This is a genomic window from Lachnoclostridium sp. An131, from assembly GCF_002160825.1.
Lineage (GTDB): Bacteria > Bacillota > Clostridia > Lachnospirales > Lachnospiraceae > Laedolimicola.
Genome location: NZ_NFLI01000004.1, coordinates 1 through 57671 on the forward strand (window position 1 = coordinate 1; position 57671 = coordinate 57671).

General features: G+C 45.6%; 52 protein-coding genes (1 of these 52 running past the window's edge). 11 read left to right on the forward strand and 41 right to left on the reverse strand.

Annotated elements, in window-relative coordinates:
- Positions 1–109: 109 nt before the first annotated feature.
- Positions 110–538 carry an IS200/IS605 family transposase gene (gene tnpA, locus B5E77_RS03855; protein WP_087164072.1) on the reverse strand — a complete coding sequence of 143 codons (429 nt, stop codon included), beginning with the start codon at positions 536–538 and terminating at the stop codon, positions 110–112.
- A gap of 208 nt (positions 539–746) precedes the next feature.
- On the opposite strand from tnpA, the gene B5E77_RS03860 reads away from it, so the two are divergent.
- Positions 747–1148 (forward strand): transposase, encoded by a 402-nt coding sequence (locus B5E77_RS03860; RefSeq protein WP_242963599.1) that lies wholly within the window; start codon positions 747–749, stop codon positions 1146–1148.
- A gap of 142 nt (positions 1149–1290) precedes the next feature.
- Here the strand turns inward: B5E77_RS03860 and B5E77_RS03865 are convergent, their stop codons facing one another.
- The 23 genes from B5E77_RS03865 to larC form a co-directional block, all read right to left on the reverse strand.
- Entirely contained in the window at positions 1291–2601 is a 1311-nt protein-coding gene (locus B5E77_RS03865; RefSeq protein ID WP_087164073.1) for a nucleotide sugar dehydrogenase, read from the reverse strand.
- Between the two features lie 12 nt (positions 2602–2613).
- A complete protein-coding gene (locus B5E77_RS03870) occupies positions 2614–3159 on the reverse strand; it encodes a serine O-acetyltransferase (protein WP_087164074.1) in 546 nt (181 codons plus the stop codon).
- Complete coding sequence (locus B5E77_RS03875) at positions 3152–4363, reverse strand: Coenzyme F420 hydrogenase/dehydrogenase, beta subunit C-terminal domain (RefSeq protein WP_087164075.1); 1212 nt, start codon at positions 4361–4363, stop codon at positions 3152–3154. Before B5E77_RS03875 ends, B5E77_RS03870 begins: the two co-directional genes overlap by 8 nt.
- A 17-nt stretch (positions 4364–4380) precedes the next feature.
- Positions 4381–5508 carry a polysaccharide pyruvyl transferase family protein gene (locus tag B5E77_RS03880; protein WP_087164076.1) on the reverse strand — a complete coding sequence of 376 codons (1128 nt, stop codon included), beginning with the start codon at positions 5506–5508 and terminating at the stop codon, positions 4381–4383.
- Positions 5501–7021 carry a lipopolysaccharide biosynthesis protein gene (locus B5E77_RS03885; protein WP_087164077.1) on the reverse strand — a complete coding sequence of 507 codons (1521 nt, stop codon included), beginning with the start codon at positions 7019–7021 and terminating at the stop codon, positions 5501–5503. The genes B5E77_RS03880 and B5E77_RS03885 overlap by 8 nt, the downstream gene beginning before the upstream one ends.
- A gap of 5 nt (positions 7022–7026) precedes the next feature.
- The gene (locus B5E77_RS03890; RefSeq protein WP_087164078.1) at positions 7027–7902 is read right to left on the reverse strand and encodes a hypothetical protein; all 876 of its coding nucleotides are present in this window, start codon (positions 7900–7902) and stop codon (positions 7027–7029) included.
- Entirely contained in the window at positions 7883–8959 is a 1077-nt protein-coding gene (locus B5E77_RS03895; RefSeq protein ID WP_087164079.1) for a glycosyltransferase, read from the reverse strand. Before B5E77_RS03895 ends, B5E77_RS03890 begins: the two co-directional genes overlap by 20 nt.
- Positions 8956–10128 carry an O-antigen ligase family protein gene (locus B5E77_RS03900; protein WP_087164080.1) on the reverse strand — a complete coding sequence of 391 codons (1173 nt, stop codon included), beginning with the start codon at positions 10126–10128 and terminating at the stop codon, positions 8956–8958. Before B5E77_RS03900 ends, B5E77_RS03895 begins: the two co-directional genes overlap by 4 nt.
- Before the next feature lie 14 nt (positions 10129–10142).
- A complete protein-coding gene (locus B5E77_RS03905) occupies positions 10143–11288 on the reverse strand; it encodes a glycosyltransferase family 4 protein (protein ID WP_087164081.1) in 1146 nt (381 codons plus the stop codon).
- Positions 11279–11893, reverse strand: a complete 615-nt coding sequence (locus B5E77_RS03910) for a CatB-related O-acetyltransferase (RefSeq protein ID WP_087164082.1) — start codon at positions 11891–11893, stop codon at positions 11279–11281. The genes B5E77_RS03905 and B5E77_RS03910 overlap by 10 nt, the downstream gene beginning before the upstream one ends.
- 33 nt (positions 11894–11926) lie before the next feature.
- The gene (locus tag B5E77_RS03915; protein ID WP_087164083.1) at positions 11927–12700 is read right to left on the reverse strand and encodes an AglZ/HisF2 family acetamidino modification protein; all 774 of its coding nucleotides are present in this window, start codon (positions 12698–12700) and stop codon (positions 11927–11929) included.
- A 3-nt stretch (positions 12701–12703) separates the two neighbouring features.
- Positions 12704–13318 carry an imidazole glycerol phosphate synthase subunit HisH gene (gene hisH / locus B5E77_RS03920; RefSeq protein WP_087164084.1) on the reverse strand — a complete coding sequence of 205 codons (615 nt, stop codon included), beginning with the start codon at positions 13316–13318 and terminating at the stop codon, positions 12704–12706.
- Between the two features lie 20 nt (positions 13319–13338).
- Positions 13339–14475: an N-acetyl sugar amidotransferase gene (locus B5E77_RS03925; protein WP_087164085.1), complete on the reverse strand. Its 1137-nt coding sequence runs from the start codon at positions 14473–14475 to the stop codon at positions 13339–13341.
- Between the two features lie 19 nt (positions 14476–14494).
- Complete coding sequence (locus tag B5E77_RS03930; protein ID WP_087164086.1) at positions 14495–15715, reverse strand: glycosyltransferase family 4 protein; 1221 nt, start codon at positions 15713–15715, stop codon at positions 14495–14497.
- Entirely contained in the window at positions 15712–16611 is a 900-nt protein-coding gene (locus B5E77_RS03935; protein ID WP_087164087.1) for an NAD-dependent epimerase/dehydratase family protein, read from the reverse strand. The genes B5E77_RS03930 and B5E77_RS03935 overlap by 4 nt, the downstream gene beginning before the upstream one ends.
- A gap of 8 nt (positions 16612–16619) precedes the next feature.
- Positions 16620–17261 (reverse strand): sugar transferase, encoded by a 642-nt coding sequence (locus B5E77_RS03940; protein WP_087164088.1) that lies wholly within the window; start codon positions 17259–17261, stop codon positions 16620–16622.
- Positions 17262–17278: 17 nt separating this feature from the next.
- Complete coding sequence (gene loaP / locus B5E77_RS03945; RefSeq protein ID WP_087164089.1) at positions 17279–17785, reverse strand: antiterminator LoaP; 507 nt, start codon at positions 17783–17785, stop codon at positions 17279–17281.
- 406 nt (positions 17786–18191) lie between these two features.
- On the reverse strand, positions 18192–18884 hold the full coding sequence (locus tag B5E77_RS03950; RefSeq protein ID WP_087164090.1) for a DNA/RNA nuclease SfsA: 693 nt from the start codon (positions 18882–18884) through the stop codon (positions 18192–18194).
- Positions 18885–18897: 13 nt separating this feature from the next.
- Complete coding sequence (locus B5E77_RS03955) at positions 18898–23454, reverse strand: FtsK/SpoIIIE domain-containing protein (RefSeq protein ID WP_087164091.1); 4557 nt, start codon at positions 23452–23454, stop codon at positions 18898–18900.
- Position 23455: 1 nt separating this feature from the next.
- A complete protein-coding gene (locus B5E77_RS03960) occupies positions 23456–24934 on the reverse strand; it encodes a hypothetical protein (protein WP_087164092.1) in 1479 nt (492 codons plus the stop codon).
- Positions 24934–26478: an ATP-binding protein gene (locus B5E77_RS03965; protein WP_087164093.1), complete on the reverse strand. Its 1545-nt coding sequence runs from the start codon at positions 26476–26478 to the stop codon at positions 24934–24936. The genes B5E77_RS03960 and B5E77_RS03965 overlap by 1 nt, the downstream gene beginning before the upstream one ends.
- A 14-nt stretch (positions 26479–26492) precedes the next feature.
- On the reverse strand, positions 26493–28505 hold the full coding sequence (locus B5E77_RS03970; protein ID WP_087164094.1) for a Druantia anti-phage system protein DruA: 2013 nt from the start codon (positions 28503–28505) through the stop codon (positions 26493–26495).
- Positions 28506–28854: 349 nt separating this feature from the next.
- On the reverse strand, positions 28855–30216 hold the full coding sequence (gene larC, locus B5E77_RS03975) for a nickel pincer cofactor biosynthesis protein LarC (RefSeq protein WP_087164095.1): 1362 nt from the start codon (positions 30214–30216) through the stop codon (positions 28855–28857).
- Positions 30217–31029: 813 nt separating this feature from the next.
- On the opposite strand from larC, the gene B5E77_RS03985 reads away from it, so the two are divergent.
- The 3 genes from B5E77_RS03985 to B5E77_RS03995 are packed head-to-tail and all read left to right on the forward strand — an operon-like array spanning position 31030 to position 32734.
- Positions 31030–31599 carry a chromate transporter gene (locus B5E77_RS03985; RefSeq protein ID WP_087164097.1) on the forward strand — a complete coding sequence of 190 codons (570 nt, stop codon included), beginning with the start codon at positions 31030–31032 and terminating at the stop codon, positions 31597–31599.
- The gene (locus tag B5E77_RS03990; RefSeq protein WP_087164098.1) at positions 31596–32159 is read left to right on the forward strand and encodes a chromate transporter; all 564 of its coding nucleotides are present in this window, start codon (positions 31596–31598) and stop codon (positions 32157–32159) included. The genes B5E77_RS03985 and B5E77_RS03990 overlap by 4 nt, the downstream gene beginning before the upstream one ends.
- Before the next feature lie 5 nt (positions 32160–32164).
- Positions 32165–32734 (forward strand): hypothetical protein, encoded by a 570-nt coding sequence (locus B5E77_RS03995; protein ID WP_087164099.1) that lies wholly within the window; start codon positions 32165–32167, stop codon positions 32732–32734.
- Between the two features lie 338 nt (positions 32735–33072).
- Here the strand turns inward: B5E77_RS03995 and larB are convergent, their stop codons facing one another.
- The 9 genes from larB to B5E77_RS04040 all read right to left on the reverse strand — a co-directional run bounded on the left by larB (position 33073) and on the right by B5E77_RS04040 (position 42074).
- Positions 33073–33825 (reverse strand): nickel pincer cofactor biosynthesis protein LarB, encoded by a 753-nt coding sequence (larB, locus tag B5E77_RS04000; RefSeq protein ID WP_087164100.1) that lies wholly within the window; start codon positions 33823–33825, stop codon positions 33073–33075.
- Positions 33826–33952: 127 nt separating this feature from the next.
- The gene (locus tag B5E77_RS04005; protein WP_087164101.1) at positions 33953–34747 is read right to left on the reverse strand and encodes a DeoR/GlpR family DNA-binding transcription regulator; all 795 of its coding nucleotides are present in this window, start codon (positions 34745–34747) and stop codon (positions 33953–33955) included.
- A 106-nt stretch (positions 34748–34853) separates the two neighbouring features.
- Entirely contained in the window at positions 34854–35804 is a 951-nt protein-coding gene (locus B5E77_RS04010; protein ID WP_087164102.1) for a transketolase family protein, read from the reverse strand.
- Positions 35785–36735 carry a transketolase gene (locus tag B5E77_RS04015; RefSeq protein ID WP_087164103.1) on the reverse strand — a complete coding sequence of 317 codons (951 nt, stop codon included), beginning with the start codon at positions 36733–36735 and terminating at the stop codon, positions 35785–35787. The genes B5E77_RS04010 and B5E77_RS04015 overlap by 20 nt, the downstream gene beginning before the upstream one ends.
- 10 nt (positions 36736–36745) lie before the next feature.
- The gene (alsK, locus tag B5E77_RS04020) at positions 36746–37708 is read right to left on the reverse strand and encodes an allose kinase (protein WP_162609636.1); all 963 of its coding nucleotides are present in this window, start codon (positions 37706–37708) and stop codon (positions 36746–36748) included.
- On the reverse strand, positions 37701–38381 hold the full coding sequence (locus tag B5E77_RS04025) for a hypothetical protein (RefSeq protein ID WP_087164105.1): 681 nt from the start codon (positions 38379–38381) through the stop codon (positions 37701–37703). The genes alsK and B5E77_RS04025 overlap by 8 nt, the downstream gene beginning before the upstream one ends.
- A gap of 20 nt (positions 38382–38401) precedes the next feature.
- A complete protein-coding gene (locus tag B5E77_RS04030; protein ID WP_087164106.1) occupies positions 38402–39352 on the reverse strand; it encodes an ABC transporter permease subunit in 951 nt (316 codons plus the stop codon).
- 14 nt (positions 39353–39366) lie between these two features.
- Complete coding sequence (locus B5E77_RS04035) at positions 39367–40887, reverse strand: sugar ABC transporter ATP-binding protein (protein ID WP_087164107.1); 1521 nt, start codon at positions 40885–40887, stop codon at positions 39367–39369.
- 98 nt (positions 40888–40985) lie between these two features.
- Positions 40986–42074: a substrate-binding domain-containing protein gene (locus B5E77_RS04040; RefSeq protein WP_242963600.1), complete on the reverse strand. Its 1089-nt coding sequence runs from the start codon at positions 42072–42074 to the stop codon at positions 40986–40988.
- A gap of 320 nt (positions 42075–42394) precedes the next feature.
- On the opposite strand from B5E77_RS04040, the gene deoC (B5E77_RS04045) reads away from it, so the two are divergent.
- Positions 42395–43063, forward strand: a complete 669-nt coding sequence (deoC, locus tag B5E77_RS04045; protein WP_087164108.1) for a deoxyribose-phosphate aldolase — start codon at positions 42395–42397, stop codon at positions 43061–43063.
- Positions 43064–43209: 146 nt separating this feature from the next.
- On the opposite strand, the gene B5E77_RS04050 is transcribed toward deoC (B5E77_RS04045), so the two are convergent.
- The 3 genes from B5E77_RS04050 to B5E77_RS04060 all read right to left on the reverse strand — a co-directional run bounded on the left by B5E77_RS04050 (position 43210) and on the right by B5E77_RS04060 (position 46245).
- On the reverse strand, positions 43210–43629 hold the full coding sequence (locus B5E77_RS04050; protein WP_143468574.1) for a hypothetical protein: 420 nt from the start codon (positions 43627–43629) through the stop codon (positions 43210–43212).
- Complete coding sequence (locus tag B5E77_RS04055; protein WP_087164110.1) at positions 43622–44278, reverse strand: hypothetical protein; 657 nt, start codon at positions 44276–44278, stop codon at positions 43622–43624. Before B5E77_RS04055 ends, B5E77_RS04050 begins: the two co-directional genes overlap by 8 nt.
- Before the next feature lie 161 nt (positions 44279–44439).
- On the reverse strand, positions 44440–46245 hold the full coding sequence (locus B5E77_RS04060; protein WP_087164254.1) for an L-fucose isomerase: 1806 nt from the start codon (positions 46243–46245) through the stop codon (positions 44440–44442).
- A gap of 235 nt (positions 46246–46480) precedes the next feature.
- On the opposite strand from B5E77_RS04060, the gene B5E77_RS04065 reads away from it, so the two are divergent.
- From B5E77_RS04065 to B5E77_RS04090, 6 genes are all read left to right on the forward strand, one after another.
- On the forward strand, positions 46481–47407 hold the full coding sequence (locus B5E77_RS04065; RefSeq protein WP_087164111.1) for an AraC family transcriptional regulator: 927 nt from the start codon (positions 46481–46483) through the stop codon (positions 47405–47407).
- Between the two features lie 97 nt (positions 47408–47504).
- Complete coding sequence (locus tag B5E77_RS04070; protein ID WP_087164112.1) at positions 47505–47981, forward strand: DUF402 domain-containing protein; 477 nt, start codon at positions 47505–47507, stop codon at positions 47979–47981.
- Positions 47982–48154: 173 nt separating this feature from the next.
- Positions 48155–50557: a glycyl radical protein gene (locus tag B5E77_RS04075; RefSeq protein ID WP_087164113.1), complete on the forward strand. Its 2403-nt coding sequence runs from the start codon at positions 48155–48157 to the stop codon at positions 50555–50557.
- Positions 50558–50574: 17 nt separating this feature from the next.
- Entirely contained in the window at positions 50575–51393 is an 819-nt protein-coding gene (locus B5E77_RS04080; protein WP_087164114.1) for a glycyl-radical enzyme activating protein, read from the forward strand.
- 47 nt (positions 51394–51440) lie between these two features.
- The gene (gene deoC, locus B5E77_RS04085) at positions 51441–52109 is read left to right on the forward strand and encodes a deoxyribose-phosphate aldolase (RefSeq protein WP_087164115.1); all 669 of its coding nucleotides are present in this window, start codon (positions 51441–51443) and stop codon (positions 52107–52109) included.
- The gene (locus B5E77_RS04090; protein WP_087164116.1) at positions 52109–52876 is read left to right on the forward strand and encodes a DeoR/GlpR family DNA-binding transcription regulator; all 768 of its coding nucleotides are present in this window, start codon (positions 52109–52111) and stop codon (positions 52874–52876) included. Before deoC (B5E77_RS04085) ends, B5E77_RS04090 begins: the two co-directional genes overlap by 1 nt.
- Here B5E77_RS04090 and rpe read toward each other — a convergent pair.
- From rpe to B5E77_RS04120, 5 genes are all read right to left on the reverse strand, one after another.
- Positions 52860–53522 (reverse strand): ribulose-phosphate 3-epimerase, encoded by a 663-nt coding sequence (rpe, locus tag B5E77_RS04095; protein WP_087164117.1) that lies wholly within the window; start codon positions 53520–53522, stop codon positions 52860–52862. The genes B5E77_RS04090 and rpe overlap by 17 nt on opposite strands.
- A gap of 201 nt (positions 53523–53723) precedes the next feature.
- Positions 53724–54401 carry a ribulose-phosphate 3-epimerase gene (locus B5E77_RS04105; protein WP_087164255.1) on the reverse strand — a complete coding sequence of 226 codons (678 nt, stop codon included), beginning with the start codon at positions 54399–54401 and terminating at the stop codon, positions 53724–53726.
- Between the two features lie 22 nt (positions 54402–54423).
- The gene (locus B5E77_RS04110) at positions 54424–56208 is read right to left on the reverse strand and encodes a hypothetical protein (RefSeq protein ID WP_087164118.1); all 1785 of its coding nucleotides are present in this window, start codon (positions 56206–56208) and stop codon (positions 54424–54426) included.
- Positions 56209–57087: a glycyl-radical enzyme activating protein gene (locus tag B5E77_RS04115; protein ID WP_162609637.1), complete on the reverse strand. Its 879-nt coding sequence runs from the start codon at positions 57085–57087 to the stop codon at positions 56209–56211.
- 1 nt (position 57088) lies between these two features.
- On the reverse strand, positions 57089–57671 hold the 3' end of the coding sequence (locus tag B5E77_RS04120; protein WP_242963601.1) for a glycyl radical protein. 1790 nt of this gene lie beyond the right edge of the window; only the last 583 of its 2373 coding nucleotides appear in the window; its start codon lies off the right edge, out of view — the gene reads right to left on this strand; the stop codon is at positions 57089–57091.

Consider the following 57671-nt stretch of genomic DNA (forward strand, 5'->3'; position numbering starts at 1 on the left):
ATCTAAGTCACAACCACCACTTCAAGTGGTGGTTTGGATTGGCCCTCATAAGGGCCAGTTACATGCTCGCCCCAAAGGGCGGGTATCGCAAGCGTTGTTACTAGTCCGCTTATAAAGCGGTACTACTTGAATCTTCTTTCCTCGATTCTTCCGCCTGCTCTCTTATATATTTCTTTATTGCATCTTCTGTGATATTACCAATTGTTGCAACATAATATCCTCTGGCCCAGAATGCTTTATCCCATTTGCTCTGCAATTCTGGATGTCTATCATATATCATTAGCGTACTCTTTCCTTTTAAGTACCCCATAAATTTTGAAATACTATACTTGGGCGGAATAGCTACGCTTAAATGTATATGATCTTCGCATACTGCACCATCTATAATCTCTACATCTTTATATCTGCATAATGTAGAAATTATATCTCTTACATCTGCTTTCAACTTTCCATACAGTACTTTCTTCCTGTATTTCGGAATAAAAACTATATGGTATTGGCATTTCCACCGTACGTGTGATAAACTCTTATTGTCCATTTGGGACCGCCTCCTATACTAATTTTTGAGTTTGGCTTGCGACACCATTCTCATTTTAGCATAGGAGGCTTTTTATTGATATCTTACACGCTCCTGCTTACTCCATTCTCCCCAGCATAGCTGGGGGATTAGGCTTTTCATTCAGATTACTCAAACCATTGCCCAGATTGAGTTACTGGATAGTCAATTAAAACAGGTTGAAGCTGAGATGACTGAGATTATGAAATTTCATGATTCTGTCATCATGACGATCCCGGGTATCGGATATATCAACGGCGGGATTATCCTTGGTGAAATCGGTGATATCCATCGATTCTCCAACCCCAGTAAGCTGCTGGCGTTTGCCGGTTTGGATCCATCTGTATACCAGTCCGGAAATTTTCAGGCCAGACGGACACGGATGTCGAAACGCGGCTCCCATATTCTCAGATATGCTTTGATCAACGCAGCTCACAACGTAGTAAAAAGCAATGCCACCTTTAAAGCTTACTATGATAAGAAGATGGCTGAAGGCCGGACTCACTATAATGCCCTCGGACATTGCGTCGGCAAACTTGTCAGAGTCATCTGGAAGATGCTGACTGACGAAGTGGAATTTGACCTCGATTAAGAGATCTACATACCAATATCGATAGATTTTGAAAAAGCACCTTAAGGGAGCTCTATTAAGGTTACCCTTTTTTATCATCGATACCTAAAAGGAATTTTTTGCTAATTTATACTTGACTTTTCATAGCTGGTCTCCTCCTTTTTTAAAGTCTCCAATATATATATCCTGCTTTTTCAAATTTTCTTCTTTCCATAATACCTTTGATATCCAATAAAACTTTTTCTTTTTCAGCAAAAAATTGATCAATATTTTGTATACTTAATTTCACAAATTCTTCATGTGCTACAGCCAGTATTACAGCATCCATTCCTGTTATCTTTTGCATTTCTGTAAGATGGATTCCATATAATTTTTCAGCCTCCTGTTTATCTGCAACTGGATCTGCTATTAAAGGGGTAATTCCATACTCATGTAATTCTTTTACAATATCAAACACTTTGCTATTTCTAGTATCTGGACAATTCTCCTTAAAAGTAAATCCTAAAATTGCAACTTTTGCATTTCTAACTTGTTTCCCAGATTGAATAAGCTTTTTTACACAATTTTCTGCTACATATTTTCCCATATCATCATTTATTCTTCTTCCAGCCAAAATAATTTGACTGTGATATCCTAACATTTCAGCTTTATAAGTAAGATAATATGGATCTATTCCTATACAGTGTCCTCCCACCAATCCTGGGTAAAATTTTAGAAAGTTCCATTTAGTACCAGCTGCTTCAAGAACTGCTTTAGTATCTATTCCCATTTTATTAAAAATAATAGATAACTCATTCATGAAAGCAATATTTATATCTCTTTGTGAATTTTCGATGACTTTTGCTGCTTCTGCTACTTTAATACTTTCCGCCTTGAAAACTCCAGCTTCTACAACTAATTCATATATACTGGCAATTTCATTTAAAGTTTCTTCGTCCATACCTGATACAATTTTTTTAATAGTTTCCAATCTGTGTACTTTATCACCTGGATTAATTCTTTCTGGAGAATATCCAATTTTAAAATCAATACCACATCGCAAGCCTGATTCCTGTTCCAAAATTGGTACACACACTTCTTCAGTCACTCCAGGATACACTGTAGACTCATATACCACAATGCTCCCAGATACTAAATTACGTCCCAAAATATGGCTTGCTCCCTCTATCGGTCTTAAATTCGGAGAATGATCATCATTTACCGGCGTAGGTACCGCCACTATATGAAATTTTGCATTTTTCAAATCACTTTCATTAAATGTAAAATCCACACTACAGTTTGATATTGCATCATCTCCCACTTCACACGTTGGATCCACCCCTTTTTGATACAATCCAATTTTTTCCCTATTAATGTCAAAGCCAATCACAGAAACTTTTTTTGAAAATGCCACTGCTATTGGCATTCCCACATACCCTAATCCTATAACGGATATTTTTTCTTCTCCTTTAAAAATCTTTTCATAAAGCATCATGTTCTTTCCTCCTCATTTGATTTTTCTATTTATAATTTTTGCTGGTGAACCTACACATACTGCATTTTCAGGAATATCTGAAAGTAATACTAACGAATTAGCTCCTATAACAACATTATTCCCCACAAGCACTTTTCCAAGGATCAAACTATTTGCAAAAACAGTCACATTATTTCCAAGTACAGGCTGATTTCCTTTGTTTACATCACCTGTGTGTGAACCACCTAAAGTTGTATTTTGATATAAAGATAGATTCTCTCCTGCTACGACATGGGCTCCTATAACTATGGAACTAGGATGAACAAAACGTAAATTCTTACCTATTATAGCATTAGGTGATGCCAATATTCCATATTGATTAGCTAGTTTTTTTTGTAATAACTTTGTTATTATCTTATGAAACCAATCTTTAAATGAATTCATGTACTGCATTTTTCTGAACAAATATACTGCATTCGTAGCAGGGTTTAAATATCTTTGATAAAATTTCAAAAATAAACCTTGTACGTCTTTATAAACATCCGTTTGTAGTAAATCATTATATTCTTTTTTATCCATTTCGTTTTCCCCAAATATTTACTAGCCAAGAAGGTGATAAAATAGCTAGATATGCTCTGATTTTCCCGGACAATTTTTGCTCATTTGCGTATTTATCAGATATTATGCCCCAGTCTCTTTGAAAAATTTCTTTATATATAAAGTCTCTTTCTATCGGTCGTTTAAATGGTTCATGAAGTTGATTGTTATATTTTTCCTCTAAACGGATGTCCAACTCGGAGAAATCAAATTTTTTACCAAAACTTTCCTCCCAAATTTTTTTTGCTTTTATGCTATTAATCATAATTGTTGAATTTGATTCATTAGGATGAAAATGAGGATAAAATTTATGGCTATCGCAATCTCCTATTGTAAAATCTCCTATTCTATCCGGCAAGGCATATTTACACGTATAGCAACATTCTCGTAAGGCAAGTCCTTTAGAAAAAATATTATAATAAACATCCTCTGAAGGTTTACGTATACTGGGAAGCCCTCCTTTGAATATCATTATCATATAAAATGAACTTATTGAAGTCCATAAAGGATTTTTGACTCTAAATTTAATTGCTTTTGTTTTTCTTCTTGCTTCATTTTCATTCTCTTCAATATATTTTTTAAATAGCCCAGGGCTTGGTACACCATGACATATGAGATCTACAGTATATAATTTTTCCAATAAGCTCTCATCTAAAAAATTGTACAATCCTGCTATCTGACATGGTGTACCAGAAAAAAGTACATATTTATTATTTTGTAAAAAAAACTTAGCTTTCTCATAACTACGCCCTATATTGCTTTGTACATACTTAGAATTTTGCAATTTATATAACTCTTTTACATTATCAACATATATATGCTTTACTTCCATATCTTCGCATAAGGCTGCACCGAATACAATTCCTTGATACTTGCTTAAAAACTCTATTGCCATTCCTACAAATGCTCCGCCCGAAGCGCTTTTTTTAGCTATTTTTTTTTCTTTATTTTGAGCAATTAAACACATACTTATTTTTGACGAATATTTCTTTGTTGATTTGATGGCATGACAATGCCTTTTACATCTACCACAGCCATTACATTTTTCACTTTCTACTATAGGTGCTTTAAATCCCTCACTATCATCTTGCATTTTTATAGCACCTTGAGGACATATTAAAGAACATGTGCCACATCCTGTACAAAGCCTTTTTTCAAGAACACCATTAATATTATTATTTTGCATAAATTATTCTCCATGCATTAAACTGCGCTGACTTTCTTTAATGATTCATATAAATACTTTTTCGACGATTTGCGTAAGCTTTCGATTTTATTATTAATGCTAGTATAATCTAACTCAAAACTCTTTTTCGAAATATCTGAATTTAATGTCAAATATCTATCACTAAGCCCTAGAATATTTAATAAACTTACCATTCTTTCTTCATGTTTAACCCAATATTCCCGATTATCTCTATGCAAAAGAATGAAAGGCTTATTAAAAATCAACGAAAACACCAAACCATGATATGTGTTTGTAATAATAACATCTGCCATGCAATATCTCTGTAAAAACTCACTAGGTCCACAAACATCTCTATTATGGACATACTCATATATATATTGTTTTAATGTTCCAGGAATATATTGTATTTCATATTCTTTCTCTGTAACTTTTTCTAATTTTTTCAAAAAATCTTTATTCAGATCTCCAAACATATAGCACAGTGCAATTTTTTTGCTTGTATGGTTCTTTTCTTTTAAATTAAAAGTTATCTTCCATTCGTCTGCTGTCATCAAAAAAGTGGGATCCAAAACTAATTCACATTGCTTTTTACTAATTTCTTCTATAAACTTGACTCCATTTAATTCACGACATGAACAGAAATCTATACTTTTAAGCGCTTTACTATAATATTTTACTGCCTCTATTTGACTCCATGAATTTCCAAAAGAAGGCGCATATGCTATTTTTTTCCCTTCAGGTGCAAATTTTAAAAAATAAATATCTAAAAATTCTTTCGATTCCCACGACCAAACCATATCACTTCCCGTAACAAACCCATTATATTTATTTGCATCTAATTTCAATGCATTAAAAGAATCGTATTTTTTAGAAGTTATAGGAAGTTTATTTCTAAACTGAACAAAATATTTTTTTTGTTTTTCTATTGCTTTTTTACTAATTAATAATATAATTGTTTTTTTTAATCCTAATTTCTTTATAATAGATATTTTACTTTTTTTCTTACTGTTTTCCTTTCTGTTAAAGTTCAATATATTACTTTCGTAACCTAAATTACGAATTATATTAGAAAGCGCAAACGCCTGTAAACAAGTTCCATAATTATCTGAATCATAAAATGTTAGAATACCTATTTTATACACTTTTGTCTCCTTTCTTTAATAAAAATATTAACTCTTTCATATTATTAGTACCAGTAAAATAATGTACATATTTCTTAGTTATTATCCATATACAACATGAATAAATGGTTGCAATTATAATTTTGTACATTACATTTGCAAATACTATCTCATTTTTAAATATTACATAACTTGGGAATACTCCTAAAATCAAAATTCCCCAAGAAAATATTAATATTTTACAAAATGTACTTAATTTGTATCCTATAGAAATATTTCTTTTATTTATTTTAAAAATAATTAAGGTGTTAACAATAATAGATACTAATGAAGCAATAGCACTTCCATACATACCTAAATAAGGAACTGCAATCGCTGTTACAATAATATTGCAAAGATTAGCCGTAACCGATGCTAAAAATATTTTTTTAGCAGTTTCTTCATAATACATGCATTGTGCAATATAAAAATAATAAATAGATCTCAAAGAAATTGCTACAATTAAAATAGGTATTACTTTCCAAGCCAAATAATATTTTGGCGATGTCATTATAAAAATTATTTCTTGAGCAAACAATCCTATTAATATAAATACAACAGAATAAAAACTTAATAATATGCTACTCATATTACTTATTTCAAACTTATTTAAATCAGCCGGTTTTTTTAGCCTCTCAAAAAGCCATGGGCGATAAGCGCGAGAAAAAGCATCTTGAAAAACATCTACAACGGAAGATATCTGCGTTGCAATCCCATATAAACCTACAACAGATAAATCATTAGAAATATTTAAAAACACTTTTGCTATAAATGTAGCTAAATACCCTGAAATCTGATGCGGAATTAGTGGCAATGAATAGCTAAGCATTTTTTTAGCTAGTTTTAAATCAAAACAAATTTCAATCATATCATTGTTAATCATATCTACTATCATAAATACAACAGTTCCTGCACTAGTTAATGCAGTCGCAAATAATAAACCCACTACCCCCTTTTTTAAAACGCCAATCATAATTATTGTTATTAGTGATGAGCATACGACTGTCAATATGCTTATTATTGCAACTTTTCTACCTTTTTGCTGTGCTTCTAGCATTCTTCTATGCAAAGTATAAAATGAATCCAAAACTAAAATCATTATTCCTAATAAAATATATGGAACAAAACTAATACCATTAAATACAGTTTTACATAAAATATTTCGATAATAAACGCATACACATAAAGTAGCTAAAGAAGAAATAAAAACGATACTAATTGATGTTCCATAAACCCTTTTCATGGTTTTTTTTTCTTCTTTAAAATCAGAATAAAATTTGATTAATGCAGAGTCCAAACATAGTAAAATAATATAGCTAACGACAGAATTGAATCCTGTAATTATATTTTGAATTCCGTAATCAGTTGGTGATAAATAAAATGTATATATAGGTAACAATAAAAAATGTAATCCTTTTGACAACAAATCCGCCAAAGCATAAAAAATTGAATTACCAAGCATCTTTTTATTTCCACTGTTTGGAGATATTTTCATAACTATCAAATTCCTTTATTTTGTTCAATTAACAAATATATATTACTTGCTTTACTTCGTATTTTTTTTATAGAATTAATATAATCTTTTAATTTATTTATTTCAATTAATAAATTGCTATTTTGTTCTTCTAGCTCAAAAAATTTTTGAGTTATAATTTCCCATTCTTTAGTATTAATATGAATAAAACTCTCTGCAGCATATTTATTTATCAATTTTCCTTCCAATTTTTCTTGAAATTTAAATCTTTTAATGGGCATATATCTTTGTGATTTATAAATTCTTTTAAAACATTTATATTTCTTATTCTGTTCTTTTTTGTTCATTGGGACAAAAAATTTAGATTTTGACGTCATTAATGGAACCGATATGGTATACCAAAAAAGTTTTATGTTTTTTTCAGACAATATAGAGCATTCTAATAACATGTAATTAACTAATCTATGTTCATAATGCCAGTCAATTAAAGATGGTAAATAAATTTCTTGTATATTATTATCTCTAACTATTTTGTTTAGTTGCTCAACATTTTGTATTTTATAAAAATTTGCCTTCATCTTTTGAGCCATTTTTGTAAATTCGCGTTCTCGAATTCTTTCATTTTTTAAAGTCTTATTAGATCCTGTAAATCCAAAATACGCCCATATAAGGCTATTTCCTTGCAACAGTTTAAGAGCATATCCTCCAAACAATTCATCATCAGCATGTGGAACAATAAAAAGCTTAGGGACCCTTGATCGCTCAATTAAATTACTACTTGTAATATTTATGTTTTTTTTCTCATTTTTATATTCCTGATACCACTTAAAGCTATAATGAAATAAAAATATTTTTGAATACATAAATAAGATATACTTATTATTACGTAACTTCTTGAACAACTGAAATCCACTTCCTCCCTATTTTATTTGGATCTAGCTCATTCCTAATTTCATAGGCATTATTTATAAGATTTCTTTTCAAATTAGAGTCTTTTATTACTTTAATCATAGCTTTTGCCAATGCTTCTTCATTATTAACAGGTACTAATAATACTCTCCTTCCATTATCAGATATAAATCTAACACCACCTGGAGGACAGTCAGTCGCTATACAAGGTATACCTTCTAACATAGCCTCTATCAATGCATTTGGCATGCCATCTGTTAGCGAATTTAATACAAAAAGCGAGCAATTATTTTCTTTTTCAAAAACATCTTGAACTTGACCACAAAGCCTAATCCTATTGTCTTTTAATTCGTTAATTATTTTTTGAAGCCGATTATATTCAGGACCATTTCCATATATATGCAACTTATAATCTTCTAGTTCTTTATGTGTTTTATAAAAAGCCCTAATTAAACCTTCAAAATTTTTTTCGCTACTTAATCTTCCACATGAAACTATAGTTTTTGAAATCTCATTTTTGAAATTTCTGTTAGTACTTCTTGATATGCATGCATTAGGAATTATTATGCTTTTACTTTTTATAGTATCAGAATAAAATTGTTGTGCTGCTTTTGTCTGAAATACTACTTTATCACATTTTTTTAAAGCTTTCGAATATTTTTTAAATTGCTTTTTACTATATAATGATGGATTACCTCTTTCTGAGCCAATGATTTTAATATTTGTTCCGTATGCAGCTATTGTTGATATTCTTACTAAATCTGTTCCAAAAGAAATAATAACATCTGGTTTTTCTTCTAATATTTTTTTTCTAAATTTTATTAAAAACAAAATTTTATTTTTTATTGATTCAACTCTATTTCCATCCGTTTTGTAATCGATTACCTCTGTTCTTATATTGTTTTCAAAATTTAATAGCTTTTCCTCGTTTGACATAGAAATACAACATACATCCATATTATTTTTTGCGCACGTATTGGCCACGAAACATAAAGCTTTAGCAATCCCACCAATACTAAACCTGGGAAATAAACACAAAATTTTTTTCATAAATAGACTCTCTTTTCTCTCTTGCTTCTTTTATCCATACAAAAACCCATTAATATCCAAAAAAGTGGTGAATTTAAATATGTGTCTGACAGCATAAGTGGTATAAATCCACAACACACAAATATCAATATTGGTATATCACATCCCTTTGTTTTAGCTATTTTAGAAATAATTATATATACTATCCAAATACATAAACACCCACCTAAAGCAAGTCCAAAATGAAGCAAAATTTCTAAAAACAACTGGTGTGGGTACGATACCATATAACTTAACTCCCCAGCTACTCCCCACCCTAAAAGAGGTTTAGCTAGGATATTGTTCCAAGTATTCACCCAAATTTCACTCCGTGTCCCGTGCACAACTAAACGTGCATTCAACAACATATTAATCGTTCTGCTTTGAATCCCTAATTTCAAGACTATTGATGACAGTACTGCAATAACTATGTTTGAAAAACATATTAATATTATTGTTCCAATACATAGGCACAAAACTAACAATACACCGTTACGCTTAAAATTCTTTTTTTCTTTGTATAAATAAAATAAAATCAAAAAGATTCCAAAACAAAGAACCGGACCTCGAGATCCATAAATTAAAACTAATGCAATTTCTAAGCCAGCTAATAACCAGTATTTTTTATTAAATTTAGTCATGCTTATATGGACAAGTATTGGATATAATAGTGCATACCCCATGGGCATATTATAGTCAGCTGTACTCCCACTTTTTATATAATCAACAAATCTGATTATCGCACATATTAAAATAATTATAGTAGCAAAATAAGTTTTTTTTATAACTTTCCATTCATCTGTAACATTTGTAGCCATAGCAAATAAAGGAATACAAAACAAAGATGTCCATAAACATCTTATTATTATCATTCTTCCAACATATGGATACCTCATAATACTTATTAATACAAGAACTACAAGTAACAATTCTAATACTAATAATTTTTTAATTACTATGGATAAATATCTTTTTTCATGAAACAAAATATTAAAGTAACCTACTCCTAATAACATAGTAAATACGTTCGTAATCAATGGTATATTTATACTTTGTTTTACGGTCAAATTAATACAATTTATTATTAAATAGGAGGATAACACTTGACCTACACTTTCATCATATCCTTTAATTTCTTTCTTCTGTTTCACTATTCCAATCCTTCTTATAATATTGCTTTTTGGGCAATTCGCGCATAGGAAAAATTAATTGATACCTCTTGAGCATTTTTTTTGAATAATTCAAAATCATTTACACAAATATTTATAGCTTTAAGCAAATTATCTTTACTGCAGGGCTCAACAAAAATACAGTTATTATTTATATTTATATGTTGAAATCCCTGTATTCTATGTAAAATACAAGGTAGACCTAATCCTGCACTCTGTTCCCATAATGTAGAATGCCAACATGGGTATACCGCAATATCGGCTGAGTTTAATATTTGATATGTTTCTTTTTCCGAAGCCCATCCATACATAACAATTTTATTATCTACTAATTTTGAATTAAATATATTAGCAAGTTCTAATGAAACAGAGCCAAAAATAAGAAGTTTTATATTTTCAGAGGTTTCTTTCACAGCATCCATCAATTCTAATACTGCAATCTTATTTTGATCTATCTTGCCTCCTGTAACCAACACTATATCTTTTTTAGTAAATCCATATTTATTACGTATCGCTTGTCTTGACGAATCAGCTTTAACTTCATCTACCAAATTATCATCAGCTCCCATAAGTAAAAGTTCTAGTTTGTTTCTAGGTATGTGATACATCTCATGAAAAAACTCTACGCGAGACGGTAATGTTCCATAAAATTTTTCAGTATATGGCAAAATAGCTTGAGCGCATTGTTTGTAGATTAATCCATGTAATATGTTTTTTGATAAAAAGCCATGTGCACTGTTTATAAAATCGGCATGCCCGTCAGCAACAATTCTTACTTTTGGATTTTTTTTAGCGTACTTTTTAACTTGATTTATACTAACAAATTGAATATCATGAAGAAAAATCAAATCAGGTTTGAATTTGCATAAATTGTAATATACATTTGGATAAATTCTCAGTTTTCTTACCAAAAACTTAGGAATACCTTTTAAATAAGGTATTCTTACTACCTTAATACCATCATCATTCAGATAGCTAGATGAATTTACATAGCTTAATTTATTATTTGGAGAAAGGGTCTCCGTAGATGCAAGAATTAACACATCATGTCCTTGTTTAATATGCATTCTAGGTAATACATTTTCTTGATAAGAATAATCATCAATATAATACGCTGCTAAACACACATGTATTATTCGCATAACTCTAACTCCTTCAAAAAATTTACTGGATCTTTGATATATACAGCTAATTGTTCTATTTTATTATCCGGTAGATTCCACCATTCACTTGCTAATAATGAATTAATCATACTATCTTCGAATCTGAATGCTATATGTTTTGCAGGTACTCCTCCTACAATTTCATATGGCAAAACATTATGAACTACCACTGCTCCCATTCCAACAACAGCACCATCACCAATTTCTATTCCACTTTTTATTAACGCTTTCTCACCTATCCAAACATCATTTCCAATTCGTGTCTCCAGGTCTTTTTCTCGCACATGCTCTGAAAATTTCTTTTTAATACTATCACGTCCTGCATAAAAAACAGGAGAAGTTGATACCCATGAAATGGGGTGTTGCGCTCCTCCTATAATAACATTATCTGCAATAGAACAATACGAACCTATTTTGCAATTAAGCAATTTACAATCATATCCACAAAACGAATAGCGTCCTACTACAGAATGCACCACTTGACTTCCCGCTTCAATCTTTGCTGTTTGATGTATTTTTGAATCACTAATTGCAGATGCTCGTATTTTTTTTAATATTCTATTCCATAAATAAATTATATTCATTCTCAAATCCTCATTATATTGCTAATTCTATTCCTATATATAAATCCTACATTTTTCAAGTTCTGCTTCTTCTGGCACATTAATCAACACCGCTTTTTCTTCTCCATAATATACAAACAAACTCCCTGCTGCGGCAGCATGAGCTTTCCCTTCTGTCAATACTTTCTTAAAATCCTGTAAATCCCCAGCTCCGCCGCATGCAATGACCGGAATAGATACTGCCTCAGATACGCTCCTAACCAAATCCAAGTCATATCCCTGCATCATACCGTCCTGATCAATAGAATTTAACAGGATTTCACCTGCTCCCAGTTCTTCGGCTCTTTTTGCCATAAAAACAGGATCTTTTTTGGTTTTCTCTTTTCCGTCACAAATATAACACCCTCGTTTTCCGAACAATTCTGTTTTTACATCTATGGACACAACGATGCTTTGTCTTCCAGCATAATCCGCTGCCTTTGTAATCAAATCCGGATCTCTGTAAAACGCTGTATTTAAGACCACTTTTTCATATCCCATATAAAAAATCTTCTGAATTTGATCCAGTGTTGTGATTCCTCCCCCATAACTGAGCGGCATAAACGCTTCGCTGGCGATATCTTTAATATAATCCATCTGCGGGCCACGCCCTTCTGCCGAAGCTGTAATATCCAACACGCATAATTCATCAACACCTTTTTCGTTAAAAATCTTTACAGCATTGATTGGATCTCCCAAATACCGCGGATTTTGAAACTTGGTTGTTTTGACTAAGTCTTTCATTCCTGTAATAGAAAGGCACGGAATCAGTCTAGGCCGTATATACATCTGTTATATCCTCCGCACAAAATTTTCCAGTAATTTCATTCCGAATTTGTGGCTCTTTTCAGGATGGAACTGAAAACCGTAAATATTATTCTTTTTTACCGCTGCAGCAAATTGATACCCATAATCACAGGTCATCAATACGTTCTGAGGATTTTCACAAACCGCATGATAAGAATGGACAAAATAATAACGCTGAATACCCTCCAGACCTTCCAATATCTTATCTTCCATTTCAAACTTTACCACATCCCATCCCATGTGGGGTATTTTTAATCCGCTCCCTTCATTAAAACCAAACCGGACACTTTTGAACGGAATCAAACCTAATCCTTGTGCATTTCCTTCTTCACTTCCGTTACCAAGAAGCTGCATTCCAAGACAAATACCTAAAAAAGGAGTCCCTTTTTCTGCCGTTACCTTTCGAATGGCGGAAACAAGATCTTTTTCATACAAATTTTCTATCCCATGATCAAAAGCTCCTACGCCGGGAAGAATAATTTTAGAGGCCTCCTCCAAATCATCCGCCCTATCCGTAACCATAGCCTCTTCTCCAATCTTATGAAGCATATTTACAATAGAGCCTGTGTTTCCCATTCCATAATTAATAACTGCTATCATATATCAACTCCTGTTTTATCTTATCGATACTGTCTTTTTTCCATACCAAATAATCGGGCCGCTTTTACCGCCAAGCTGATCATACCTGATGTATTTTTATAATCTTTGTAAGTCTTATTTTTCTGCTCCATTAAATTTATGAACTCTTCTTTTGTCAGTCCTAATTTTTTCGCCACATATTCCAGATCTTCCATGGCCTGTCTTTCATCATAAGGCGGATTTTTCAGGATTTCCAAAGCTTCTTCTCTCTTCAGCTGTCCTGTCAGAATCAGACTGGAGAAATGACATCTTCTTTTATCATAACCAAACTTTTTTACCAGCCAATAGCCTTCATAAAATCTGGTAAACACACTCTCAAAATGCTTGTTTGCATATGGTTCCCAGCCAAATTCTTTCTGTAACGTAGCAATTGCTTTTGCTTTTGTATAAGGAATTAAATCCAAAGGTTTCACAACCTTCATTCCTTTTATATAACGATAATACAGATGTGCTTTAAACATACCGCACAGCGGCAGTGTTTTCAGCGGTATAGTGCCATATTTTTTATGAATGTCTTTCAGCATACGAATATCATTCTGATATACCCATTCAATCGGCTCACGGACACATTCTGTCGAATTATTTCCGCCTGTCAACACATATTTAATACCGTGTTTTGCAGCATAGTTATAAAGAGATGCAAATATGACATGATCCTGAGGAATATCCTGATATGGCACCTGAGCTTTAAAAAAAGCAAGCTGCAGGTCCTTCATTTCATTCCAGTTTACAATCTCCGTATGCAAAGGCATATTTAACCCTTTTGTGATCTTTTCTACATTCTGCACCGCTACATTAAGATTCCAACCGGTATCACAGGCGAACAGCAAAGGGCGCAGCCCCAGCTTTTTAACTGCCAAATATGCCAGATACGAGCTGTCTACACCACCACTTAACCCTATAATGCAGTCATACTTTTTCCCTTTTCCATCTTTTTTAATCTGCGCAACAATTTCGTCCAATTTTTTCCTTCCCTGCTCATCTGGATGCCAGTTAGGAAGGATATTTTCGTAATAGTTGTGACAATGATCACACATTCCTTTTTCATCAAACTGAATCACAGAATCTGTCGTATCCATTACGCAATTTGTGCATACCTGATATTCCCTAGTACTCATCTTATTCCTCCGAATATATTTATTTATCCAAATATTTCCCTATTTTATCCAGCAAATTTGCCCGGTTAAATTCTCTGCAATAATACCGGCGCGCCCCTTTACTCATTTCTTCCAGTATTTCAGTTCCCGTTTTAGCCATTGAGTAAATGCTTTCTGCCAACGCTTTCGCGTTTCCCAGCTCGCATACCATTCCACAATCAGCCTCTCTGATAATCCTCTCCGTCTCTCCGGAAGCCGCCGCCAGAATCGGCATCCCGCAGGCCATATAAGACTGCAGTTTTGCCGGAATTGTCATTTCAAACAGCGGATTATCCGCAAACGAGATAAAGGCTACATCACACCACGCCAGATATGCCGGTATTTCTTCCGGCTTTTTCCGTCCCAGCATATGGAACATATTTTGTACACCGGCAGAACATATTTCTTTTTCCAGTGTCTCCCTGTATCTTCCATCGCCTATGATGATAAAGCTGCAGTTAACTGCTTTTTCTTTCAAAATAGCAGCTGCCTTGGGTAGAATGTCCAGGCCCTGTGCGTACCCGATATTACCGGTAAACACAATTTTAAACGAATCGTCCTCCGGCATATCCGGAAGTTTTTTCCGCGGCACAGGCTTATAAAACTCTTCCGCATACTGAGGCCAATATCTTACTTTACTTTTTTTGTTCTTCCAGGCGCTCTCTCTTTCTTCTATTCTTTTTACAAAAGAAGGAGACGTAGCGAAAATCAAATTGCAGTTCTTATAGATATAATCTACCATTTTATCTATTGCACGAATGATTTTCCTGTTATGAATCCCTGTAACAATTTCTACATTTTCGGGCCACAGATCCTGTACGTAAATATAGCAGGGAATCTTTTTTCTCTTTTTATACCATACCCCTAACAATGCCTGTGTCATAGGAGAGACTTCAAAGATAAATATTTTATCTGCTTCTATTTTCGTAAAGCGGCTCCAGAACCATCCCGATATCACGAAAGAAATATAATTCAACGCCAGCATCAAGCTGCTGTTTCCTCGCGGAATCAGCGGCAGCCTGACAATATGGATCCCTTCATATTCCTCTTTCCTTCTTTTTACCCAGCTATAACCTTTGAAGAATTTCCCTGCCGGATAATTAGGTATCCCTGTCACCACCGTAACGTCATACCCTCTTTTTACCCATTCTTTGCATAAATCATTAATGCGGAACTGTTCCGGATAAAAATATTGACTGATAATCAAAAGACGTTTTTTCATTTGACTTTTCCCTCTGTCAGATGAATAGAACGTACCAGACTGACACAGCGGTACTTCCCTTCAAACGCCTGGCTCATAGTCATGTCATAGGTCATATTTCCAAACGCCTTATTCACCATCCCAGACACCTTTCCCGAAATCTTTCCAGCCACCCACACAGCCGGATTTAACAGCCTTGTAATCCATATTCTATGGCCTGCAGTTTTCGCAATTAATCTTACCATCTCACTGGTTCGCACATACTCTGCATTCTGCGGGAAATAAATTCCCCCGTCACCTGACTTCATCAACAGGCACAGGAATTCACAAAGATTCCCAATATAGAGCATGCTTCTCTCATTCTGAATATCTGGAAAAACAGGAAGCTTCCTCGCCATCTTCGCCAGAAGAGGATAATTTCCTTTGCTTCCTTTTCCATAAATCATTGGAGGACGAAGCACCGCCACATGAAAACTGTCATCTGCCAGCTTCCTGACCCCCTTATCTGCCTGCCACTTGCTATCGCCGTAGAAGTTTGCTGGATGCGGTTTTGTATTCCTTGTAACTACCTTCCGTTTTCCTAATCCAGCACTCTCTCCATAGACAATCATGCTGCTCATAAATACGAACTGTTTGACACCATCTCTCTTTGCTTTCTGAGCAGTCTCAATAGCCAGATCTCGGTTGATCTTATAATAGAAAGCTTTGCGCTCTTCTGAGACATGTCCCACATCTGCATGCGCGATTCCCGCCACATGGAACACCGCATCATATCCCGCAAAGCTTGTCTCTCTCCAGCTCCCATCCACCATATCTATGGTGTCTATCTCAAACTCTTCCGGATATTTTTCCTTCGCCCAGGCTTCAAAGGATGTGCCTATATAACTGTTTGCCCCTGTTATCAATACTTTCTTCATATTTGAAATCACTTTCCTTTTCTTCCGGCTTTCTGTCTCTTCATCTCTCCGGTTCCGCCCTCAACAACACCCTCATGCCGCAGCACACTTCCTATCGTTCCAAAAAAGCATCGACAGTCCATCCAAAAACCACTGAGATTATTTTTTCGCAGCTTTTCTACGTATTCCCCATCCAGCTTTGCTTTCACCGGAATCTCCAGTTCATCCCGTCCGTTGATCTGCGCCCATCCTGTGAGTCCTGGCAGCACATCATTGGCTCCGTACTTGTCACGCTCCGCGATCAGATCATATTGGTTCCAGAGAGCCGGCCGGGGACCAATGATGCTCATGTCGCCCAACAGAATATTGATAATCTGCGGCAGCTCATCCAGAGAGGTCTTTCTCAGGAAATGACCTGCCCTGGTAATGTACTGATCCGGATTCTGAAGAAGATGCGTAGGCATATCCTTCGGTGTATCCGTCCGCATGGTTCTGAACTTCAAAATATAAAATGGCTTCTTATGAATCCCAATTCGTTTTTGCTTAAAAAGTACCGGTCCCCGGGAATCCAGCTTAATCCAAAGAATTAAAATTAAAAAAAGGGGCGACAACACAAGCAGCCCCATTGCAGACAAAAAAGAGTCCGCCGCTCTTTTTATTTTCAGATACATATGATTTGTCTTTCCTTCTACTCTTTTCTTATAATCTCGAGCCCTGCCTGTAGCTCCACCGTCCTCCCGAACAGCTCTACTGTAAGCCAGGCCAGCCTCTTATGCCGGTCTATCCGGCTGATTTTTCCTTCTAAGCCTTTCAAAGGCCCTCTTGTCACAGTCACCGTATCACCCTGTATGTACCCCTCTGAAAGCTTCATCAGATGTTCTCTGCCTGACAACAACTCTACAATTTCAATATCTTCATCTGACATTGAAGTCCATTTTTCTCCGGTTCCGAGCAGCTTCGTCAGCTGTGGGATCCGCTTCAGGGCTTTGTAAAGCTCCTCCGGGGCAGAACTGATAACAAAAAGATACCCGGGAAACAGAAGCTCTGTCTCTGTATGCCACTGTCCCAGGTATTTTCGTCTTCTCTCGTAATGAGGAATAAAGATCTCATCATAATATTCCTGTACCTGATATCTCCTGGCCTCTTTCAATATCTGTTCTTCCCGTCCCGTCTGGACCTGAATGACATACCACATATCTGCGCCTCCTCTACAAAAAGAGTGTGCTCCGCCATTCCGCGCTTGCTGCCCGGATTCATAATTTACAGGATGACCACCCTTCTTCAGAACGCGGCAAAGCGACGATTCTGAAGGCCAGGCTTCTTAACTGGATATTCTGACAATCGCCAGTACATAGCCTGCTAATTTAACAGATTTTACTGGGTTATGTCAAAAATGCTGTCAGAATTAATTATCCAAAAGGGTATAGCATACTACACCCTTGATTTCCCGACTATCATAGCACAGTTTGTCAAAAAGGTAAACCTCTTTTACGTTTTAGCCGATTAATTTACAGTTTTTCCTTTGGCAAGAAGGTATATGCATAGCTATAACCGTAAGTTTTCTATTATCAATCAATAGTATACTGCCGCCTATCCCTTTCTTAAGCCCTAACAGGAATCCTTGCATACACCTGGGGCTCTCCCTCCATCAGCCTTATACTGATCCCACTGTACGTCATCCCCTTTTCAACGCAGTCGATAAAAAGCTGATAGAATTCCTCTATAGATTTATTGAGCTGAATTTCTGTCACAGCCGGATTCAGTGAAACAAATAAGTAGCTCGCCTGGTAGCCCTGATTCAGGAGTCTGCTGATTTGGCACAGCTGCTTAATGGCTCTTTCGGAATAGACAGTCGGAAATAATCCACATTTATCAAAGGATAATATGCTTTTAATTTCGACCAGCGTCCTCGTATCAGGAAGATAAAGATCCGTTTTATAGGCCTCTATTTTATATTCGCGAATTACATTTCTACGATTTTTCCCCAGGTAAGAAAAGTATCTGCGGTAAAGCTGAGCCTCGATTACTCTGTTGACCTGCGACAGGTTCAGCAATATAAAGCTCCTCCTGTATTTGACTGCATAGACTGAGTAGGCCGTCCTGGCGTTTTCTGCCGCTACAGGCCTAAGAAGTACTGTCCGGTTCCGCATGTCAATAAAATTGCTGAGCCGGCATGAGGAGGGAATGTAGCAGGTTACATCCTCTCCGTTTACCTGCACAGTACATAGAAAGCGGTTTTTTATCTCACATTTAAATATGCCGTATATGACATCGTCTGCCTTTTCAGCTGTCATCTATCAGCTCTCCTTAAAGTCTCTCCAGGAAGCCTGTCAGCTCCTCTTCTGTAATATAAAGCCCCTGCATACGCTTAGTATCCGTATCAGTCACCAGGAGCAAATCTCCCTTGCCGAGCAGATTTTCCGCACCTGACATATCAAGAATCGTCTGCGAATCTACATGTGAGGGAAGGCGGAAGGATACCCTGTATGGAATGTTGGCCTTCAACGCACCCGTCACTATCTGCGCTGACGGACGCTGGGTCGATATAACCAGGTGAATACCCAGATTGCGGACCCTCTGCGCAAGCATAACAAGGAGCTTCTCAAACTCCTTCCTGGTTCCCTGCAGCTCAGCGGCTTGAATCAAGTCAGCATACTCATCAATAATAACTACCAGCCTTCTCATGTAGGAGGAAGGATTCTTTGTATTGTAAGAATCAATGTCACGGCATCTGCTTTCCTTAAGCAGAGCAGTACGTATCTCCTTATCCTCGTCATTTATTTTCCGAATCACCTTCAATGCCTCTGCGGCATCTGTGATAACATGTCCACCGTATAGCATGGGAAGCCCTTCAAAAAAGGTAAAATCAGTCTGCTTCGGATCAATAATAAGCAGCTGCAGGGAATCCTCCTGATATTGCCTCAGCAGACTGACAATAATGGAATACAAAAAAATTGTTTTGCCTGACCCTGTCGTTCCTGCAACTAAAAGATGTGGCGCTTTGGCCAAATCAACTACCTCGATCCTTCCATCCGGTATCTGCCCAGCAAGAAAATCCAGGCTTCCCTCTGCCCCATCCAGCTGATGTAAATTTTCTATCAGCCCTACCGTTCTTGCTGCACCCGCAAATGGAATGTCCACAGAAATATATCTCGTACCTCGGATATGGTTGACAAGGAGCTCGCCATCAGCCTCCATCTGAATTCCAATATCGACCTTATATTTTTCAATTGCCTTCATTGTTTCTCCAGATTTCAGCTCTACTGTAAAGCGGGTGAAGCGGGCCGCCTCCTGCACCATATCGGGATCTACAGGCTGTGCCTGAATCCCATAATCTCTGAACACCTTATTCAGCCTCGCACATTTATCTATGATATCTCTTATGACTCCTTTTTTTGCTGCCCTGTCCTCATTTTTCTGCTCAAATCCACCGCCTGGCAGACTTTTTTCCGAAATCGCGCCCGACCAAGCAGGCGCTTGATCTCTCGCTGTATTCTCTCCCACCCCATGTGTTTTATCGCATTCGTCCTCTCCAGGGAGACTAGCGAGCTCCCCTTCTCCAGTCTCAAAAGGGCTTTCCAACAGACCGGAAATAATGCTTTGGATTTCTCTGCTCCCGATCGTAATCAGCTGATATCTACACCCTTCGGGCTCATCTCGCCCAGCAAGCCACCGCACTGAGCTCTCTGCATGCTCAAAATCGACAAAGGAAATAGACCTGCTCACAGTAATTCTAAGCTCTCCCGCAAACAGTGAATTTAGTCTTTCACTTAAATGGTGCTTTTCTTCCGGCTTTATTGAGGACTGATACAGCGCATCAAACACCTGCTCTCTCAGTATTTCCCGTCTCGAAACCGTTGTTATTTTTTCGGACGCTCCAAAAATCTCTCTGATGAGCGCCTCTAGCACGGAGACCTGCCTGACAGCATGACCGGCGATAGTATCCCCTTCTATCTGGAATGCGCTCTCGTGATTGGAATAGGTCTTCACCTCAATCAGATCGACAGCTGCCTCATCCTCTGACAGAAAATCTATCCCAACCAGATCCGGCAGCCTGTTGTCATCTCTGTCAGAAAGCCATTCTCTTGCAAGCTGTGTGTCCAGGCCCACAAGCATTGCCCCGCTGTGCATCTGCAGGTACCTGATTGCAGAAACAGCAAGCCCCAGGCTGCCCTTTCCATGATTAGCTTCAAAAACTCGATTCGTTGAATGTGAGACAATACTCAGCAATCCTTCATCATTGATTTCACGGACAGCCCGAATAATATTACCTATTCCCTTTTCATTCGGAATAAAATTGCCACATTGCTTGATCAGGTAATCAAAGCCCTTCTCAAATTTCCGAAGATTTTTTGAATAAATCCCAATAGACCGATAATCGTTCTCTCTGTAAAAAAGCTTTTCACTGACAGCTCTCAGTGAAATATCCCAGCTTTTCAAGCTTTGATCAAGAATCACAAGCCAGTCTGCCTTCATTAAAAGACTGTCATAGGTTTCTCTCTTCAGAGGAGTATTAAAAAAGGTACTCGTATGGCTGAAGGTAGAGGGCTGCTCATTCAGCTTCTCAAGAATGCTGGCGTAGGTTGAGAAGATTCCACCCTCATTTGCCGGACGTATTTCCACCCTTTCGTCAATCGGATTGTACTGATAGACCTTGGGTACACATAATGGGTGAATGTGAAGCTGCCTGCTATTTTGTGCAGCAGCAATTCGCACCTCATTTGGATCAAAAATGACCAAAATATGCTGCTCCTTGTCCAGCTCAGCTAAAATTTTATGGTAGGGAAGTCTTTTCTCTGCTATTTTCAACCGAAATTTCAGACTTCGCCTGCCCTTTACCTGGCCCAGCATTCCATCATTCAAGGCTTCATCCCCTATTTCTATCCAATCCGAGTCCGCCTCCTTTGTTCTGAAAATAGATACCTCGATACCTGACACATTGAATTCACGATCCTTATCAAGCTGCTTCAGCATCTCCACGATAGCTTCCACTGATGGAGGATCGATAAAAGCGATTCTGAGCATCATGCTTGAATGCGGATATAGACACATATACCGGATAATCGCTTTCTTCAGATCGCCAATTCCGCTCTCGCTCTGGTTGATCTGTCGTCTGGTAGAATACACCGGAAGCGTACCAATCCGTCCCGCCAGCGGAAGGAATACTGCCCCCTGCGAACGTATTGTCGCAGGAAACAGCATCACTGAAAGAGGATCGGGAATGTCTCCGGCCTTACGGATTATAAAGCTCTTATCCTCCTCAGAAAGCTGTCCCTCCCCAAGCTCATCGATACCACGTTCAGAAAGAATCTCCTCTGCCAGCTTAATATATTTCCATAAATAAAGAGGATTCAGCGGTGTAGGCACCGCATGACAGGCCTTTGTTCCCAGAATAAAAACATTGTCAAGAGATATGATAATATTCACAAGCTGCTTTGCATTGGACGGAGCTATCCTCCATATCCTGGGAAACTCATCATTGACAGCAGTCAGGAGCCGCTCATACGCGTTAAGGTATGCCGTAAAGCTGTCCTTTTTCAACAGGACCTGCAGCATCGGCACATCCTGCAGCCGTTTTTTCCATGAAAGCAGAGCCTCCCTGGCAGTTAAAAAGCATTTGAGCGCAGTAGAAATCGTCTCGCCACCGTCTACTAATCCGGAGATTTTTCTGAGATTATCCCACACAATCTCCAAATACTCCCTTGTAAAGGGCACATACTCATACTTGACCTTCAGATCATCCAGCGCTTCTGTAGGCGATTGTACATCTGCGTAAATGGTTCCTCCAAAATCATCCTCACTAACCAGCTCCTCGGCTATCCTTTCAGAAAGCGGCTCCGGCCTAACCTGAATTTTTATACCCTCGTGACAGATCTCGACATGCCTGCCCTGTCTTGAGTCAGAGTAATCGTCAATCTCGTGACCAAGCTGGTCCAGTATAGTCTCCAGCTGCTGCGAATTATCCTCAAAGACTATCTGTGCTGCAAGCGCTGTCGGATTTGTATAGCCGCCTCTGGCTCTTGCAGGCCTTGAACCATTTTTTCTCGCTGCCTTAAGGCATTTCTCAACTGCATCCACATCCATCAATCTCAGCAGCTCGATATTCTTCGTCTTATAAAACTGCAGGATCAAGCGCGGAGTCTCCCGGTCCTTCTGCCCTGTGTAATAATCAGTAATGCTTTGCCGTTCAGCCTGCTCAAGATTTCCTATACGCTCAACCAAGCTGTGATTGTGCCTGATTCTTTTAACAAGCTCCTCCACTCCAGGTCTGCTACTTATTATGTTTGCGTCTGAACAGAGTCCCAGCCTGTAAAAATGCTTCTGCACTACCTCTGGAAGTGTGACAGGGTCCGCTTCCAGAAGATCCTCAAGATATTCGAGCACCCTTTCAAAATTCAAAATATTACGAACAGACTTTCTCCGAAGCGCCTGCAGCAGAGTATTGATAACCTGATTACTTTGAGCCAGCCTTTCCTTCACATAGGAGCAGCTCTCCAAATAAACTGCCTCCAGTGAAATCTCCGGGAACCAGCGCAGCGAAGAAAGCTTTTCAATTTCTACCCGCTTGATAATGAGAATCCGGAATATCCCTTCATCACCGGAATTTCTGGACTCCTCAGCCTCCTCCACAGAAAATGCATATGCAACATTCTCATGGATTGGCAAATCTACTCTTAGCTCTTCAATTGCTTCCTTAGAAAAGCCCAGGAAAAACAGCTCTGCCCGCCGTCCACAATCCAGCCCATCTACAAAGCTCCGGTAGTTAAAATCGGGCAAATTTAAAACTGCTACTCCGTATTCCTCTGCATATGCCTTTCTGTTTACCAGCCTAACAATAACCTCTGTTAACAGACGGGTTCTCATATCACAGCCTCCATCCTACCAGTGTAACTCCGTCAGCATAGCTCCTTGCCAGCCCCAGAGATGTGAAGCTTTCTGCAAAGGCCTGCGCGTTTACTGTCAGATCGCCCCGCAAATCCCCCGGCGTATTCTGCGCAATATTGGCATCCTCTAAAATTTTGTATTCTGTATCCGCATTTGTTCCAAGCAGAATGTTATATGTAGATACAGCCTTGCTCCCAAGCTCCTTGAGCTCTATCCCATTAAGCTCATCTTCTGAGAGAATACTTAAAGCTATAGTCTCAAGCGCGAAGCTGTTAATCAAATATCTTTTAATTCTTGCCCTGCTTCCCTTCGGCCCGACAATTCCACAGCGTACACCCAGCACCCGGCAAAAGTCAGAGGGAGAATTATATCTATATTCAAAGGTATAGGCCGCAATTTGAATGGCATGAGCTAAGGCATAAACTGGCTTTTCCCCGTCAGCGCAAAAGCTTTCAAAATAGCTTTCTATCGCAGGCCTGATACTCGTTTCCCGCTCCTCGCTGGAAAACATCATTTCTTCAATCCACCTCTCGCAGGAGGCTTTGCTGTTTCTGGAAATTTCAGGTCTGATTTGCTCCTCAAACACCCTGACAAAATAATCCTCCACGGCTTTCTTTGCTGCTGTATAGCACTGCTCGCTCGCTTTCTTGATCGACTCCAGCTCTGTACCCGCATCTAGAAGAATAGGGACACGAGGGCCTCCATAAAGAGCACTGCAGCAGTCTGCCAAATAAAGAAAAACCGCAAAGCCTGAAAAGCATATCATTCGTTCCAGGATCAGAAGTGCATTACCCTTAGCTCCCATCCGTATCATGTTCTCAGCCAGTCTGTCAAAGCCATTCCTGATAGTCTGTTTACAGGAATCCCATTTAATCTCGTTCTCCTCCGGATAGCAGACTCCCATCAGCGTTCTCTTTTCCTCACCTGATGGATAGGTAATAATCGGCTTCAAAATTTTTGTGAGATCATCATCATCTCTGCTCAGAGCCGATTGAATCAGCTCAATAGCCGGAGATCTCCGTCCACCTATCCTCTTCGCCAGTATTTTGAACAAAAACTCTCCAATATTAAGCTCTGACTTGACACCCGGCTTTATAAGCCAATGAGAGCTGATGCTAAATACAGAAAGCCGATAATTAGGATATACGGTGTTGTCCTGGTTAAAAATTTCCTCCATCAGGAAACGTATCTGTTTTATATTTTCCGGATTCTCCTCCGCACCATTCCAGAGAATCGCCTGATATCGATCTATAATATCAGCTGACGATACCGCGTCCTTTCTTCGCTCACTAACCACCCATTCATGAATATCCTTTGTACAGCAGGTCTCTCCCATGCATTGGCGAAATAGAGCATTCGCAATATGAGAAGGCTTTAGTGAATTTGAGGTTGGAATAAATTCCAGATACTCCCGGCAGACGGAGTCGGCAAGCTGCTTTAATGTATCTCTTTTTGCCATCACTCATCCTCCTCAAAGCCGTATTTAAAATCTCTGATATACAGAGAACGCTTAAATCCCCTTTTCCGGCTCGCAATTATAATTTCGCCATCCTCATTTTCCTCTGTCTGCCCGCTTTCACACAGCTGCTGTAAAAACAGGGCTGCCGTTTGTGTGTACCTGGGTGCCAGCAAATTCACAGGATATCCTTCCTCAACAGCATTAAGAGTTCTGAGGAAATCCACATCCATTACCAGACAAGGGGCCTCCTTCCCTTTAGGCTTTAAAACCAAATGTCTGGGAGTATACTCCAGCCCCTTCAGCCAGTCAGCCGGCCTGGGCATCTGAATATCAAGCTCACTCGTGTCAATATACTGGCTGGAAACAGCTGTAGAGGCCTCAATACTGAGATCATATCGATGAGTAGTCCAAATACGGAGCTGCTTTCTATCCTCCGAGGATGACAGAAAAAGCTTATTAAGGGAGTGAACAATTCTTTCCTTGATAGCCTTTCTCCTCGTATCAAGCTTAACAAACATATCTATACATTTTTCTATTTCTGATGGCTGCAGCCTCTGAAGCTCTGCACCCTTTAAATTCTCAAAGTAATATTTTCTCTTTATAGATTTAAACAGCTCCGACGCCTCATCCACCGCCTCGTCGAGCTCTGGTGAAGCAGGCCAGCGTTCCGGACATCCCATGCACCATCCCTGCCTGATATCACCATTCCACAGAGCCTCATCAATAGACGGATTGGAAAGATAGATGGGATCATACAGCTGAATTGCCTGAAGAAGTGCATTTGTCCCTGCGAATATGGCATCATAATACAGCAGTCCACTGAATTCCTCCGTCTCACAGGCTGTTAATGCAAATGCAATCGCTCCAAATATATCGCGCACCGAAAAATGTTCAAAGCTCATAGAGGCCAAATCAATCAACGCAACAAGCTGTCTTCTAATCTGCGGCTCAGATAACGCAGTAATATTGTACTCCAGCTGCCGACTTTTATAAGTATCCTCCCTGAGAAGCTCGCAAAGCCTTAAAATAATCTGTTCAGCCAGTGTATGATCCCTGTCAAGCAGATTTCTTTCATTCAGATCAATCACTGCAATTTTTTTGATATCTCTATGTGGTATGTCATACACAATAGAATGCTGCTTTACTGAAGAAATTTCCTCATACATTTCAGGCGCCAGCTGCCTGATCTGCCTTTGAAGATGCAAAAAAGGGTATTCGTTGACAGCCACTACTGCCGCTCTTCCTTCCTCGTAGCATTTCACCAGCTCCTCCGCTACACCAGCAGAGTTCTCGATTTCATTCATATCCATCTGCACATAGGCATCTAGCTGCGAAAGCCTGTCTGCAAGCATTCTTATTAGAAAGGTTTTCCCATCTCCCGGATTTCCAGTCAGAAAAATAATCCTGCCCTGCATCAGTAGAGAAACTACAATTTCCTCAACGTTTGAATGAATATGAAGAAGCTGTAGCTCCTCAGCGGACATATGATCCGAATAGCAGTTTTTTCCCCTGTAAAGCTTACGGATAAAATCCAGGTTACTCATGTCCCGCCACCTCCTTAAAGCAGGCTTGAGAGAAGAAGGTCTTCTACACGAAAATGTTCCAACCGTCCCACAATATCCACTGTCGTCAATCGCTTTTCCAGCCAACGGTGATACCAAAAGTCTATCAGATATTGCGTATGCCGGGCGATTTGTTCATCATCATTTAAATCAAATCCATAATCAAGCTCCTCAGTCAGCCCCATCAGAAATTCCTTTGTATTTTTCGCCAGATCGATGGAATAAACAATCCTCGGAGAATAATGACGCAGAAATGCCTCTGCTTTTATTCCGATTGAACGTAATCCTCTGCTTATAAGCCTGAACCTCGGGCTTGTCCCCTCACCAAAAACATGATTTATTTTTTTTCCTCCATCCATCCTCTCTAAAACAGCTGAGAAAAGGAGTGTAGTTTCTGAGGAGAAATATACTGTCCCATAGCCTTCTGTTATTCCCATTTTGCGATATTCCAGTGTACCACCGCTCAGAAGCGGGACCTTAATTCGATTGTATTGACTGCTTCCTGCAGAATAAAGACTCGTGGTTCCCAGAAAGGCCAGCCTGCTGTCACGAATTACCTCCTCACCCTTCATTCGAGAAGCAATTTCACTGACCTGCCTTTCATATTTTTTTGTACAGTCTCGTATCACAACAGGGCTGCATGCAAGAATACTTATAAGCTTTCCTCCCAGAAGCTCATTGTATGGTGGAATAGCCCCACATACAATAATTTCCATCATATTGGAACCAATTTTGTATTTTCTGTTGGCAATCAGAGCTGTATTGACGGCTCTTCTTCCCTCCTCTGTTGAAAGCAGTGCCATCAATCTTTCCAGGCTGCCTTCTCCGCAAGCCTCCTGAAAAACTCTTTTAGCGGATAATAATTTTGCTAATTCTGCAGCTCGTTTCCTTTTAAATAGGGTTGTCTTAGCTTCTCTCTCCCAGTCCGGATTGTGTCTGCCGTTCTTATTATTAAGAGCTTTCCTGCTCAGGTCCTCTGCCAAAGCTGTCAGCTCTGCTATAAACTCAGCATCTGGATGCTCTATTTCCTGCTCACAATTCAAATCCTTTATATAAATATCGTCAATTGCCTTATCAAGATTGTTAAGAAGAAGGGGATAGATTCTATCCGCAAAGGAGCGGGCTCTTTCGTTGTGCTCCTTTTCTGACTCAGCAGCTTTATCTATTTTAACCTTTACAGTCCTACCCTCTGTCCTTTTCACAATCTGATCACAGTAAGAGGTATCTCTTTTCTGCATCAGCTGTCTTTTAATTGAATCCACAGTCCATCCAATATCATCATCACGAACAGCCAGGTTCAAAACAGAGTTTCCCAATGCAAAAATGCCAATCACCGGGTGTGCTGGCTGCAGTCTGTCTCTGACCAGATAAAACAGATTTCTTCCTGGCATTGTCTTATACGGTATTGACCAGGTATACCTAAAATAGCGCCAGACATCCGACAGCTTATATCCAGTAAATTCATCACGTTCATTAGTTACCAGCTGTATATATGGATCACAGACCTGCTTCCGATCAAGAATTTTCTCCTTCAGAATTTCCGGATCGCCAATCAAATCCTTTATTGATATGCTCTTTCCCTTATAATTTCTGACCTTCTCCAGCGAACGAATAAAGCCTTGTACACTTTTTACCTTAAATTGAGCATTTCTTTCAGCGCTCAGTCTGTAACGAATCCGTGATTTATCATCCGTCTCTCCATTATCCATTTGTAGAACAAGACTAACTCCGTTTACCTGAAACAGCCAGCCCTGCTTTGACAAATCCATCAGAACGTGCAATACAGCAAGATACTTTAATGTGTCCGTATCCCAATCTGCCGTATTTGTCTCCTGATGAGCCTCCCTCACCCTATCAATCTCATTTTGAATCAATTCATCCCGATTGATTGCCAATGCATTGCTTATCCGTGTCAATAACTCTGCATAGGCTGCCTTGTATCCATCCCCTATATAAGGGCTGAATTCTTCTGACACCAGGGTATCGTCAGAATCATTTACTTGCATCATCTATATGCCCTCTCTTTCAACGATTCCGGTTTGCATTTCAGGTAATTTTCTGTGATACCCCGATTGACAGAGACATCCACCTCCAGCAGTATTTTGAACATCTTACCTGCCCTTTTGTTCCTCTCAGACTCTGTCGATTAAACATCCCAGACACTCCTGCTGTGACTGGCACATTGTATCAAACCGGCTTTCTCCATTGACTGTGCTTACCAGCATAGCTATGAATTTATAAGCTGGTTATGCATTATCAGTGTACAACAGAGCAATACTCCTATCACTGATGCTAGTATTCTATCATATTATGTCGCAATGAACAAGAGTTCTGTCTTTTCCTCTTCTCCCCCCTTTACTACCTATACTGCATATCATTCTCCGCCTCTTCCTTCACTACCCGGTACACCTCCCGGTAGCTCTTCCCGCTCTTTCGTGCCAGTTCCTTCACACTCTCATATTCCGGATAAAAGACCTCTTTCCCATCTGGCAACGCGCAAATCTTAACCTTCGCCGCTCCAAGTTCTGTCTGCACCTCGGCAAACCGCCGCGGCAGCACATCCCGCTCCACACGGCAGCGCCGCACACCAATCGTCGTCGTCTCCCGGAACAAAATTTCATCCATTTCCCGGATATGTTCCTCATCGCAGAGTACAGACAGTTTATAGGCCGGTCGGTTTTTCTTCATAAAAATGGGTGTGAAGAAAACATCCCTGGCTCCGGCCTCCAGAAGGCAGTCCATCGCATAGCCCATGGCCTCGCCCGGGCAGTCGTCGATATTGCTCTCCAGCAGCCACAGCTCTCCCTCCGGCTCCTCTTCTATCAGCATAGCCCGCAGAATATTCGCCTTTGGAAACTCCTTCTTTCCGGCCCCCAGGCCGGCCCTCTTCACGCGGAAGCGTGAAGGCTGCCGGCCTTCGGACAGCGCGGCTATCGCCGCGCCGGTCGGCGTCACCATCTCACCCTGCTGCTCCGTCTGCCGCAGGGTGAGCCCGTGCGCCGCCGCAATCTCCAGCACTGCGGGCACGGGCACGGGCAGCACTCCGTGCTGGCAGTGCACGTGCCCGCTGCCCTCCCAAAGGTCGGAGACCAGCACCTTCTCCACACCCAGCTCTTCGAGGCAGGCTGCAGTTCCCACGATATCCACGATGGAATCCACAGCGCCCACCTCGTGGAAATGCACCTGCTCCGGCGGGCATCCATGAGCCTTGCCCTCCGCCTCCGCTACTGTGCGGAACATTTGCCTGGAGAGCTCCAGTACACGGGGCTTCAGATCTGCCGTCTCCAGAAGCTGTTCGATATCCTTCCAGGTACGATGTACATGGGCATGGGTATGAGCCCCCCCATGATCATGCTCACATTCACGCCCCTCTCTGTGCTCATGTATATGCTCATGATGCTTCTCATGCTCATGTACATGCATATTACTACCATCTACATGGCCGTGTATATGACCATGCTCCACCTGTACATGTCCGTTCATTTTTTCCTGCAAATGCTTATGATCTGCCTCATCCTCCAGAATTACATCAAAATCACAGACGTCCAGCCCGTTCTTCCGAAGCCGCTGCACCTTGATTTCATATCCATCCACCGGAAGCTTCGCAAGCGTCCGGCGCAGATTTTCCTCGGTCGCGCCGAGATCAAGAAGCGCCGCCACAGTCATGTCGCCGCTGATACCGGAACGACATTCCAGATATAAAGTATTTTTATCACTCATATTTCTTATTCCTCCTGAAATCCAAACCAATGCGTAGAAAAATATTCTGCAGAAATCCGCTTCCCGGAATCCTCTTTCATCCTGAAATACCTCGCCCAATTCCGCTGTTCTGGCTGTATAAAATATTTTGCCCAATTTCTGCGCAGGTGTATAATCGTCTTCATGCCGCCTGTCAGATACTTGTTCTTTATGATAGGCACTGCTCCGTTCTCGTTTGAGGAGCTTAAACTCATGGAAAGGTATTCAGACCTTTCTCCCCTCTTAGACATCCTTCCCACTCCAAAGAAAAGATATGGAAAGGCCAGCTGCCCCCAAGCCTTCCGATGCACCGTTTACAATAACCGGAATACCCAGGCCTAGCTCTCCAGAATCAGATACACGGTCAGCTTTTGAATTTCGAAACAGGCGTCTCGGATGCTGGATTACGCACCTGGCATTTCTTTTCTCTCGTAGAAATCTGGATATCGAGTTGAGTTTCTCCAGCACAACGCTCCTGGCGCAAGTCCTCCCACCGCTCATCTCAAATCATGAAAAAAGCGCCAATTTATATGAAAGAAGCACTTGTTCCACGACAGAGCACCACACACTGTCAGGTCATGAAAAGAACCCTCAGTCGCGTACAATTTCTCACATAAAGAGACGTAACAATTTTCCAAACACTCCTGTCATTCCATCCAAACAAACGGACTCCATAATACTTCTCCAGCTCTTTCACCGCATTCATAGAAAAATACTTATCCATTTAATAGGATAATACTATTTTACATATGGATCAAGACTGGATATACTTAAAACCAGAGGAGGAGACTGAAGATGAAAAACAGAAAACAGGTCTTGTCAAAGCTGTTCATTTCCACGCTGTACCTGAGCGCCTTTACCTTTGGCGGCGGATACGTGATTGTGACCCTGCTGAAGAAGAAATTTGTAGATGAATACCACTGGATTGAAGAAAATGAAATGCTGGATCTGGTTGCAATCGCCCAGTCCGCTCCGGGCGCGATCGCGGTAAACGGGGCGATCGTGGTCGGTTATAAGCTGGCCGGGCTCCTTGGTGCCCTTACGGCCATCATTGCCACAATTATTCCGCCTTTCGTCATTATTTCTCTGATCTCAGTGTTCTATGCCGCTTTCCGCAGTAATGTAATCATCAGCGAGATCCTGGAGGGAATGCAGGCTGGCGTCGGCGCTGTCATAGCAGCTGTCGTCTATGAGATGGGCGCAGGCGTCGTGCAGAGCAAAAGCGCCGTTTCCATTTTAATTATGAGCGTTTCGTTTATCGCAGCCTGCGTATTTCAGGTCAATGTAGTCTATATTGTGCTTGCATGCATTCTGCTCGGAATCGCGAGAACCTGCATTCACATCAGAAAGAGGGGAGAAACATGATTTATCTGCAGCTGTTTTTAAGCTTTCTCCAAATCGGCCTGTTCAGCTTTGGCGGAGGCTACGCAGCCATGCCTCTGATTCAGAGCCAGGTAGTAACTGCGCATGGCTGGCTCAGCATGAGCGAATTTACAGATCTGATCACGATTTCCCAGATGACGCCCGGCCCTATCGCCATCAATTCTGCAACCTTTGTGGGGATCAAGATCGCAGGACTTCCGGGAGCTCTGGTGGCGACTATTGGATGCATACTGCCCTCCTGCATCCTGGTAACACTGATTGCAGGCCTGTACCTGAAATACCAGAACGTAAACGCCCTGCAGAGCGTCCTGAATTCTCTGAGGCCTGCAGTCGTAGCCATGATTGCATCGGCTGGAATCTCGATTCTCGTCACAGCCTTCTGGGGCAGCGAGACACATGCTGTGCTTGCTGAAACCAACTGGACACTGGTCATTATCTTTGCAGTCTGTATTCTGCTACTCCGGAAATTTAAAATGAATCCTATCTGGGTCATGCTTCTGGCTGGCATCATGAACGCTGCTGTATCTCTCATCAGGGGGTGAAGAAAATGTCAGACGATATGATTTCGACAGGGACAAGAAAAACACCCGGCGGCGCAGATACAGCTGCAGCATGTATGGAAATCACAGTAAAATCTCATTTAAATCGGTTTGAGCTTTGTGCTGAACCTGGCACACAGCTTCTCGCGCAGATTCAAAGAAGGTTCCACGGTGGAAAACGGCTGGAAATCTCAGACGCCGGAAAGAAACTGACGGCTTGTGTCCATCAGGAACAGGAAACGCTGATCGTCACAAAAGACAGCGGCGAATCCTTCTCCGCTTCCCTGGAATACAGAGAGGATGCAGAAGGGAGCAGAATCCAGAAATCCCTGGTCCGTCCACCGATGCCGGAAAAGCTCCGGTTCCAGATTCCTCAGGGAGAGCTTATCCTGGTTCAAACTGAACAGCGGAATTTCGAGATTTATCTGGATGGACGGAAAGTTATCGAGATGAGCCATATGCTCAGGCGGACGAAGAAAATCCGCATTCTGTCAGATATGATTCCGAAGGACTACTATGGCATCGTCTTTGCTATGGCCATTTTCATGCTTCATGATGATGATATAGAAATCGTGTGACAGACCTCGTCAGAAATCACACCACTGCTCTTCAACTCATTTATAATGGCAAAACAGGCTTCCGCGAAGGAAAGGGACCTGAGCCTTGGAAGCTGAAGCAAGAGGCGGGGCCCGAAACACAAACTACCGCTTTTATAAAACGCAAAAACAGCTAAACAACAGAATTTCAGAACCCAAAGAGGGCAGGCGCATCCGCGCCTGCCCTCTCTGCTATAACTCCTGTCTCAAAATTCTGTCTTTAGTTCATATTCTCAATTCTTATCCTTGGTTCCTATTCTCAGTTCCTGTTCCCAATTCTGATCTTTGGCTCCTGTCCCCAGCTCTCATTTTATTCGCAGTCAACTTCTCCGCCCGCAGGCCAACCGATTAATCTGCGTCGCTACATACGCGGCTCCATAACCATTGTCAATATTTACGGTGGTAATTCCGTTCGCGCAGGAATTCAGCATGGTCAGAAGGGCCGAGAGGCCTCCGAAGCTGGCTCCATAGCCCACAGAGGTGGGAACCGCAATGACAGGCACATCCACCAGCCCTGCCACTACTCCGGCCAGAGCACCTTCCATGCCGGCCACAGCAATCACGCAGTTTGCTCCGTGGAAGGTATCCATATTGGAAAGAAGCCTGTGGATTCCAGCCACCCCCACGTCAAACAGCCGGACCACGTTTGTGCCGAAAAATTCTGCCACCTGGGCCGCCTCCTCTGCCACAGGCACGTCGGCCGTGCCGCCGGTGCAGACTACGATACGGCCGATATGCTCCTTTTCCCGTTTCTCCACTTTCAGAATCCGTGAAATGTCATCCCACACCGCTTCCGGAACCGCTTCCTTCACGGCTTCGTACTGTTCCCGGGTCGCGCGGGTTCCAAGCACATCGATTCCTTCCGCCGTCAGCGTCTGGTAGATTTTCACCAGATGCTCTGTCGCCTTCCCCTGGCAGTAAACTACCTCCTCAAAGCCCTGGCGGACCTTGCGGTGATGGTCGAGCTTGGCAAAGCCCAGATCCTCATAAGGAAGGTTCTTCAGCTGTTCCTCAGCCTGTTCTATCGTGATTTCATTATTTTTTACCTGAGTTAAGAGTTTTGTGATATCCATGATGCCTGCTCCCTTCCATACCCTTTTGCCTCACTGCTTTCGGGATGCCCCTGTCTCATCCTTTCACCTGTCGTCCTTTCGCCTGCCGGGACATGCTCTCTCATTCTTTTCCAGAACACTCTTCCCCTCATTCCTCCACCGGCACTGTCGTGACGCTCGTCAGGTTGCGGAAGGCTTCCAGGTCCTCCTGCTCAATCCCCTCGTCTGTGATCAGCTCGTCTACGTCCTGCAGGTTCATGGTCTGCGCGAAGGCTACCCGGCCTACCTTGCTGCTGTCGCAGATAACAATCTTTTCGTTGGAGGCCTTGATGACATCGCGGATGCGCAGAGCCGTCTCCAAATCCGGCGTCGTGATGCCTTTCTCTGCCGTAATCCCCGTACAGGTGATAAAAATTTTATCAATATTTACCATATCAAGAAATTCGTCATGGAACGGCGAGGTGGTGTAGTGATATTTGGTGCGGAGCTGGCCGCCGAGGATCCAGATATCAAAGTCTGTATTCTGCTCCAGCCAGACGGCAAAGGAGATATCGTCCAGAATCACCATCAGCTCTTTCTTTTCCGTGAGGAGCTGAAGCAGCTCGAAGGAGGTGCTGCCCGTCATAATCGCGATGCGGTCGCCGTCCTCGATACGGTTCAGGGCTTCTGCCGCGATAGCCCGCTTCTGCTCTGTCATCCGGACCTTATTCTCAGGGAAGTATTCCAGCCCTGTCTTGGTCGAAATGATCGCTCCGCCATGGGTTCTGGTCAGCTGCTTTTCCTTCTCCAGCTGCCGGAGATCGTTTCGGATCGTAGACGCTGATACGCCGAAATAATCGCAGAGCTCCGGAACAACGATCTTCGTCTGCATTCTCAGCATCTTCATGATTTCCTGTTTTCTTTCTTCTGCAAAAAGCTGTGTCTGCGCCTGTTTCTCCGCCATATCCTTCTCCCGCCCCTGTTATCCTAAAAAAGGCTCCCAGCCGGCAAGTCTGCCCTGCCGGCTGGGAGCACTTACTCAAAAAAATAATATCATGATTTCCAAACCGTTACAAGTGCCGTTTGACCGTGTCCAGAATGTTTTCCACCGTCAGCCCATAGGCCTTCATCAGGTATTCCTGGCTTCCCACCTGGCCAAACTGATTTCTGCTTCCGATCCTGCTAAGCCTTACACCATAGCCTTCCCCGGCTATAACTTCCGCCACTGCGCTTCCCAGTCCGTTTGTGATTCCGTGGTTCTCTACAGTAACCACCAGCTTTTTCCCGGGGATCTGCGCTTTCAAAAGCTCTGTATCCAGCGGCGCTATCGTAAACATATCGATCACTCCCGCATCGATCCCTTCCGCTCTCAGCTGCTCTGCTGCCTCCAGCGCGAGCTTCAGTCCCAGGCCGGCAGCGACAAGCAGGACGTCCTTTCCTTCCCTCAGCACACAGCCCCTGCCTGTCTCAAAGCTGGATCCCTCTGCATAGATATCCGGCATGCCCTTTCTGGCCGCCCGGATATAGTGCACTCCCTTTCTGCCCGCAAGCTCCCGAATCAGCCAGCGAAGCTGCACGCCGTCCGCCGGATCATACACCTCAACCGTGGGAATCGCTCTCATAATCGCGATATCCTCCAGCGTCGTATGGGTCCCGCCGTTCTGGGCGGCGCAGGCGCCCGGATCAGAGCCGTAAATATTGATGGTATTTCCGGCATAGGCGCCCTCCAGGAATATCTGATCGCAGGCCCGCCGCACCGCAAAGGGCGCAAAGGTATGGACAAACGGAACACGCCCCCGCATGGACAGGCCAGCCGCGATCCCCATCATATTTGCCTCCGCAATTCCCACGTTGATAAACTGGGACGGATGGCTGTTTTTCAGCTTGGAAAAGCCGGAAGCTCCGCCCAGATCCGCCTCCAGGGCAATCACCCGGCCGTCCTCCTTCATCAGCTCGTCCAGGGTTTCCACAAACACCTTCCGCATCTCTGTGCTTCCGTCCTTATCTGCAAGACTCCACATTCTGTCCGCCTCCTTCTTCTACGAATTTTTCCAGCTCTTCTATCACCTCATCCAGTGCCTGCTTCGCCTTTTCGTCGAATTTCGGCGCGTGGCAGTCATCCTTATCCTCGTAGCAGGGAACCCCCTGTGCCTTCACCGTGTCAAGAAGCACGCAGACCGCAGAATCCTTTACCTTCTTTGCCTGGGTAAGAGCATCCAGAATGGAGCTCTCCTCTTTTCCATCTGCCTGCAGAACCCGGAAGCCAAAGCTCTCCATCTTTTTCTTCAGGTCAAAGGGGGTGATGATATCCTCCAGCCTTCCGTCCAGCTGCCGTTTATTGTAATCTATGATCACAATGACCTCATTCAGCCTCTGATGAGCCATAAACTGGAAGGCCTCCCAACACTGGCCCTCGTTCAGCTCGCCGTCCCCGACGATGAGGTAAACCCTCTGTCCGGAATCGGGAAGCTGCGCGTCTTTCGCGCCGCTCTCATTCTCATGTGCCGCTGCGCTGCTTTCAGGCTCCGCCGCGTTCTCCAGCTTTTCCAGCCGCAGCGCCATGCCAAGGCCCGCCGCTACCGAGGTTCCCTGTCCAAGGGAGCCGGTCGTCGCATCCACGCCCGGCGTCTTCAGGCGGTCCGGATGGGAAGGCAGCCTCGTACCGCCCTCATTCAGCGTATAAAGCCATTCCTTATCGAAAAATCCATGGAGCGCCAAGGCTGCATAGAGGGAAGGGCCGCTGTGGCCTTTGGACAGCACCACATAGTCCCGCTCCGGCCAGTCCGGATTTTTCGGATCGTATTTCAGCACCTCATTGTAGAGCACAGACAGAAGCTCCACGATGGACATGGCCCCTCCCAAATGTCCATAGCCTCTCCATTTCAGCATTTTCAGAGTCTCGAGCCGGATCCTGGCGGAACCGGTCTTCAGTTTCATCTCTTTTTCAGTCATGATTCTCTCCTCATTTTTCAATCTTTTCCAGCTGTTCAAAGGCATAAAAGGCGGAACCCGCCGTGCCCGCTCCAGGCTCCCGGCTGGCATGCACAACGTCAAAGTCTCTGCCCGGGCAGGGCTTTCTTGTAAATTCATACACGTAATCCCAGAAGGCTTCCTCCGGAAAGCCCTCCATCTCTATGACACCGCCGCCCACTACAACCCGGTCAGGATCGAAGATATTGATTTCCGAGGCCATCGGGATCGCCATGGCCTCCAAAAACTCCTGCACCGGCCGGTCGCTGCTGTGGTTTTTGAAAATCAGCGGGAACTCCTCCCCCGGCCAGTTTTCCTGCCAGATATCTCTCAGCACATGGCCGGATGCGTAGCACTCCGCACATCCTCTGTTTCCGCAGGTGCAGTACCGGTCGCTTAAGTAAAACGGGATATGGCCGAGATCACAGGCTGTTCCATGCTTTCCGCCCAGGAAATGGTCTTCCAGATATACGCTGTTTCCGATTCCCGTTCCATAGTAGATGCCTATGGTGATCCCTTTTCCCTTCCACCCGTGAACCGCGATCTCATACTGCAGAAGATTGTTTGCATCCTTATTGATAAATACAGGAAGCTTCAGACGGTCCTCCAGAAAACGCACAACATTTCTTCCGTCGAAGCCGCCGTTTTCATTTTGCAGATTCGGACAGTTATACACGACCTCCTTCGCTGCGTCCACGGGAGACGGAAAGCCGATCCCCACTGCCAGGGTACGGTCCTCCAGGCTGTGGCGTTCCAGAAAGCTGCGGATCTGTTCCTCCAGAAGCTCCACAGCCTCCCCGGGGCCGCAGAGCACCTGGCTTGAGATCTTCTCAAAATGATCCACCTGTCCATCCCGGCTCACCGCACCGATCCGGAAATTTGTCCCGCCGATATCAATTCCAACCGCTATGCCGCCAGTCCTGCTGCCGGCTCTGTTTTCCCGTTCCTTATTCATGTATCCATTCCTCATAGTCGGCAAGCATCTTCTTCCAGGCCACGCCCATATCATGATCCTGGCTGAACAGACAGGTCGCGCCCATGATAATGATATCCACCCCTGTCTCGCTTACCTTTTTCATCGTGGCCCTGTGACAGCCGCCGTCGATCTGCGTCTCGAAGGTGTACCCCATTCTTTCCCTGAGAGCATGCGCCTCCCGGATCTTATCCAGCACAGGCTCTATCAGGCTTTGCTTGGCAAATCCCGGCGTGACGCCCATAAAGGTCAGAAGATCTACCTCCTTCAGGTAATACTGCAGGGCAGAAAGGGGAGCCTCCGGTCCGAGAACCACGCCAAATTTCTTTCCCCGTCCCTTTATGTAGGAAATATACTTAAATACATTGCGTCCCATCTCCTCCAAGGGCAGCGAGATGATATCAGCGCCCGCGTCACAGACAGCCTCTACGATCTCCATCCCCAGATCCTGAACCATCAGATGGACGTCCAGCGGCGTCTCTGTAATTTTCCTGAGCTGCCCGATAAACTGGGGCGACAGGCACATATTCCGCGCATAGTGCCAGTCAATCACATCCACATGATAGTAATACGCATAAGGATTCAGCCCTTCTATCTGCTCCTGCACATTCATCAAATCCATTGCCATCAGAGAAGGGGCAAATTTCTGTTTCATCCTTCCAGTCCTCCATTTGCTTATTTTTTCCGTGATACTGCCTGATCAAGGCTTACCGCCGCAATCAGAAGAAGCCCGGTAGCCAGGTTCTGATAGAAGGTCGGCACACTGCACATATTCAGCCCGTTGCTGATCAGTCCCAGAATCAGGGCTCCTACAATCACATTAGGCACCTTTCCCTTGCCTCCGAAGAAGCTCGTGCCTCCGATGATGGCTGCCGCTATGGCCTCCGTCTCCGCTCCTGTCGCTGTATTGGGCTCCGCAGCCCCCAGCCTTGCCGCCATTACAGCTCCGCAGATACCGGCGCACAGGCCCGAAATCGTATGTACCATCAAAAGATGCTGCTTTACATTGATTCCTGAGAACCAGGCAGCATCCCGGTTGCCTCCCATCACATACAGGTTTCTTCCAAAGGTCAGCTTCGAGGTGACGAACCAGCACAGCAGCGCCACCACCAGGGCAATGACCACCGCCATCGGGATTCCATTCCACAGGCCTCCGAAAATCTGCGTGAAAGCCTTCGGCATTCCAAAGGTTGCCTGGGCGTTGGAAATGATCAGGGTCAGGGCCCGGAACACAGACTGCGTGCCCAGGGTGATGATAAAGGGGTGGACGCCGGTCAGATTGATCAGCGTTCCGTTGATGAAGCCGCAGAGGGCTCCGCCGAGGACTGCTCCCAAAAGGACAGCCAGAAACGGATTCATTCCTCCCTCCACCATCAGCTTTGCGGTAATCATTCCTGTAAAAGCTGCTACAGAACCAATGGACAGGTCGATTCCTCCCAGCAGAATCGCAAAGAACTCACCACAGGCCAGCAGCATGATCGTCGCGCTCTGAGTGATAATCTGAACGAAATTGCCTGCAGTAGCAAATGATCCCGGGGCAAGAACCGCAAACACACCCCACATTACGATAAAGATCGCCAGCGTACCGAATTTTTCCCAGTAGCTTTTAAAACTCCTTGCTTTCATAGCTCCTTACTCCTTTACATTGTCGCTGTCTGAAGAATCAGCTCTTCCGTCACTTCTGATTTATCAAGGATTCCCTTTTTCTGTCCCTGATTCATCACCATGATCCGGTCGCAGATTCCCAGAAGCTCCGGCATTTCTGAAGAGATCATGATGACCCCGACTCCCTGCTCCGCCAGACTTCTCATGATTTTGTACATCTCTGTCTTGGTCCCGATGTCGATTCCCTTTGTGGGCTCGTCAAAAATCAGCAGCCTGGCATCGGCCGCCAGCCATTTGCCTACAATCACCTTCTGCTGGTTGCCTCCGGACAGCTCTGTGATAAGCTGAGAGAGGGACGAGCATTTGATCTGCATTTTCTCCCGTTCCTGCTCCGCTATTCTTTGGTCCTGCCTGTCGTGTATCATTCCGCGGAAACCGCCCCATCCTGATTTCAGGAGCCGGTTCACCAGCACCAGATTTTCCTTAATTCCAAAGTTGGGAAAGATTCCCGTCTCCCTTCTGTTCTCCGTAATCATCGCAATCCCGTTTTTTATCGAGGTGTAGGGCGTTCCGATCCTTACTTCCTTTCCATCCAGCCAGATCCTGCCGCTCTCATAGGATTCTCCCGCAAAGATTGCGTTCATCAGCTCGGTTCTTCCTGCGCCTACCAGTCCCGCGACTCCGAGAACCTCGCCTTTATACAGTTCAAAGGATACCCCCTGTGTCTTCTTATCTTTTCTTCTGATATCTTCCGCCCGGAAAATGATATTTTCCGGCTTATATACGACCTCTTCCTTCCCGAAAAAGGTGCTCTGAAGCTCTCTTCCTACCATCATGGAAATGATCTCCTGCTCCGAATGGATTTCAGACATTTCCTTTGTGGCTACTGTTTTTCCGTCCTTTAATATGGTAACTCTGTCGCCAATCTCTCTTAATTCCTTCATTTTGTGGGAGATGTATACGATTCCGATTCCCTCCGCCTTCAGCTCCCGTATGATGTTCTGCAGATTTTTTGTCTCCTCCTCCGTCAGGGAAGACGTAGGCTCATCCATCACAAGCAGCTTCGAATTTTCCACGAGCGCCTTCGCAATCTCTACCATCTGCTTCTCTGATATGGACAGATCTCCGACCAGCGTATTGACAGGCTTTTTGAGGCCCACCCGCCTGGCTGCCTCCTCAGCCTGCTTCATATATGCCGCCTTGTCTACGACAGGCAGAAACGAAAGCAGCTTTTTTGTGGGAAGCTTTCCCACAAACATATTTTCTGCAATAGACAGCTCGTTTACGACGCTCAGCTCCTGGTAAATGATGCTGATGCCGAGCTCCTTTGATTTTTTCGGGGTCAGCGCCGGGTATTCCTGGCCTCCCATGACAATCGTCCCGGCTGTGGGCGTATAGATGCCGCTTAATATCTTCATCAGAGTGGACTTTCCTGCGCCGTTTTCCCCCAGAAGGAGATGTACCTCCCCTGCCTTCACATCAAAAGAGACCTGATCGAGGGCGACGACTCCCGGAAACTCTTTCCGGATATCTTTCATTTCCACCAATGTTTCCATATTCCACCTCTATGTCCTTCTGATTAAGAGGGGGCATCCCCTCTGCCGCCTTAAGAGGCCGGCCTGAGACGCCCCCATTCCTGTACGTTGTGCTCTCTTTACTCTGTTCCCATAAGCTCGGAAATATTGTCCTGCGTATATACGGTAGCTGGGATCAGCACATCCTCCGGCTGCTCGTCTACAGAGCCATAGTTTCCGCTCTCCAGCGCTGCTACAGCCTGCTCTACACAGGAGAAAGCGATTCCGCCCGGATCCTGAACTACTGCGATCAGCTGGCCTGCCGCGATAGCTTCCTGAACCTCTGTATCCGCGTCAGTGGATACCAGGAAAATATCCTCTCTGCCTGTATTGATCATAGCCTGCAGAACGCCCTTTGCCATCGTGTCATTCGCTGTGAAGATAGCGTCCAGCTCATCACCGTATTTGTTGATCATATTGGTCGCTACATCCAGCGCCGTCTGTCTGTCCCAGTCACCCGGCTGTACGTCCAGAACTGTGTAGCCCTCCGCAGCCTCCAGCGCATCCCTGCAGCCGTCACGCCGAAGCTCTCCCGACGTCGCTCCCGCGATTCCTTCCACGATGCAGACACCTGCTCCGTCCGGGAACTGATTCATAATTTCCTGCGCTGCCATCTCGCCTACCGCTACATTGTCGGAGGTCGCATAGCCAACCACATAGCCTCCTGCTTCCGCAAGAGCATCCATGTCGAATTTCTCATCAATGTTCACGACCGGGATATTTGCCTCGTTCGCCATCACGACACCGGAAATCAGGTTGGTCGGAGTAATCGGAGCCACGCAGAGCGCATCATACTTGCCGCTGGTAATCATGTTCTCCATCAGGTTCAGCTGGCCTGTCAGATCCTCCTCGGACTCAGCTCCGAAAATCTCGATGGTCACATTGTCCAGCTGTGCTACCTGCTCTTCAAGGCCGGACTGCATCAGCTGCCAGTAGGGACTGGACAGTGTCTTAAACAACACGCCTATCGTATAGGTGTCTCCAGTGCTCTCCGCTTCAGCTGCGGCATCCGCAGTCTCCGTGGTTTCTGTGGTCTCTGTCGTTTCCTCTGCGGCCTCTTCCGTCGCCGCCGGCTCTGTCGTCTCAGTGGTCTGTCCGCCTCCGGAACCGCACGCAGCCAGTCCCAGAATCATGACCGACGTCATCAGCATTGCTACTACCCTTTTCATTTGAATCCTCCTTTTTATAAATAGTGATTTATTGCTGAACCGGGAAGACTCCCGGCCTGCTTCCCCCTTTCTGCTTTTTGCCGCATGTCTGCCGCGCATTTTATTGTTTATTATTTTTTATTGCTATTTGTTATCGTTTTATGTGTTTTACTTTACATCACGTTGTGCGTTTTGTCAATATATATTTATCATTTATTTTTGTTTTTTGTCTTTTTTGTCTATATTTTCTAAGTTGACACCCGATATTCCCCATGTTATGATTGTTATATTCAATTGTTTGTTATCGTTTTACTCTAAAACAAAACAAGGAGGAACCTACCATGTCAAAACCAACACTTACCCGCGAGGAGCTTGCTTCTTACATTGATCACACACTCTTAAAGCCTGAAGCCTCCCGCTCTCAGATCAAGGCCGTCTGCGACGAGGCAAAGCAGTATCACTTCGCTTCCGTCTGCGTGAATCCCTGCTGGATTCCCTTTATCGCAGAAGAGCTTAAGGGCTCAGGCGTGACCGCCTGCAGCGTCATCGGTTTCCCGCTGGGGGCCACCCTTTCTTCTGTAAAAGCGGAGGAGGCAAAGGCAGCTGTCGCCGCCGGCGCCGGAGAGATCGATATGGTCATCAACGTAGGCGCAGTAAAAAGCGGAGACTGGGAGCTGGTGCGGGATGATATCGCAGCCGTAAATGCAGCAAAGGGAGACGCAAAGCTGAAGGTGATTATTGAAACCTGCCTTCTGACAGACGAGGAAAAGGTGCGCGTCTGCGAGATCGCAAAAGAGACCGGCGCGGACTTTGTAAAAACCTCCACCGGCTTTTCTACCGGAGGAGCCACTGTCCAGGATGTGGCGCTGATGAGGAAAACAGTAGGCCCGGAGATGGGCGTGAAGGCGTCCGGCGGCGTCCGGACGCTGGAAGACGCGCTTGCCATGATCGAGGCGGGCGCAAGCCGCCTCGGGGCAAGCGCCGGCGTAAAGATCATCGAGGCGCTGTAGGCCGGATTTCAGAGACCCCCGGCCTGCAATCAGAACTTTTTCTGAAAGAAAATTTCCTGAAAGAAGAAGCCCCCGGGAAGCAGCTGCTTCCCGGGGGCTTCTTCTTTCTGCTGTTATGAAATTCTGTATTTAGAAATCATTTTCTATTAAATTCGATATATCAGCTTGTTTAAAGATAATAATTCATCCTCCACAATTTCATTTGAAATATACCCATCACATAAAAGCTCTTCGTCGATATGCGTCATAACCTCATCGCACACATTTGGACGCGCAGTTGTTTTCAATCGTTCATCATATTGAACATTAGCCGTGATAAATTCTTTATCACAATCAATACGGGTAGCTGATCTAAACGGATTACGTGTAATATCCGGCTGCTCATCCCAGTAATGTTTCATTGGCGCAGAAAACAACATATATGGTTTCAATGTCTGGCATTTTACAAAATGCGTTATAACGCCATTGACCTGATGACATATATACATATGGGAGTTCACTGCAAGCTCAGATCTGATATTAGGAAACGGCATTTTAATTCTTACAACATCGCTCCGGTTAATCAACGCACAGCCTCCCATCTTCATCAATCTCAACATATACGGGGTTATGCAGTTCCTCCTGCTCAGATACCATGGAAAGTATATCTAAATGCTGTTCTGTAAGCTTTTCTATATCCTTCTTTGAAAAAACAAAATAAATCTCTCCGACATTGATAATCTCCGAATTCTGAATCATGTCTGCCGGATACATCTTTTCTAACATCCGTACAATTTGAGAGTCCGACTCATTAAAATCATTTTCGCAAAGCTCCACCTGCTGTTCGCCTGACATAATCCGCAGACTTTTAGCCTGCCAGATATTAAATTGATGCGTCAGTTCAGAAAGCTCGTTTTCAGAAAGAGAACTCACTATAAAGCTGGAACGTTTTGCGCGTACTTCGTTCACTTTCGCTTTTTCCCGATTGTAAGCTTCTAAGGCTCTGGCATCAAATTCTTTTCTGTCTTTTGTATAGTCTCCCCACACAGGACTGAACACCGGTCCCCGCTTATATCCTTTAAGCCGCGAAAAATCCGCATTGCCGCTATCGACTTTCGAAAACGCCTCATACAGAAACAGAAATTTCTGCAACCGCAAGGGAGAACAATACGCCGGCGCATCATGCTTCTGTAACCAGCCGCTCAGTAAAAGCTTTCTGCTATTAGAATAGAGCATAGACATTCCCTCCTTTGTTATTAGTGTAGCATGTCCAAAATCAGAAGTCCAATCTATTTTTCATTTCAGACAAAAAGGGCGCCCCGGGATATGTTTTCCCGAGAACACCCTCTTTTGTCCAGCTTTCCAGCCATTTTATCTTTATCGTAACACTCCCGCTCTTATCTTATATTGCGGTACATCGGGCCGTAAGCCGCGCATGCGCGGTAGTCCTGTCCCTCTTTGTCCATTCCAAAGGCATTCCATGCAGCCGGGCGGAAGATTTTCTCTTCCGGTACATTGTGCATGCAAACCGGAATTCTCAGCATGGAGCACAGAGTAATCAGGTCTGCGCCGATGTGCCCGTAGCTGATCGCGCCATGGTTTGCGCCCCAGTTGTTCATCACGTCGTAAGCGCTCTTGAACGCTCCCTCACCTGTGCAGCGCGGTGTGAACCAGGTGCAGGGCCAGGTCGGATTTGTGCGCTCCATCAGAGTATCGGATACCTCATCCGGCAGATTTACAGTCCAGCCCTCTGCGATCTGCATCACAGGTCCAAGTCCTTTCACCAGATTCAGGCGAATCATGGTTACAGGCATCTCGGCTCTGGTCGTGAAGTGAGAGGAGAATCCGCCGCCGCGGAAGTTGTCGAAGCCTGCCTCGCACCATACGGTTGCGTCGGTCATCTTCTTGATATCCTCATCGGTGACATCCCACCACTGCTTCATTACGTGGTTGCCATCCTCGTCTGTGCACTCGCCGCAGGCATCCAGGCAGGCTGCGCCGGAGTTCAGCAGGTGGATGATACCGCCGTTCTCTTTTGCATGTCCCTCAAGATCATAGCCGGTCACACGCTTGGTGGACTCCGGTGACCAGAAGGTACGCACATCCGCGAAAATCTGAGCACGGTTGGTCAGAAGCTTCATGAACAGCATGCCAAGGCCGTTCAGCACGTCGTTCTCAGTAGCCAGTACGATGGGCTCCTTCTTTCCTTCAAAATCGAAGGAGGAATTGAGAACTGCTTCCGGATAATCGCAGTTCGGCCAATGGTCTGTCCACTGACGCTGTCCCTGGAATCCTCCGGCGATGGCGTTGTGTCCCAGCATTTCCTCGTCAAACTGCGGGGGCAGGTTCTTGTTGCCCTTCATCAGATCCTTGATGATGCAGTACATCTTGATGGTGAATTCCCACTGTTTGTCCTTCTGCTCGCGGTTGAACTTCACGAAGTCCGGATTGTCGTCACGGCCTTCCTTGCAGTGCTCCTTTGTCCAGGCAAGAGCTCTCTCGACCTCCTCATGATCGTAGATGCCCTCTTCCATACGGCGGAGAATCTCTACCTCGTCGATGGACTCTACGCGCATTCCAAGGTACTCTTCCATAAATGCCTGATCCATGATGGAACCGCCGATTCCCATACACATGGAGCCGATCTGCAGATAGGATTTTCCTCTCATGGTGGCTGCGGCGATGGCAGCGCGGCCGAAGCGGAGCAGCTTCTCTTTTACATCATCCGTGATATTATCTACATCGTCCTTATCCTGAACCTCATGTCCATAGATGCCAAAGGCCGGAAGTCCCTTCTGCGCGTGGGTAGCCAGAACGGACGCCAGATATACGGCGCCCGGACGCTCTGTCGCGTTGAAGCCCCATACGCCCTTGATGGTCATCGGGTCCATATCCATGGTCTCAGAGCCATAGCACCAGCAGGCGGTAACAGTCAGTGTAATCGCTACGCCTTCTCTCTGGAACTTCTCCTGGCAGGCTGCGGACTCCGGAACACGTCCGATGGTTCCATCCGCAATCACAACCTTTACCTTCGATCCGTCAGAATAACGGAGATTTTCCTCATACAGCTTCTTTGCCGCCTGAGCCATTCCCATGATCTGATCCTCCAGCCCCTGTCTCAGCTGCATGGGGCCGGTCCTTCCGTCGATAACAGGACGGATGCCGATTGCGGGATACCCTCCGATAAGTGTTTTGTTTGCCACTTTCAATACCCTCCATTTCCTTTATTATCTTTTCCGATTTGAAATGGAACCCTGAACCGCAGGATCCCACTCCTTGCTTCGATGTCCTTATTATATAACATCATTCAAAAATTTGCACGTAAATTTCTATTCTTATATGGACATTTTTTGTGCTAATTGATATACTTTTCCTATATTATAAATATTTTTTTATTGATTACGTCCAGGTGTGGACGATAAGGAGACTGGAAGTATTATGAAAGCTTTTCACGAAGTCAGAAGCTACGATTCCGATTTTATGGTATGGCACTCCAGATACGAAAATATCAGCTTTCTGGCCCACTGGCACAAGGAAATTGAGCTGATCTATGTGCGCTCAGGCAGCTGCCGGCTCAATATTACCGACCATGCCTTTACGGCCCACGCCGGAGATCTGGCGGTCTGTGAAAGCGGCGTGATCCACTACAGCAATTCCTATGATATGGACAATTCCCTGGATTTTATTATATTTGATACCTCAATTTTAGGCCCGCTCTTTCAGAACCCGGGCTTTCTTCGTCCTCTGATCACAAAGGAGGAGCTGAAACCTTACGGACTGGACGGAAGGCTTCACGATCTGATCGATACGGTCTCCCGGGAGCTTTCCCAAAAAAGCCCCTTTTATCAGGAAGTGGTTTCCTCTTCGATTCAGACCTTCTGGGCTCTTCTGAAGCGGAACCATCCCCGCGCGGAGACAGACGGGCGCCTTCCGGACGACAGGCGGTCCCGCATGCTTGCAAAGCTCCAGGATCTCGTATCCTATATTGATACTCATTACGCCGAAAACATTTCTCTGGAATACGCGGCGGAACGGATGAATTTCAGTACCAGCTATTTCTCCAAAACCTTCAAGAAGCTGACCGGCACAAATTTTGTGACCTACGTCAATATGGTGCGTGTAGAGCAGGCCGCCTACGAGCTGCGCCATACAGAAAAGAAGTTTACTGATATCGCCCTGAGCTGCGGCTTCAACAATATCCGGACCTTTAACCGGGTCTTTAAGGAGATCACCGGCTGTACGCCCTCAGAATTTCTCCTTGTGCCTGATCCGGATATCTACAAGAGAACCTATTACAACCGCCGTTCTGCTGAAAAGGAGTTTGTCGAAAATGATTCGCTGACCGTCATTAAGAATGTCCGCTGACCGCCGCCGGTCCATCATCCGGCGCGGTCCCGCATGAAAAAATATCATAACTGTTCACCTTCACAGTTACAAACATCATATTGATAGGAGGCCTCTTATGTCAGAAAAACCTGTATTGTACCGGAAACGCCTGATCCCCTCTGAATGCATCCGCCTGGACAGCGATGAAATCCTGCTGCGCAGCGACCGCCTGCTTGTAACCCGCTGGAAAACCATCCGCCCGAAAAAAAACTTAAGCCACGGATCCTCCTGCTATCTGCTGGATAAGGGCTGGAAGGTCAGCCGCTTTCTGAATCACAGCGGCGATCTCATCTGCTGGTACTGCGATATCATCGATTACACCTGGGACGCCGGGACGGATACCTATGTGTTTACGGATCTTCTGGCCGATGTACTTCTCTATCCGTCCGGTGAGATACATGTCGTGGACCTGGACGAGGTGGCCCAGGCTCTGGAAACCGGTCTTTTGACCACAGAGCAGGCCTGTCTCTGCATGCGGAGGCTCGACAGCCTGCTGCGTGAGATTTATGCCGGACGCCTGCTGCCATCACTGGAGGAATACTGGCCCTCTTAACAGCCAGACCGCTGATTTTCTTTGTTACTGTTTGCAGTCCTGATTCAGAAACGATAACAGCGGCCTGTTTTTTTTCGATTTTCGATCGAAAATTCATTTTTTCCCGCTCCCGCCTCTTGCAGAACCGTTTATTTCTGCTAAGCTTTAGATAGAAGAAAGGAGGAGGCTTCTGTATGAAAAAATTACTGCTTCCGGACGGGCCCTGCAGGGCAGAGCGGACTGAATTTCTGAACGCGCGCATGCGCTCTGCTGTCCCTGAAATCTGCGTGGAGCGGGCCCGCCTCGTGACGGAAAGCTACCGTTCCACCGAAGGGGAGCCCTACATTCTGCGCCGTGCAAAGGCGCTTCGATATCTCCTGGAGCATATGACAATCTTTATAGACGAGGAAGAGCTGATCGTCGGAAACCATGCGGCAAAGCCCCGCTGCGCCCCGGTTTTTCCGGAATTTGGCCTTTTCGACGAGAAGGAGCTGGACCTGATGCCGGTGCGCAAGGTCGATACCCTTCAGATTTCCGAAAAAGACAAGCGTTTTCTTCTGGATGAGATTTTCCCTTACTGGAAAACGCGCTGTGCCGGCGAACGTGCGCAGCACTATTTCAGCCCTGAGCTTCTGCGGATCCTGGATTCGCCCTACCGGGTCTTCAACCCCTTAAGCCGGACACGAAGCGGACACGGACACTACCTGCCGAATGTGCGGCGTATTCTTCACGAAGGCTTTGCGGCAGTAGAAAAGGAAGCGCGGGAGCATCTGCAGACGCTGGATCCCTGTGATCCGGACTATGCAGAAAAAATGCAGTTCTATCAGGCTGCGCTCATCTGTGTCGAGGGCGTAAAGGCTTTTCAAAAACGCTTTGCACAGCTGGCTGAAGATATGGCTGCCGCCTGCGGCGATGAGCGCAGAAAGCAGGAGCTTCTGCTTATCGCGGCAAACTGCAGACGCGTGCCCTACGAGCCTGCCCGCACTTATTTTGAAGCGGTACAGTCCTTCTGGTTTGTGATCCTCATCGATTACTGCGGCCAGAATGGCTCCTCCATCTCTGACGGCCGCGTGGATCAGATCTTCCGCCCCTATTTTGAAAGGGATCTGGCGGAAGGAATTCTGACCCGGGATGAAGCACAGGAAATTTTGGAATGCTTCTGGATCAAGCACAGCGACGTCATCAAGGCCGGGACCTACTCCAGCGTGCGGAACAACGGAGGCTTCTCCACTGCGAACAATCTCGTCATCGGCGGGCTTGATGAAAACGGAGACGATGCTGTCTGCGATTTCACGTACCTCTGCCTGGACGCGGAGGAGAACGTATTCAACTCGGAGCCCAATACCAGCATCCGCCTCTCCTCCAAAAATCCGGACGCATTTATCAACCGCGTTCTGGAGATTCTGGTTCATAAGGAAGGCGGAAAGATGCCGATTTTCAATGACGATCAGATCATCCCGGCCCTGATGCGGGACGGTCTTTCGAAAAAGGAGGCCCTTGACTACGCCATCGTCGGCTGCGTGGAGCCCACCGGATACGGAAACACGATGGGGAGCACGAACGCAGGCATGTTCAATCTGGCCAAATGCCTGGAGCTGGCTCTCTTCGACGGCGTCTGCCAGATGTCCGGCATGCAGATGGGGCCGAAAACCGGCATGCTGACAGATTTCACCTCCTTTGAGCAGGTAAAGGAAGCCTTCCGGATTCAGGTCGAGTATTTCGTAAACCTGATGATCTGCTCCCTGAACTGTACCGAAAAGCTGATCGGAGACTACTGCCCCCATATCTTTTCTTCGCTGCTTCTGGACGGCTGCATGGAGCACGGACGCGACTGCACAAGGGGCGGCGCGAAATACAACCATATCGGCATCCAGGGCGTAGGCATGGCAGACGTGGCAGACTCCCTGACCGTGCTGAAAAAGCTGGTATTTGACGAGCCGCGCGTATCCAGGGAAGAGATGCTGGAGGCTATGCGGACGAATTTTGAAGGGAAAGAGGTTCTCCGGCAGATTTTCCTGAACCGGGTCCCGAAATACGGAAACGATATCGAGGAAGCAGACGAGATGGCAGCCTGGGTGGCAGAGCTTTACTGTGACTGCGTGCGCGGGAAGGCCACTGTCCGCGGCGGCTCCTTCCGGCCCGGACTCTTCTGCCTGTCCTCCAATACGCCTCTGGGACGCCAGGTATGCGCTCTCCCCAGCGGCCGCCAGGCCGGCACGCCCCTGGGAGACGGAGGGCTTTCGCCCAAGCACAGCATGGACACCCACGGCCCCACCGCGGCGGCCCGCTCAGTGGCCAAGATCCCGCAGGCCCTGGCGATCAACGGCGTCAACTACAATATGAAGTTTCTCCCGTCTATCCTGAAGACCCAGGAGGACCGGCAGAAGCTAACCGATTTAATCCGCACCTATTTTTCCCTTGGCGGCATGCACATCCAGTTCAACGTCCTGACAAGGGAGACGCTTTTAAGCGCCCAGAAGCATCCGGAAAAATACAGAAGCCTGGTTGTCCGCGTGGCCGGATACAGCGCGTTCTTCGTGGAGCTTGACCGGGATATCCAGAACGAAATTATCAGCCGGACAGAATACGGCGGCTGAAAACAAAGGAGAAGCATATGGCTGACGGAATGATTTTTGATATCCAGCGCTATTCGATCCACGACGGGCCGGGCATCCGCACCACAGTCTTTTTCAAGGACTGCCCCCTGCGCTGCCGCTGGTGCTCCAATCCAGAGTCCTGGGGCAGGGAACCCCGGCTTTTCTATATGAAATCCCGCTGCATCAGCTGCGGCTCCTGCCAGGCAGCGCCGGAGGCGCCCCAGGAGGCCTGCCCCACCGGGGCCCTCTGCCTGAAGGGGGAAAAAATGACTGCAGAAGAGGTCTTCGGAACAATTCTCCGGGATCTGCCCTACTATCAGAAAAGCGGGGGAGGCGTCACGCTCTCCGGCGGAGAGCCTTTGCTCCAGAAGGATTTCGCAGCAGCACTTCTGAAGCTCTGCAAGGATGCCGGAATCCATACCGCAATAGAGACCACAGGCCTGGTCCCCTACGAGACCTTTGAAGCGCTGGAAGGGCTGGCAGATCTGTACCTTTATGATTTCAAGCATCCGGACCCGGAGCTTCACCGGAAATGGACAGGCCGCTCAAATGAGCAGATTCTCGAAAACCTGGAGCGCCTTTCACGCACGCCGGCCCATATTCACGTGCGCGTCCCCGTGATCCCGGGCGTCAACGACCAGCCGGAGACCCTGCGGGAGATCGCTTCCTTCCTGAATTCCCACGGAATTCGGGAGCGCACCCTGCTGCCCTTTCACCAGTACGGAAGCAGCAAATATCAGTCGCTCGGCCTCTCCTACGAAATGGCAGACGTGCCCCAGATGACGGACGCCCGCCTGCAGGAGCTGGCAGAGGACTCTCAGTTTTACCAAAGCTGAAACAAAAATGAACCCTATCAATGACATAAATCAGGAGGAACAACAGCATGAATGCAACCTATAACCCGGACTATGCAAAATACATGGATCACACGGTTCTGAAAGCCGACACGACCAGAGAGACTGTAAAACGTTTCTGTGACGAGGCCCGGCAGTACCATTTTGCCAGCGTCTGCGTCAATCCCTGCCACGCAGCCTATGTCCACGAACAGCTGAAGGGCAGCGGTGTCAAGACCTGCTGCGTCATCGGCTTTCCGCTGGGTGCCAATACAACGCACATCAAGGCGGAGGAAGCCCGGGAGGCCGTGCAGAACGGAGCAGAGGAGGTCGATATGGTCATCAATATCGGAGCCCTCAAGGACGGCGAGTATGATTACGTACGCAGCGATATCCGCGCTGTAGTGGAAGCCGCTCACCCGGCCGCTGCCGTAAAGGTCATCATCGAGACCAGCGCTCTCACGGATGAAGAAAAGAAAAAGGCCTGCGAGCTTGCCATGGAGGCAGAGGCAGACTTTGTAAAGACCTCCACCGGCTTTGGCTCCGGCGGAGCTACCGTAGAGGACGTGCGCCTGATGAAGGCCGTGGTCGGCAGCCGCATGTCCGTAAAGGCTTCCACCGGCATCAACAACCGCGCCATCTGCGACGCCATGCTGGAAGCAGGCGCCGTGCGCATGGGCACCAGCAAGGGAATCCGTATTGTAGAAGGGACAGAGTAATGCAGGAAGAACGTATCGCCTATATTCTTGAAAAGCTGGATCAACAGGGGAAGGTTCTCGTATCGGAGCTGAGCCGGGAGCTTCACGTCTCAGAGATGACGATACGCCTTGATCTGAAATTTCTAAACGATCAGGGCCTCATCCGCCGCGTACACGGCGGGGCTGAGCCTGCGGGCGAAAGCCTTTATAAGGGCGACATCCGGCAGAACCTCTGCCGGAATGCCGGAGGAAAGATCTCCATCGCCAAGGCCGCCTGCTCCCTGCTGAAGCCTGGCGATACGGTTCTCATAGACGACTCTTCCACCTGCCTCTACCTGATCCGCCAGATCAAAAAGGAAGTATCGAAACCGATCACCCTCTACACAAATTCGATTCTGGCCGCCGCTGAGCTTCTGGATGTGAAGCACGTCCGTCTTCATCTGATCGGAGGCGAGATCGCCGGAAACCTGGCTGCCACCTCCGGCCCTGACGCAGAACAGAGCCTGGCTTCCCTGAAAGCCGATCTCTGCTTTTTCGGCACAAACGGCGTCTCCTGCGAGACCGGCGCCAGCGTCATCGGCTATTCGCAGATGCGGCTGAAGCAGACAATGCTGTCGGCCAGCAGAAAGCATATTCTGCTGGCCGACAGCCATAAGTTCGGTCTTCAGTTTCTCTCCGTCATCTGCCCGCTCTCAGAGATCGATCTCATCATCACAGACAGCGGCCTTTCAGCCGCAAAGCTTGAGGCCTTCCAGAAGCAGGCCTCTGTTCTCAGATCAGGCTCCTGAATCTGGCGACGCTCTCGTCCAGCGGAACCTTGTCGTTGAACAGGCTGGAGGTTCCCGCCACATAGATATCTGTTCCTGCGGCTGCCATCTTCGGGATATTTTCCCAGCTCACATTTCCATCCACTTCAATCAGCAGATCCCCGTATCCCCGTTCCTCCAGATACGCTCTTGTGTCACGAATCTTATCGATTCCCTGGGGAATCAGCTTCTGTCCGGCAAAGCCCGGATTTACGGTCATCAGAACGACTCCGTCTATATCGGGAAGCAGGTATTTCAGGCTCTCTACAGGGGTCGCCGGATTCAGGGCCACCATCGCCTTGGCGCCCTTGTTCTTGATGGTCTGCAGCGCACGGTGCACATGGGGTGTGGACTCATAATGGACAGATACATACTCTCCGGGCTGGATGTCAAACCAGTCCAGCTTCGTCTCCGGATTCTCCACCATCAGATGGATGTCCAGCGGAATATCTGTCATGCTTCTCAGGCTGCAGATATAAGCCGTCCCCAGCATCATATTCGGCACAAAATGTCCGTCCATCACATCCGCGTGCAGAAACTCTATCTGATTCTTCTCAAACTCCTTCACATAATAAGAAATACGGTCCAGCGGGGCGCACATCATAGACGGCGCGATTTTTCCTGCCATATAAAGCTCCTCCTTTATTTATGTATATTATTTCGTCTTTTTCCTGTCATGTCTGTAACTGTCAGCTTCAGTACTGTGGTTACCTTCATCATTTTGGTGTTAAACGGAAAGTCCTCCGCATGATAGTGCCGCATCAATATTTTCAGGGCCTCATACGTTTCTTCTCATATAACAGACTCCCGCTTCCTTTTTATGCTGCCGTCACTCCGCCTTCATGGCGTCCAGCATCGCTTCCGCACAATCCTTTACGCTTCTTCCCTTCAGGAAAAGGCCGGAGGTTCCTCCGATCAGCATCTGGGCTCCGTACTTCACCAGCGTCGGTATTGTGCTGACATTGACATTTCCATCCGCCGCAATCTTCGTATCGATGCCATGGGCGTCCATCATCTCCCGCAGGGCAAGCATCTTTTCAAAGGCCGCGGGCTGAATCTTCTGCCCGGAAAATCCCGGATTCACCGTCAGCTTGATGATATATTCCGCCTGCTCCATCGCCGGAAGAAGGTCTTCCGTGGCCACAGTCTCACTGCGGAAGGCCAGGGCCGGCTTTGCTCCGAGGCTGCGGATATACTCAAAGGTCTTCAGCACATCCTTCGTGCCCTCCGGATGAATCGTGACAATGTCTGCGCCCGCGTCCACAAACTGTTTGATATACAGCTCCGGCTCATATACGGCCAGATGCACCTCGATCGGAAGCTTCGTGTGAGGACGGATTGCCTGCAGAGTCGGGAGCCCCAGGATAATACACTGGTTGAATCTTCCGTCCACAACGTCAAAATGCACGAAATCTACCGGCGCCTCTTCTATCTCGGCAAACTGTCTTTCCAGGTTAAACAGGTCAAAGCAGGAAGCAGAGCCTCCCAGAATATAATTGTTTTTCATTTTCTCTCCTTTGCGGTTCTCTTCATCCATTATTTTTTTCTGTCAGAAAGCGGTTTCCAATATATGCGCTTCCAATCGCCACATTAAAGCTTCTCTGCTCCGGCGTCATGCTGCGCAGAAGCGGGGAATACATGGTCTCCTCGTCGAGACGCATGACGTCATAGGAAGGATTGTAAGCGCGCAGGCCCTCCCGCATCAGCGCAAAAGCCCTGTCGTCTGCGATAATGCCGCCGCTTAAAAGGCGGCGCGTCGTGATCTCCGGGAAAATCAGGCGATCCTGGTCGATGAGAATTCCCATAGCCTTTCCCATCATCCGGAAGGCCTCCTCCACAGCCGGGCAGCCCTCCGAAAGCTGTGAGACCAGGAAGCGGGTCAGCGTCCCTCTGCGATCCTCCGGCTCCAGAACAGAATACAGCGTATCAGCGCCGGCATTATAAGCAATCAGGCCCATTTCCTGCAGCTTTTCAAACAGCGGATCCTTTGACTCCCACAGCGCTGTCAGAGCCATCCGGAACAGGCCCATCTGAGAGATATACTTCTGGACCACGCCCGGAATGCCTGTGTTCGTGCTGTTGACGCTGCGCAGATCGGCAGGCGGATACTTCTGGTATTCCTCATTTCCCAGATCAATGACATGCTGGAAGCCCTCCAGCGGGATGTGCTGAATCGTTCCACCCCGGGAGATGAAGCCGGTTCCCATCTCGGTTCCGATCGTGCAGCAGAACATACCGTTTTCGTCAATAAAGCTCTCCGGGGCAAAGGTCTGCTCCACGCTGGTGATATAGGAGGCTGCGTTTCCGTCATTCAGAACCACGACAGGCGCTCCCTCCTTTGCATAAGGCGCCGCCAGCTCATCCAGATCGGAGGTTTTAAAAAACTCCACCTCATAATCTGTATCCGGATTATTCTTCATGCCCTGATGCTTAAAGGACTCTCCCCCGGCTATCTTGTTGTGCACCACGATATCCGGAAAGCCGATCACAATCGCGTCAAAACGGCCCTTCGTACAGATCCCGCTCCGTTCCAGCGCCTCCGTCTCAGCGAGAAGCTGTCCGTACGGCACATTTTTGGCAAAGGCCGCTTCCGCAGCCGCCAGATTCCCGTCTCTCTCCATAAGCCCCGTGCAGGCGCTTAAGAAACGTACCATCAGTAGCATCGGATCGTTCATTTCCTGCGCAGTGCGGCATCCGGTAGGATACCACTGATACTCCTTCAATACCAGCGCCCTGCCGTCCTTTACGACGGCTCCCTTAATGGAATTGCCGCCCACGTCCAGGGAACAGATGCATCGGCCTTCCAGCTCTGTGGCAGTGCGCTTCAGAAGCTTCAGCTCTTCCTCCTCCTTCTGGGGCACATAGATCCGATACTCCTTTTCCGGGTCCAGCTTCGGCCAGGCAGACAGATCCTTCAGCTGAAAAGCAAAGCGGCCAAGTCCCAGAAAGACGTTCATACGGTTGATATAATTCAGATATACGCCGTAGCTCTTCCTGTCATTGCGCGGAGAATCCGCCTGAAATTCCGCAACAGCTTCTTCTGTAAGGCTTTTCAGCTCCTGATCCGTCTCGTCAAAATAAAGCTCAAGGCCTGCTCCGCCGAAGGAAACCAGAAGGTTGTTCATCATCGCGAGCAGATAACGGCGGTACAGCTCCCGTTCCCCCTGAAGCGTCTCTCCCTTTGGCATCTCAAAGCAGAGCTTCCGGTATTCCTGCTCCTTATTCACCCAGACCAGCAGGCGGATCTCCTGCCGCTCTCCCGCAGGCAGCCTGCTGATTCGCTCCTGCAGTTCTGACAAAAACAAGGGTTTCATCTATCTCACCTCCACATAGCTGCACAGGCGCTCGAACTCCTCCTTCGGGAAGGCCCGAAGCTCCTCGTCAAAATAGGTTTTATCCAGAAACCGGTATTTCGTTCCCGCAAATGAATTAAAGTTTAAAAGCTCTATCTGAAGCTTCGGATCCACGCTGTCCACAAAGGAACGGATTCCTCTCAGGTTCTCTTCCGTGGCGGTGATCCCGGGAATCAGGGGCACACGCACCAGAATAGGCTTGCCAAGCCCCGCCAGGTAGCGGAAATTGCTCAGAATCTGCCGGTTCGATACGCCTGTATATTTTTTATGAGTCTCCTCATCCAGGATCTTGATATCCACAAGGAAGCGGTCCAGGTACGGCGCTATCTCCTCCAGAACCCTCTGGGGAGCAAACATGCTGGTCTCAATACAGGTATCGATTCCTGCTTCCTTCATGGATTTCAAAAGCTCCAGAAGGAACTCCGGCTGGTACAGGGGTTCTCCCCCGGAGATCGTCACGCCTCCTCCTGTGACGTCCGAAAACAGCTGCTCTCTCTTTAAAAGCTCTGTCAGCTCCTTCGTATCCGCCATGCGGTCAATCCTCCGCATAGCCCGGGAAGGACATTTTTCCACGCAGAGATTGCAGAAATCACAGAGACTCCGGTCAACGGACACCTCCCCGTCCCGGAAGCTCAGCGCCTGTTTCGGACAGGTATGTACGCAGGTACCACAGTGAATGCATGCCTCCCTTTTCACCCAGAGGTCGCGCCCACGCTTCATGCCCTCCGGATTGTGGCACCAGACACAGTGCAGGGGGCAGCCCTTGAGAAAAATCGTCGTCCGGATTCCCGGGCCGTCATGCACCGCAAAATGCTTAATGTCAAATATTTCTCCCTTCATCTCACGCGTTTCCTCCATACTCTGTCCGCGCAATGATCTCATCCTGCAGCTTCTCTGCCAGATCCACGTAATTTGCCGTATAGCCGGCCACACGGACCAGAAGATGCCGGTAATTCTCGGGAGTCTCCTTCGCCTGAATCAAATCCTGTTTATTGACTACATTGAACTGTACATGGCTGATCTTCAGAGCCACGAAGCCGCGGATCAGTCCGCAGAACTTTTCAATTCCATTCTCGTCCTCAAACATTTTCGGCGAGAATTTCATATTCAGCAGGGTACCGTTCGCAGCGTTGCAGGAACGGATCCGGGACACGGAGCGCAGAAGAGCGGTCGGCCCCTTCTGGTCACGGCCATACACAGCGCTTAAGCCTCCGTCCGCCAGCGGCTCTCCCGCCCGGCGTCCGTCCGGCGTCGCCGATACGTGAAGCCCCATCGGCACATGAGCCGATACCGTGTACAGTCCGATCGTATAATTGCCTCCGCGGTAATTGGTATAGGTATCCAGCTTCTCCTTGAAGCATTCCACCCATTTCTCTCCAAGCTCGTCTACCCATTCCACATCGTTGCCGTATTTGGGCGCATGA

Bases quoted from the DNA above. Each gene is read 5' to 3' on its own strand.
- tnpA (WP_087164072.1), bottom strand. From the start codon at position 538: ATGGACAATAAGAGTTTATCACACGTACGGTGGAAATGCCAATACCAT.
- B5E77_RS03860 (WP_242963599.1), top strand. From the start codon at position 747: ATGACTGAGATTATGAAATTTCATGATTCTGTCATCATGACGATCCCG.
- B5E77_RS03865 (WP_087164073.1), bottom strand. From the start codon at position 2,601: ATGATGCTTTATGAAAAGATTTTTAAAGGAGAAGAAAAAATATCCGTT.
- B5E77_RS03870 (WP_087164074.1), bottom strand. From the start codon at position 3,159: ATGGATAAAAAAGAATATAATGATTTACTACAAACGGATGTTTATAAA.
- B5E77_RS03875 (WP_087164075.1), bottom strand. From the start codon at position 4,363: ATGCAAAATAATAATATTAATGGTGTTCTTGAAAAAAGGCTTTGTACA.
- B5E77_RS03885 (WP_087164077.1), bottom strand. From the start codon at position 7,021: ATGAAAATATCTCCAAACAGTGGAAATAAAAAGATGCTTGGTAATTCA.
- B5E77_RS03895 (WP_087164079.1), bottom strand. From the start codon at position 8,959: ATGAAAAAAATTTTGTGTTTATTTCCCAGGTTTAGTATTGGTGGGATT.
- B5E77_RS03905 (WP_087164081.1), bottom strand. From the start codon at position 11,288: ATGCGAATAATACATGTGTGTTTAGCAGCGTATTATATTGATGATTAT.
- B5E77_RS03910 (WP_087164082.1), bottom strand. From the start codon at position 11,893: ATGAATATAATTTATTTATGGAATAGAATATTAAAAAAAATACGAGCA.
- B5E77_RS03915 (WP_087164083.1), bottom strand. From the start codon at position 12,700: ATGTATATACGGCCTAGACTGATTCCGTGCCTTTCTATTACAGGAATG.
- hisH (WP_087164084.1), bottom strand. From the start codon at position 13,318: ATGATAGCAGTTATTAATTATGGAATGGGAAACACAGGCTCTATTGTA.
- B5E77_RS03925 (WP_087164085.1), bottom strand. From the start codon at position 14,475: ATGAGTACTAGGGAATATCAGGTATGCACAAATTGCGTAATGGATACG.
- B5E77_RS03930 (WP_087164086.1), bottom strand. From the start codon at position 15,715: ATGAAAAAACGTCTTTTGATTATCAGTCAATATTTTTATCCGGAACAG.
- B5E77_RS03935 (WP_087164087.1), bottom strand. From the start codon at position 16,611: ATGAAGAAAGTATTGATAACAGGGGCAAACAGTTATATAGGCACATCC.
- B5E77_RS03940 (WP_087164088.1), bottom strand. From the start codon at position 17,261: ATGTATCTGAAAATAAAAAGAGCGGCGGACTCTTTTTTGTCTGCAATG.
- loaP (WP_087164089.1), bottom strand. From the start codon at position 17,785: ATGTGGTATGTCATTCAGGTCCAGACGGGACGGGAAGAACAGATATTG.
- B5E77_RS03950 (WP_087164090.1), bottom strand. From the start codon at position 18,884: ATGACAGCTGAAAAGGCAGACGATGTCATATACGGCATATTTAAATGT.
- B5E77_RS03955 (WP_087164091.1), bottom strand. From the start codon at position 23,454: ATGAGAACCCGTCTGTTAACAGAGGTTATTGTTAGGCTGGTAAACAGA.
- B5E77_RS03960 (WP_087164092.1), bottom strand. From the start codon at position 24,934: ATGGCAAAAAGAGATACATTAAAGCAGCTTGCCGACTCCGTCTGCCGG.
- B5E77_RS03965 (WP_087164093.1), bottom strand. From the start codon at position 26,478: ATGAGTAACCTGGATTTTATCCGTAAGCTTTACAGGGGAAAAAACTGC.
- B5E77_RS03970 (WP_087164094.1), bottom strand. From the start codon at position 28,505: ATGATGCAAGTAAATGATTCTGACGATACCCTGGTGTCAGAAGAATTC.
- larC (WP_087164095.1), bottom strand. From the start codon at position 30,216: ATGAGTGATAAAAATACTTTATATCTGGAATGTCGTTCCGGTATCAGC.
- B5E77_RS03985 (WP_087164097.1), top strand. From the start codon at position 31,030: ATGAAAAACAGAAAACAGGTCTTGTCAAAGCTGTTCATTTCCACGCTG.
- B5E77_RS03990 (WP_087164098.1), top strand. From the start codon at position 31,596: ATGATTTATCTGCAGCTGTTTTTAAGCTTTCTCCAAATCGGCCTGTTC.
- B5E77_RS03995 (WP_087164099.1), top strand. From the start codon at position 32,165: ATGTCAGACGATATGATTTCGACAGGGACAAGAAAAACACCCGGCGGC.
- larB (WP_087164100.1), bottom strand. From the start codon at position 33,825: ATGGATATCACAAAACTCTTAACTCAGGTAAAAAATAATGAAATCACG.
- B5E77_RS04005 (WP_087164101.1), bottom strand. From the start codon at position 34,747: ATGGCGGAGAAACAGGCGCAGACACAGCTTTTTGCAGAAGAAAGAAAA.
- B5E77_RS04010 (WP_087164102.1), bottom strand. From the start codon at position 35,804: ATGTGGAGTCTTGCAGATAAGGACGGAAGCACAGAGATGCGGAAGGTG.
- B5E77_RS04015 (WP_087164103.1), bottom strand. From the start codon at position 36,735: ATGACTGAAAAAGAGATGAAACTGAAGACCGGTTCCGCCAGGATCCGG.
- alsK (WP_162609636.1), bottom strand. From the start codon at position 37,708: ATGAATAAGGAACGGGAAAACAGAGCCGGCAGCAGGACTGGCGGCATA.
- B5E77_RS04025 (WP_087164105.1), bottom strand. From the start codon at position 38,381: ATGAAACAGAAATTTGCCCCTTCTCTGATGGCAATGGATTTGATGAAT.
- B5E77_RS04030 (WP_087164106.1), bottom strand. From the start codon at position 39,352: ATGAAAGCAAGGAGTTTTAAAAGCTACTGGGAAAAATTCGGTACGCTG.
- B5E77_RS04035 (WP_087164107.1), bottom strand. From the start codon at position 40,887: ATGGAAACATTGGTGGAAATGAAAGATATCCGGAAAGAGTTTCCGGGA.
- B5E77_RS04040 (WP_242963600.1), bottom strand. From the start codon at position 42,074: ATGAAAAGGGTAGTAGCAATGCTGATGACGTCGGTCATGATTCTGGGA.
- deoC (WP_087164108.1), top strand. From the start codon at position 42,395: ATGTCAAAACCAACACTTACCCGCGAGGAGCTTGCTTCTTACATTGAT.
- B5E77_RS04055 (WP_087164110.1), bottom strand. From the start codon at position 44,278: ATGCTCTATTCTAATAGCAGAAAGCTTTTACTGAGCGGCTGGTTACAG.
- B5E77_RS04065 (WP_087164111.1), top strand. From the start codon at position 46,481: ATGAAAGCTTTTCACGAAGTCAGAAGCTACGATTCCGATTTTATGGTA.
- B5E77_RS04070 (WP_087164112.1), top strand. From the start codon at position 47,505: ATGTCAGAAAAACCTGTATTGTACCGGAAACGCCTGATCCCCTCTGAA.
- B5E77_RS04075 (WP_087164113.1), top strand. From the start codon at position 48,155: ATGAAAAAATTACTGCTTCCGGACGGGCCCTGCAGGGCAGAGCGGACT.
- B5E77_RS04080 (WP_087164114.1), top strand. From the start codon at position 50,575: ATGGCTGACGGAATGATTTTTGATATCCAGCGCTATTCGATCCACGAC.
- deoC (WP_087164115.1), top strand. From the start codon at position 51,441: ATGAATGCAACCTATAACCCGGACTATGCAAAATACATGGATCACACG.
- B5E77_RS04090 (WP_087164116.1), top strand. From the start codon at position 52,109: ATGCAGGAAGAACGTATCGCCTATATTCTTGAAAAGCTGGATCAACAG.
- rpe (WP_087164117.1), bottom strand. From the start codon at position 53,522: ATGGCAGGAAAAATCGCGCCGTCTATGATGTGCGCCCCGCTGGACCGT.
- B5E77_RS04105 (WP_087164255.1), bottom strand. From the start codon at position 54,401: ATGAAAAACAATTATATTCTGGGAGGCTCTGCTTCCTGCTTTGACCTG.
- B5E77_RS04110 (WP_087164118.1), bottom strand. From the start codon at position 56,208: ATGAAACCCTTGTTTTTGTCAGAACTGCAGGAGCGAATCAGCAGGCTG.
- B5E77_RS04115 (WP_162609637.1), bottom strand. From the start codon at position 57,087: ATGAAGGGAGAAATATTTGACATTAAGCATTTTGCGGTGCATGACGGC.